Consider the following 55177-nt stretch of genomic DNA (forward strand, 5'->3'; position numbering starts at 1 on the left):
GTAATCTGGTTGTTATCTGGAGATCTAGAACAAGTATTGATGATACTTTAGATGTTTTTCCTTGCCATGGTGTTGGTGGTATGGTTGGTATGTTATTAACAGGAGTTTTTGCGAATCAAGCGGTAAATGCTGCCAATACTACAGGAAACGGTCTTTTTTATGGGGAAACACATCTGTTTCTGGTACACTTAGCTGCATTGGTAGCTGTATCAGTGTTTTCTTTTGTAGGTGCATTTATATTGTTAAAAGTTACCGATTTAATTAGTCCTTTACGTGTTACACCTGAAGAGGAAAGTGCCGGATTGGATATTACTCAGCATGCTGAGGAGCTTTAAATTGATATTTTTAAAAGGGGCCGGAGTTAATTCCGGTCCCTTTTATTTTAGCTCGATAAAGATAAAGTATATTGTAATGCTGATAGAAAGCTTAGCAATGTCCTTTACTGTCGTTTGTTTAAAGAATGCTTTAAACCTGAATTACTTCTTCTTTTACCGTTTGGTTACCCGGTAAGTCTGTAGCTGTTACTCTTATTGTAGTACCTAGTAGGGTAGGGTTATTTGCTGTAACGGTATACATCCAATCAAGTCCGTTTTCCTGTAATAAAGCTACGCCGGTCTCTATGTTATTTCCGTTGGTATCCACCAGTTCTATTTGTACTGTTTCTACGCTAAAATTGTCTACAGCTCTGATTAAGATTTCATTACCGATTTGGCCATTATAGGCTGTTAAGGTTATTTTCTTTATCGTTGGAGATTTACAGAAATCTGCTAAAGCCAAATTATAGGCACTTTGTCCGGGTTTTACCAATGCTTCATACCATTGTTTACTTATGGGGTCGTTTGTAACTGCTTTGGCATAAAGCGTAGCTTCTTTAAAGCGCTCTTTTATCGCTTCTTGGTTTTCTGTAAAAGGAGCCGTTCTTATGCCTCTTTTGGCGACAATTGTTTTACCTGCTACTTGACGAAATACAAGCATCTTACCAATTTTACCACTTGAGCCCATGACTAAATCATTTTCTATTACTTTCATAATTGTTGAATTTTAAAAATTAATTACTCTGTTTTTACATCTTTATTTACCGGTAAGCGATGCGTGATGCAAACATAAAGAGGTATTATGTAAATCCCTAATACATTGCGTTTTATGGCTTGTATTTGCAGGTTTTTGGTGTGTTTGAGTGGTTATGACATTTTTTAGTTATCCGTGGTTTTTCAGCTTTTTTGTAATGAGGTTTTTTTTTGAGAAGCGTTAATCTGCCAGAAGTTTAGCTTTTAAAATAAAGGTGTTTTAGGGGAGGCTTAGTGTATTTTTTTATTATAAAGTTTAAAAATGAGCCTTCGTTTCTAGGCATTAGGGGCATTTTTTTAGAAAAAGTTTCTGGGGTGTAGCTGTAAGGTAGCCGTAAGGTTGCTGTAAGCTAGCGGTAAGTAAGGGGGCTTAGTGTATTTTGATGGTTTTCTTAAGCGATGATTGGGGGGGTAATCTTCGTCTTTTTTCTGCTGTTAACTCATCGTTTTTTTTAAAGTTAACAGCAGACCAGACGAGCGTAGGTTTTACATCTTTGCAATTGTGATGAAAGTAAGGGAAAGGATGTACGGTCTGAGGAGATCTAAAGGGATTCCAAAAAACTCGCTGGCATGAAATACAGTTACAGATTGATGTTTGAGTAGCTTAAACTGCTTTCGGATATCTTTCATCATTTTGCTACAGGTGCGTTCGCTTTTACCGCTAATTCTCATGAGGTCAGCGATGTAAATAAATAGTCTTGTAAATTTTTGTTCCATAAGTTTCTAAAATTTGATTATTCAAAAATACTTTTCAAGTATTTGATTTACAATAGTTTGAATATTTTTAATAAACTGTGAATTGGCTCTCGAAGCGCTCTAAAAAAATGATAATGGTAGTAAAACAAGCTTTTAAATTTTGCTAATGCTTGTCGAGGCGATATTATGATTTTGATAATGATGAAAATGGAGTGTTTTAGCTTTTAATGGTAGGGAATGGCAGTGGACTGCTTGATTTTGGGATTAACAAGTGAAGTAGTAGATAATCCATAATCCATCAAGTAAAGAAAAAGCTTAGCATGCCGCAGTAAGATATTTGATGTTGGATACGTCATTCATTTCATCAATTCATACAAAAATCAACCCTTCCAATAAGTTCATTACTCTTGATGGTCATGAATTATATGCTTAGCTCTTTTCTATTCCGCTAGAATTAAATTGTAGGTCATACAAGTTTTTATAATAACCGTTTAACTTGAGCAACTCTTGGTGTGTCCCCATTTCTTTAATTTCGCCATGGTCTAATACAATGATTCTATCTGCATTTTGGATGGTGGATAAACGATGCGCAATAACTATGGAGGTTCTGCCTAGCATTAATTTTTCTATAGCTTGTTGTATCAAAATTTCTGTTTCTGTGTCTACAGAAGAAGTAGCTTCATCTAAAACTAAAATTTTAGGGTCGTAAACCAACGCTCTGATAAAAGAGATTAATTGTGCTTGTCCAGCAGATAAAGTAGCGCCTCTTTCTTGTACCTGATAGTCATAACCGCCGGGTAAACGCATAATAAAATCATGTGCACCAACATCTTTAGCTGCTGCTATAATTTTTTGTCTGCTAATAGCTTGATTTTTGAGGGAGATGTTATTTGCAATGGTATCAGAAAATAAAAACACATCCTGTAAAACCGTAGCTATTTGATTTCTTAAGTATGTAAGCTCAAAATCTTTGATGTTAATACCATCTATTTTAACACTTCCTTTACTAATTTCATAAAATCTATTCAGGATATTAATGGTTGAGGATTTGCCTGCACCAGTAGCACCTACAAGTGCTAATGTTTCTCCTTCTTTAACTTCAAAAGAAATGTTTTTTAATATCCAATCTTCTTCATTTACAGGAGTTTGATTTTGCTGGTAAGAAAACCAAACATCTTTAAATACAATCTCGCCTTTTAAGTTTTGTGGTGCCAATTTGCCTTCATTGATAGTTTGTTCTTGAGTATCTAAAACTTTAAAAATTCTATCAGCGCCTACCATACCCATTTGTAAGGTATTAAACTTATCTGCTAATTCTCTAATAGGTCTAAATAACATGTTAACGTACATGATAAAGGCAACCACTACTCCGGCAGAAATTTCATTGTTGAGTATACTTTTAGAACCATACCACACCAATAAGCCAATAGACAAAGCGGATATGATCTCTACAACAGGAAAAAATATAGAATAATACCAGTTTGAACGGATATGAGCATCGCGGTGAACGGCATTTATAGCTTTAAACTTTTTGTATTCCTGATCTTCTCTGGCAAAATATCTGATGATACTGATGCCACTAATATGTTCTTGTAAAAAAGTATTGAGTTGGGCAACTTGTGTTCTTACCTCTTGAAAAGCAGATTTTATGGCTTCTTTAAAAATGTAAGTGGCAAGCATCAATAATGGCATAGGAATTAAAACTACCAAAGTGAGCTTCCAATCGGTATACAACATGACCCCAATAATGGTTACCAATTGTAATATATCGCCAATAATAACTATTAAACCTTCAGAAAATATATCGGCAATGGTTTCTAAATCAGATACGGTACGTGTTATGAGTTGTCCTAAAGGTGTTTTATCAAAATACTTTAATCTGAGTTGGGTTAGATGGTTAAAAACATCTTTTCTCAAATCTTTAATAACCGATTGCCCTAGTGTATTGGTTAGGAATGTGTGATAGTATTGAATAACGGTTTGAAGGATTAATAATATGATGAGGATAATAGTCATATTGATTAATCCGGATTTATTATCAAAAAGGATAAAATCATCAACCGTTTTTTGAATAAGCAGGGGTCTTAGCGGAGCTACGATAGCTAAGCTAAGGGTTAAAAAAATAGCGAGATAAAAAAGTCTTTTATAAGGGTTGGTATATTTAAAAAGTCTTTTTAATAAGCTCCAATCATAGGTTTTTCCAGTAACTTCTGCCATTATTTTTCTTCTTCTATTGCCCTCATGATATAAGGATAGTTAACTTCGGTTAAGAAAAGTCCGCAGGCAGGTACAGAAGCACCAGCGTTAGATCTGTTTTTACTTTCTATTACTTCTCTCATATAATCTGGTGAAAATTTCCCTCTTCCAATATCCGTTAAAGTGCCCACAATTGCCCTTACCATATTTCTCAAAAACCTGTTAGCGGTAATATGGAAGATAATTCCATCCGCAGCTAATTCCCATTCTGCTCTGGAAACTAAACAGTTATTAGTGAAATTATCGGCATTAGCCTTGCAGAAAGCGCTAAAATCTTCATATTCTAGGAGATATGTTGCTGCAATATTCATGGCGTTCATATCCAGGGTTTCTTTTATAAGCCAGCTGGTATGGGTTTTAAAAGGGTTTTTATGAAAATGAATATGGTATTGATAAGACCTAAAAGTGGCATCAAAACGGGCATGCGCATCTGGAGCTACTGGGTAAATATGGTGTATAGCGATATCATGAGGTAGAAGCGCATTTAAACTTCTCAGGAATTTAAGTTCTTGGTTTTCTAAATTTGCGATAGGGCAATCAAAATGTGCAAAAAACTGGGTGGCATGTACGCCAGTATCTGTTCTGCCACAGCCTAAAGTATCTATTTTATCTTTGAAATAGATGCTTAAAGCTTCGTCAATTTTTTGTTGAACAGTAATAGCGTTAGGTTGATATTGCCAGCCATGGTAGTTCATTCCATGATAGCTTAATTCTAGAAAATATCTGTTAACGTGATGCACCCTACAAATTTAATCTAAATAGGCTTACTATTTTAGTTCAGTAGGCAACATTTATGTAATTTCTTTTATAAACAATTTTAATAAGACCAGATGTTTTTACATTTGCTTAATTGTTTATATTTAAAAAAGATTATGATACAAAGAATACAAACTGTTTATTTTTTCTTAGCTTCTTTAGCACTTGCAGCTTTGTTTATGTTTCCTATTGCTACAGTTTTTGAAACCGATGGAGCAAAAAAAATAAGCGTTACCGGTGTAACCCAAACCTTAGATGGAAATGTAGTACAAACAGAAAGTTTTTTATTATTAACCATTATTACGGCATTGTTAGCTTTAAACTCGTTGGTATTGATATTCCTTTACAAGAATAGAAAGCAGCAAATGATGTTTACCTATGTACATATCGTTGTTATCATTGCTTACAGTTTTTGGTTATCGCAAACAGTAAAAAATGCTACTACTACTCTATTAGAGATAGGAGATTATGGTATTGGTGCTGGACTATCATCTATAGCGGTTTTATTTTTGGTGCTAGCTGTTAAGGGGATTAAAAGAGATGATAAATTGATAAAATCTGCGGATAGATTGAGGTAATGCTTTAGATAATCGAAGTGTAGCAAGAGGCTGTCAAAAATCATATTTGCCACATTGAGCGGACCTTTATTGTCATCCTGAGCGAAGTCGAAGGATAAGAAAAGGCTTCGACTCTGCTCAGCCTGACACAAAGTGGTGATTTGAGATAGCCTCTTTTTTTGTTTAAATATTTCCTACAACCAAAATAGGTTCAGGGCCTTTGGGTTCTTGTTCTAGTTTTTCTGAAATGGCGCAATAGCCAGAGACTCCTCTGTTAAGTAAAGTATAGCCTAAGGTCAATTCTGTTGCCGCGATAAGAGGATGAGAAAATATGTTTTTTAATCCTTTAAGGGCGATATAAGTTCCTCCGGCTATAGAAAGTATCCTTTCTGTTTTACTTAAATTGGTATTGATGTTTTCTTTTAATAAAGAATCTTCTAAAGTATTCTTTAATTGTTCTACGGTATTTATCATAAGAAATGTTTTTTTTGAGAGCAATAATTCAATAATGATGCCTAATTATTGTTTTAAGGATTTTAAATTGTGGTATAAAAAAGGGATAAAACAATAATGATTTTTTAGAGTTTATAACTTTGTGGTGTTTTTATATTGACAAAACGAAATATTTATCAATTATTTTTTGAAAATTTCACATAAATTTAATCTATTCTCTTTATATTTAGCAGAAACTACTTAAAAAATTAAATTCGATACACATGAAAAAATTTTTACTCTTTTTATTGGGCTTGTCTAATTCTGTTTTTGCACAGATTTCTATAATTGAAAATAACACATACAACCAAGATTTTAATGGTTTAGGAACTACCACCGTAGCATGGAGCGATAATGTGAACTTAAATGGGTGGTATGCAGCAGCAGCCTCATTAAGTTCAATAGGTGATATAAATATTTCAACTGGCTCTTCTACTGCTGGCTCTTTATATAATTTAGGTTTATCTGGAGAAGCAGATAGATCATTAGGTAGTTTAGTTAGTGGTACTACCGGTACAATATATTATGGGTTGAGGTTGAAAAATAATACATCTACAGAATTAAAGTCTTTAACTATTTCTTATACTGGAGAACAATGGAGAAGAGTAACAGGTGGTACAGAACAAAAGTTGCAATTTTCCTATCAAGTATCTTCAAATGCAATAACAAATTTGACTACGGGATCATGGATTGCATCTAATAGTTTGGATTTTACTAGTCCCACTTTAGGGACTACCGGGCTTTTAAATGGTAACGATGCAAGTAATAGAGCAATAATTACAGCGACTATAAATGTTACTATTCCTGCGGGATCTGAAATTATGTTAAGATGGATGGATATTGATGATTCAGGGAATGATTTTGCTTTAGGAATTGATGATTTATCAGTAACACCTTTTTCCACTCTTCCCATCCAACTTTCCTCTTTCAATGCTCAAGCTATTGATAAAACCATCTTATTAAACTGGGAAACTTTATCAGAAACTGAAAATGCAAGTTTTGAAATAGAAAGATCAGTAGATGGAATAAGCTTTACTAAAATTGGCTCAAAAGAAGGTTCAGGAACTACCACAGCTTTAACAAAATATCGTTTTGTAGATGAAAATCCTCTGCCTGGAACCAATTATTATAGATTAAAGCAAATAGATATTGATGGTAAAAGCGAAATTTTAGCAGTTAAATCAGCCATATCAAATATATCTTTCGCTACTTTAAGTGTTTTACAAAATAGTAATACGGTTACGGCTCAAATTTTATCTCCCGTAAAAGAAAAAGCAAAACTAAGCTTGTTTGATATAGGGGGTAAAGTCTTGGCTCAACAAGATATTTTATTAGAAAACGGCTTAAATAGGTTTGATTTTTCTCAGAACCTGGTTAGTGGCGTTTATTTCTTCAAGCTAACAAGTGCATCAAATCAAATTAATACAAAATTTATAAAGCTGTAAAAGCTGTATTACTGTCTGGTATAAAAAACTATATCAGACAGATTTTGCATTTCAGGTATATAATTGTATCTTTGCGCCCTATTTGGCAATGTTGCCATATTTTATAAATTATCATGAACCCATTCAATGAATTGGGGATACGACATGATATTGTTAATGCGATAACTGAGTTAGGTTTTACTAACCCTACTCCAATCCAGGAAAGTGCCATTCCAGTTTTGTTATCAGGCAGCAACGATTTTGTCGGATTAGCCCAAACAGGAACAGGAAAGACAGCCGCATTTGGCCTTCCATTATTAGAACTGATCGACTACAGTAAAAATCACCCACAAGCACTTATTCTTTGCCCAACACGTGAACTTTGCTTACAAATCAGTAACGATTTAAAAAATTATTCTAAAAACCTTCCTAATGTTAATGTAGTTGCAGTATACGGTGGTGCAAACATCGTAAACCAATTAAGAGACATTAAAAGAGGCGTACAAATTGTGGTGGCAACACCTGGTCGTATGCTAGACATCCTTAACAGAAAAGCTATAGATTTCTCTCAAGTGAAATATGTGGTTTTAGACGAGGCTGATGAGATGTTAAACATGGGTTTTCAGGATGATATTAACGATATCCTTTCTACAACCCCAGACACTAAGAAAACCTGGTTGTTTTCTGCTACCATGCCTAAAGAGGTAAGAGCCATTGCCAACAATTACATGACCAACCCACATGAGTTAACCATGGGGACAAAAAACACAGGTAATGTTAATATTGAGCATGAGTATTACATCGTTAAAGCTAGAGACAAATACGCAGCTTTTAAACGTATTGTAGATTTTAATCCAGAGATTTTTGGTATTGTATTTTGTCGTACTAAAATAGAAACTCAAGAAATTGCAGAATCTTTAGTAAAAGACGGTTATAATGCCGATTCTTTACACGGAGATTTATCTCAACAACAACGTGATAAAGTGATGAAGCGTTACCGCGATAGAAGTTTGCAATTGTTAATTGCTACTGATGTTGCAGCCCGTGGTATTGATGTTAGCGATGTTACACATGTTATCAATTATTCTTTACCAGATGAGATAGAAAACTACACGCATAGAAGCGGTAGAACAGGAAGAGCTGGTAAAACAGGTATTTCTATAGCTATCATCAACTCTAAAGAATTATACAAAATACGCCAAATAGAAAAAGTAATTGGTAAGCAATTTACAAAAGCAGAAATTCCAACTGGTTTTGATGTTGTAGAGAAACAATTATTTGGTTTGGTACATAAAGTTCATAATGTTGAGGTTAATGATTCTCAGATAGAACAGTATCTTCCTAGGATTATGGACGAGTTTAAGGATTTAACTAAGGAAGATGTTATCAAACGTTTTGCATCTTTAGAGTTTAACAGATTCTTAGATTATTACAAAAATGCTCCGGATTTAAATACTGCTACAGATGAGCGTGGCGGTAGAGAAAGAGATGGCGGCAGAGCAGGACAAAGTGGATTTACACGTTTGTTTATCAACTTGGGTTCTGTTGATGATTTTACAAGAGGAGATCTTTTAGGTTATATCTGTAACAATGCAGGTATAAGTGGTAAATCTGTTGGTAAGATAGATATGAAAGGTGTTTTCTCTTTCTTTGAAGTGGAGAATGAAGTTGCAGAAAAAGTGATTGAAGGCTTCAAGAAAGTAGATTTCCATGGTAGAGATGTAAGAATTGAAGTTTCTGGAGAAGGAAGAAGTGAGCGAAGAGGTGGTGGAGGTCCTAATCGTGGTGGCGACAGAGAGCGAAGAAGCTATGGTGGCGGCGGCAGTAGAAGCGGTGGCGGCGAGCGAAGAGAAAGAAGTGATAGAGGAGGAGAAAGAAGTAGCGGTGGCGGATTCAGAGATTTTTCTGGTAAAAGAAAAGAAGGTGGAAATAGTGGTGGTGGAGAAAGAAAATCTGGTGGAGAAAGAAAAAGAAGATATTAAAATTAATATCTACACATAAATTCTAAAAAACTAAAAGCAGAGGTATTCTTATATAAGAATGCCTTTTGCTTTTTATAAGGGCTTGTATGCTTATCAAAAAAAAATGATAATTTCACGTCTTTATCTTAATCAAATAAAATGAAGTTATTACAAGGGAAAACCGCATTAATTACTGGTGCATCTAAAGGAATAGGAAAAAGAATTGCAGAAAAATTTGCAGAACAAGGTGCAAATGTTGCATTTACCTATTTATCATCAGTAGAAAAAGGCGAAGCTTTAGAGAAAGAATTACAACAATATGGTACACAAATAAAGGGTTACCGTTCTGATGCTTCTAAGTTTGGAGAGGCTGAGCAACTGATTAATGCTATTGTTACTGATTTTGGTACTATTGATATTGTTGTTAACAATGCTGGTATTACCAAAGATGGTTTATTGATGCGCATGTCTGAAGAAAATTGGGACGATGTATTGGAAGTAAACTTAAAATCAATTTTTAATACCACAAAAGCAGCGTCAAAAATTATGATGAAAAACCGTCATGGTGTGTTTATCAATATGAGCTCTGTAGTTGGTGTACAAGGAAATGCTGGACAATCTAATTATGCAGCATCTAAAGCTGGGATTATAGGTTTTTCTAAATCAATAGCTAAAGAATTAGGTTCAAGAAATATCAGAACTAATGTGGTGGCTCCAGGTTTTATCAGAACAGAAATGACAGCTGTTTTAGACCCAAAAGTTGTAGAAGGATGGGAAAAAGATATTCCTTTAAAAAGAGCAGGAGAAACAGATGATGTAGCCAATGTTTGTGTTTTCTTAGCATCGGATATGAGTGCTTACGTGAACGGACAGGTAATTTCTGTTTGTGGCGGTATGTTGTAGAAAGTACAAAGTATTAAGCCGTTATAAGCTTTCAGAAAAATCTCTAACAAATTGTTAGGGATTTTTTTATTTAAAAATTTTGGGCTAAAGTGACTTATGTCACCTAAATGCAAATGCTATTATTTCATATTTGTTATAAGATTAAAGAAACAGTTTTATGAAAAGTTTAATGCTAAACAATTGGAATGTTATGCGAATCATAAAAACCCTAGCGGGTATTTATATCGCTTATGAAGCTATTGCTCGTGAGGAAGCGATGATAGCTGTTTTAGCTGCAATTTTACTTTATCAAGGATTTTTTAATGTTTCTGCTTGTGGTATTGGCGGGTGTAATGTATCAAACAGATATAACCATTAAAATTCTGAAATATGAAAAAGAATATGGGAGGCTTAGATAGAAGCCTAAGAGTAATTATAGCCTTGGTAATTACGTTATTGTATTTTAATGAAATGATAAACGGCACTTCAAGTATGGTATTATTAGTGCTGGCTGTTGTATTTGTTCTAACAAGTTTAGTGAGTTTTTGCCCCTTGTACGCACTTTTTAAACTGAATACTTGTAAGCGGGATTAAATTAGAAAACGATGGCGGAGAAAGAGAAAAATGATAAGAAGTTGTTCAGTTGGTCTAATATTTCAACTGTGTTATTAGTTGTTTTTGCTTTAGCGATGCTATTTAGTCCGCAGGTTAAAGGAAAAGTAATTGAAGGCTTAATGATGGTAGGCTTATTTCAGCCTGATTTACCTCAAGATCAAGAAATCAAAGCAGCTTCAATTTCAAAAGAAGAGGTTGTTTTTAAAGATGCATCAGGTAAAGAAGTAAGATTATCTAGTTTAAAAGGTAAAGTTGTGTTCATTAATTTTTGGGCTACTTGGTGTCCGCCTTGTATTGCAGAAATGCCATCTATTCATCAAATGGTACAGCACTTAAAGGGTAATGATAAGCTTGTTGTTTTAACTGTGGATGTTGATCAGGATTTACGGAAATCATTAAAATTTATGCAAAAAAGGAATTTCGATTTACCTGTTTATATACTTGCTAGTGCAGTGCCCAGTGCGTATTTGGGTAATAGTATCCCAACTACTATTGTTTTAAATAAGCAAGGTAAATTGGTATTTAAGCATGAGGGTGGTGCTGATTATACTAATAAAAAATTTATCGACTTTATAATTAAGCTGAGTCAGGAGTAATGCTGTACTGATTTGGGTATAATATTTTTAAAGGTTTCTGGAAAAGATGTTATTTTAATGTAATTATGGCTTATTTAGTGTGAAACATGTATCTTTTTTGCAATAGCTCTTTAAAACATATTTTTAGTTTTACATTTACAATAAAAAAAGAGAAATGAAAAATAAGTTATTACTATTTGCAATGTTGTTGGCAACAAACAGCCTTTTTGCACAGTTTACACAAAAACCTTTGCCTTACGATTATAAGGCGCTTGAGCCTTATATTGATGCTCAAACTATGGAGATTCATTATTCTAAGCACCATGCTGGTTATATTAAAAACTTGAATGACGCATTAAAAGCTAAGGGTGTAGAAAATCAATCTATTGAGGCTATTTTGGCAAATATGTCAAAATATGACACTGGAATAAAAAATAATGCCGGGGGGCATTATAACCATGAATTGTTTTGGTCTATTCTTTCTCCTAAAAAAAGTAATCCGTCGGCAGAACTTAGCGCAGCCATTAACGCATCTTTTAAAAGTTTAGATGGTTTAAAAAATAAATTAAACGATGCTGCCGTAAAAAGATTTGGTTCTGGTTGGGCATGGTTGATTGTTGATGAGAGTGGTAATTTAGCGGTTTCTTCTACTGCAAATCAAGATAATCCCTTAATGGAAGGAGCTGCTAAAAAGGGGACACCTATTTTAGGGATAGATGTATGGGAACATGCTTATTATTTAAAATACCAGAACAAAAGAGCAGATTATCTTTCTGCTATCTGGAATGTGATTAATTGGGACGAAGTGAGTAAAAGATACAACGAAGCAAAGAAAGCTAAGTAATAGTTAAGATATCATCAGGAAACAGATTGAGTATTTGTTTCCTGATTTTAATAGTAAGGTAGTTAATGATTTTAAATGACGATTATTAATTTTTTAAAGTTTTAATAACCTCTATAATTTGCGCTTTTGTTTGATCGCTAACAGGAACAAGAGGTAATCTTACGTAATCATCACAAATGTCTAATTGTTTCATTGCAGCTTTAATCCCGGCAGGGTTACCTTCTACAAAACATAATCTTGTAAAAGCTAAAAAGTCAGAATGACTTTTTCTTGCACCTTTAAAATCATTTTTTAAGCAGGTGCGTACCATTTCAGAAAATTTTAAAGGGAAAGCATTTGCAACAACAGATATAACCCCTATAGCACCTAAAGCAATCATAGGTAATGTTATAGGATCATCTCCAGAAATTAAGTCAAAACCTTCTGGTTTATGAGCTGCTATCTCATTAAACTGATCAAAATTACCTGAAGCTTCCTTAATTCCGATGATATTTTTAACTTCTTTGGCTAACCTTAAAGTAGTTTCGGCACTCATGTTGGCACCTGTTCTACCTGGTACGTTGTATAAGATAATAGGTAATTTGGACGCTTCGGCAATAGCCTTATAGTGTTGATAAAAACCTTCTTGTGTAGGTTTATTATAATAAGGCGCTACAGAAAGTATAGCTTCATATCCTTTTATAGAAAAACTACTTACTTCAGCCACAATTTCAGCGGTATTATTACCACCAATTCCGGCAACTAAAGGAATTCTTCCGTTTACTTTCTCGGTAACAAATTCAAAAACTTTTTTCTTTTCTTCTTTTGTTAATGTAGCAGATTCTGCGGTTGTACCTAAAACCACTATATACTCAATTTTGCCATCTATCAAATGGTTAATGGTTTTTTCTAAGGCATTAAAATCAATTGTGTAATCAGCATGAAAAGGTGTAATTAAGGCAACACCAGTCCCCAAAAATCTACTCATTTTATTTTCTCTAAATAATATCTCAACTCTGTAGAAAAGCCAACTATGCTTTCCTGTTGTGTTTCTAACATAAAATCAAAAAAAGGTGCTTGCTTAGGATTATAAGCCGCAACTTTAAAAACCGATTTTGATACCGCAGCTACATAAACCAGTGGGAAGCATAAATCAGTACAAAGGTTTATTAAAATGTCAAATTCATGATTAATGAAATTGCTTATTTTCTCTTTTTTAGGAATATAATTCCAATCTATATCCTCTAAAGAAATAAGTTCAATATTGGTTTTTGATTTCAGTTTTAAACCTTTGTCTAACACAAAACCCAACAATTTTACCTTTTTATTATCATTTTGCAAAGTTTTTGCAAAATGTTCTGCCTCTATCATCTGTTCTGCATCTTTAATGGGTACTAAAATACCTATATTTTGTGCATCTTGTAAGGATATAGAATGATTATGACGTTTAAGTTTCTTGAGTTCATGCTTCAACTTTGCAAAGCCATACTTAATCCTTAAACTATTGAAGAATTGCTTCATCTCTTTTCCTTTTTTTATTACTCCAACAGCTTTAACAAAGCCGCATCATTGATGATAGGAATGTTTAATTTATGAGCTTTTTCTAATTTAGAAGGGCCCATATTATCACCAGCTACTAAATAATTTAATTTACCGGATATACCACTTAGTATTTTACCTCCATTACTTTCTATAATGTCTTTAAGTTCATCGCGGCTGTATTGTTCAAACACACCCGATATAACGAAAGTTTGGCCAGCTAATTTTGAACTCTGTAAAATTACTTCCTTTTCTTCAATTTCAAACTGTAAACCTGTTTCTTTTAAGCGATTTATTTCTTGTTGATGTTTTTCATCAGTAAAATATTCTAAAATACTTTGTGCAATACGTTCTCCAATTTCATCTGCAGCAATCAGTTCTTCAAAAGAAGCATTTTGTAAAGCTTGGATATTCTTAAAATGAAAGGCTAATTTTTTAGCAACGGTTTCTCCAATATATCTAATTCCTAAGCCAAAAAGTACTTTTTCAAAAGGCATTTGTTTAGAGCGCTCTATACCATCCAGCATGTTATTAACAGATTTTTCGCCAAACCTATCCATACTTTTTAAGGTAGCTTCGTGATTTTTTAATAAGTAAATATCACTAATATGCCTGATTAAGCCTTTTTGATAAAGCGCTTCTATAGTTTCAGAACCTATTCCATCAATATTCATTGCCTTACGGCTGATGAAATGCTGCATTTTACCTACAATTTGTGGCGGACAACCCTCGTCATTAGGGCAATAATGAACAGCTTCTCCTTCTTTTCTGATGAGTTGTGTGCCGCACTCTGGACAATGTTCTATGTAATTGATTTTTGCAGCATCAGTTTTTCTTTTTTCCAGATTTACACGTATAACTTTCGGGATAATTTCTCCGCCTTTTTCTACTAAAACAGTATCGTTTTCATGTAAATCAAGTCTTGAAATCTCGTTAGCATTATGCAAAGTGGCTCTTTTTACAGTTGTACCCGCCAATAAAACAGGTTTTAAATTAGCTACCGGAGTTACAGCACCGGTTCTACCAACCTGATAGGTTACTTTTTCTAAAGTAGTTTCTACTTCTTGGGCTTTGTACTTATAGCTAATTGCCCAACGTGGAGATTTTGCTGTAAAACCTAACTCTTGCTGTTGGGCGTAGCTGTTTACTTTTATCACAATACCATCTATGTCATAGCTAAGGTTAAACCGTTTAGTTTCCCAGCTTTCTATAAAAAGTAAAACATCTTCTATGGTATTGCACAGCTTACTTTCTTCGGATACATGAAAGCCCCAACTTTTTACAGCTTGTAAACTTTCCCAATGTGTTTTAAAAGGATTTTGGTCTGCATAAAGGAAATATAAAAAGCAGTCTAGCGGGCGTTTGGCAACTTCGGCAGAGTCTTGCATTTTTACAGTGCCTGATGCAAAGTTTCTTGGATTGGCATAAGCTTGTTCGCCCTGTTCTATACGCTCTTGGTTAAGTTTTTCAAAAGCGGCTTTATGCATAAATACTTCGCCACGTATCTCAAAATATTCTGGAACATTTTGATGGGTTAAACTCAACGGAATACTTCTTAATGTTTTGATATTTGCAGTTACATCATCGCCTTTAGTGCCATCTCCGCGGGTAACAGCTCTCAGTAATTTTCCATTTTCGTAAGTTAGACTGATAGATAAACCATCAAATTTTAACTCGCAAACGTATTGAAAATTATCGCCTATAGCTTTCTTAATTCTTTGATCAAAATCTATTAAATCTTGTGCATTATAAGTGTTACCTAAAGAAAGCATCGGCCATTTGTGCACCACAGTTTTAAAGGTTTTGGTAATTTCTCCGCCTACTTTTAAGGTAGGGGAATCTGGGTGTACAAATTCTGGATATTGTTTTTCAAGAGCTTCTAATTCTTTGAGTTTGATGTCGAAATCATAATCAGAAATGGTTGGCATAGCTAATACATAATAGTTGTAATTATGCTGTTTTAGCTCTTTTACTAATGCTGCTATTTGCTCTTTTATATGTACCGTTGGCATACTGCGAAGATACTATTTTAGAGAAATATTAACACAGGCTTCTTTTTGCATAACAGAAGAAGTTTTTAAAATTACATTCCTAATGCAGCTCTTAATTTGGGATAACCGTTTTTACTTACAGGCAGTTTTTCGCCATTTCTAAGTAAGACAATGTGACTGTCTTTTTCGTAGTTTTCTATTTTAGTGATTTGATCTAGCTTTACGATGTACGAGCGATGAATACGTATAAATTCTTTTTCAGATAGGTTTTTCTCAAAAAAGCTCATGGTTTTATTTTTCAGAAAAGCGCCTTCTGGGGTATGTATATTTACATAATCATCATCAGCTTCTAGATAAAGAATGTCATAAACAGGGATAATTTTAATTTTATTGCCCGTTTTAACCACAACACGTTCATTTTGAGCCGGGGTTAAAGAAGCTTCTTCTAAAACTGTTTTAAAATTTTGTACGCTTTGCTTTGCCAGGCATTTAGCAATAGCTTTGTTAAAACGCTGTTGATCAAAAGGTTTTAGTAAATAATCTATGGCGTTTGCTTCAAAAGCTTTGATGGCATATTCTTCAAAAGCAGTGGTAAATATAACCTGAGGTTTTTGGTCTAGCAGTTCAAGCATTTCAAAACCAGTTATTTTAGGCATTTGGATATCAAGGAAGATCAAATCAGGTTCGTGTTCTTTGATAGCTTTTAGCCCCTCAAAACCATTGTTGCATTCTTCTAAAACAGTAATGTTTGGATGCGCTGTTAAATATTCTAGAATAACACTTCTAGCTAGTGGTTCATCATCAATGATTAATGCCTTTTTCATGTTTGTGGAATGGTGAGTGTAGTTGTAAATTCATGGTTTACGGCGGTTACCTCTAACAAATCTTTTCTATTATAAATGATAGAAAGTCTTCTCCTTATCCCAGCCAAGCCAAATCCGGTTCCTTTATGTGGATAAGCCGTATGAGGGTCAAAAGGGTTATGTATACTGATATATAGTGTGTTTTCTTGCGAGCTACAATTTATCGTGATAGTAACATCATCTAAGGTATCATATAAGCCAAATTTTATAGCGTTTTCTAATAAAGGCTGTAAAATCATGGGAGGAACTTTTAGTTCTTTATTCTCTGTATTACAATTGATGATGGTGTTAAGCCGATGTCCAAATCTAACTTTTTCTATGTCTAAATAAAGCTTTAGGTGTGATATTTCTGCTTCTAGTGTAGTTAACTCATCATCTCTTTTGATAGTGCCTCGTAAAAAATCAGAAAGTTGCTGTATCATTTTTCTTGCTTCCTGAGGTTTTGAAAAAGTAAGTGCACTTATAGAGTTGAGACTGTTAAATAGAAAGTGAGGTTGTAATTTTTCTCTCAAAGTAGAAAGTTCTGCTTCTTTGCTCAACCTGTCTGCTTCTTGTCGTCTTTGTTCTAGTTCTTCTTTTTCTTGTTGGTTGTACCAAAGTACACCAATCATGGCCATCCATCCAATAAGTAAAAAGGAAAACCCAAAGCGTATAGGGATAGAAGAATGTAAAAAATTATGATATTCTTCGGTATCTGATGCTAGTTGAGGTAACACAAATAACAATACTGTGGTAGATAAAAAAGCCAATACCAAGCACCAAACAATTATAAAAATGTATTTATTTTCTTTTGGTTGATAGTAGGCTAAGTTGTTGGCAATTAACCAACAAAATAAGGCTATAATGACTAAAGAGCAGAAGCTGTCTTTAATGGCTACCATCAAGTTAAGACCTAAAGAGTACAAGGTATATGTACTTAAGGCAAGCCAAATGGTCCACAAAATAAAGAATGCTTTTCTGAAACTTCTGTTAGAAAAAGGTAAAACAGCCAAACTAAAAATGAATTAAATTTTCTTGTGTTATCTTTTTTAAATTTAGTGCTTTTTCTTCTACTCTTTTTAAGTAAAGCTCAACATTATCAGGCTCTTCAATATGGTAATGTATTTCTTTGCCCTGTTCTATCTCGCCAACATATTCAGATTCTGTTACGGCAATAAATTTCCAGTTTAAGGTATGTCCGTTTTGGCTGATGATATTTTCTTGAGCCATCATACCAACCTGATGCGCCATTTCTAAAGCATGTTCTTTACTCAATGCTTGAATAAGTCTTAGTTGTTCATCAAACTGAAAATGTTTGTTATTATCATTTACAATCTGAAAAATTAGTTTTACAGCAAACCATTTCATAAGTAAAATATTTAAAAGCTTTTAATTTCTATTCCTCCAAATACCGATGTTCCTTTAATTACAAGTACCTTACTTTTATCAGTTACCTGGTTTTGGAACACCCTTTTATCATCTATTCCGGCAAAAATTGCTGCCATCTCTGTGCTTACTTCCCATCCGTGTGGGATAATAATTTTGGTACCTCCAAAAATTTGTACTACCTCTAGTACGGCAACGCCTTGTATATCAGCATGGGTAAGATTAATTTCTGTTCCTCCCATGATGGTTACAATCTCGCCCCCTTTAAAATTTTTAGAAAGTACGTGTTTTTTTGCGCCTCCAAATACCGCAACAGAGTCTATCACATCATCACCAGTATTGAGACTATCTTTATGACTGTAATGGGTTTGTTGTTGGTCATTATGAGCTAAAGGCTGCTCGTCTTTTTTTTTAAATCCGCCTTTAAAGCTATGCATTTCGCATTTTTTATGCCTGCCAAAAATGAACCATAAGCCTAAGCCAATTAATATAACTGGCCAAGTAAATTCGGTTACAATTAAATCTGGATTAATTCTTTCTGCTAAAAAAACACCTCCTACTAAAATCATAAATAACCAGCCGGAGTTTCTGAAATTGTTTTTGATACCACTGGCAAGGCCAATAACAATCAGTAGCATAGGCCAGCTTACTAACCATGATGGTAAATCTGCGCCCATTTGTTTAGCTAACAAAACCGAGCCTATAACCAAAAAGGCGCCTCCAACGACTTGTTTGTTGTAATTTCTTTTATTTTTTATTTCTTGGGTTTCCATATTCTTTGTATTGATAGTTCAAATATGCAATAGCAATTACAACTCCTTTATAGTTACAAGGAGAAATGAGGAGATTTCTCGGTAAAATGCCATAAAAAATCGGTGAAAATATTAGGCTTGATATTTTTTTGCTTGCCTTTGTCCGATATAAACCAAAGAAAAGCTACAAATAATACAAAAGGCCATCACGCTTGTCATAGGTAAAGCCGTACCATCGTGTAAAAAACTAACCGCAAATGACGCTAAAGCGCTAAATAACATCTGGAAACAGCCTAATAAGGCTGATGCTATTCCTGCCTTTTTATCAAATGGTGCCATAGATAATGCCGAAGTATTGGGAGAAAAGAAACCTAAAGCCGACATAAATATCCATATCAAAACTAGAGTACTGTAAACATTTAATAGTTGTGTAACTGATAAAATCGCAAGCAATAAGGCTGTGGCGAGTTGTACCCGACTTGAGTTTTTTATAATCATCCCGATGGGATATTTTTTGAGCAATTTACTGTTTAGTTGGCTAGCACTTATTAAACCAATTGCATTTAATGCGAATAACCAACCATATTGTTTTTCGGTAAAGCCAAACAGTTCTATAAAGACAAATGTTGAGCCTGCTATATAAGCAAACATCGCTGCTGAGGCTATGCCTCCGGCAAGAGCATAGTAAATAAAGCGTGGTTCAGAAAAAGCAAACCAAAAATCTTGCAATACTGCTTTAGGTTTTAACGACATGGTTTTATCTGCAGGTTTACTTTCTGGCAAATATTTATAGCACATGTAAATGGTGAAAACAGCTAATACAATTAAAAAAATAAAGATAGAGCGCCAACCTAAACCGCTACTCATGTATCCACCTAATGTTGGAGCCAGAATAGGCGATACCCCAATAACTAACATCAATAGAGAAAAGATTCTAGCATTTTCACTCACCGGGAAAATATCTCTCACCATGGCTCTGGAAATAACCATGCCTGCACAACTTCCCAAAGCCTGAAAAAATCGCATCACGATAAGGGTATCAGCTGTATTTGCAAATGCACAAGCAATACAAGTAAGCAGATATATAAATAATCCTGTAAAGAGTGGGATTAACCTACCAAACCTATCTATTAAAGGGCCATAGATAAGTTGTCCTAAAGAAATGCCGATAAAATAGCTACTTAACGAGAGTTGTATATGGGGTACCGTAGTATTTAAATCTTCAGCCATCACTGGGAAAGCAGGTAAATACATATCAATACTAAAAGGACCTACAGCAGATAAAACGCCAAGCGATAAGATCATGTAGAATCTGTTTTTTTCTGCCATATTACAAAAATAATAGAATCAGGCTTAAGCCCGAGTATTATTTCTGCAATAAATACCCTACTATATAATTTTTACAGTATGGTAAAACCAAGGTTGTTTAATGAATGCTGCTAGCAAACCTTCATTTTGTATATTGTCTTTAAGTATTTTTTTGAAAGTGATTTTTATCTCAAAAGGTTTTTCAAATAAACGACTATTAAATTTGATGATGTGTTTATCTTGATAATTAGCTGTTACCCTTTGCTCTCCATTATCATGAAAAAATTCTGAGTTATTGAAACCATCTTTAAAAAGTGGATGCTCGTTCTTTTTGTCTACGCCAGGGTTATTCATACAAGCATATAATGATAAGTCATCACAAAGTTGTAAGATTTTAAGTTGGTAATTTAAAAAAGTAGACGTTTGAATTCTTAAACGCTGCATTAAATGTTTCTGTCTTAGCGTTTCTCTTTCATAGAAAGATTTTCCATACTCGGTTTCAGAATGGGCAAAAAAGCTACTGTAGTGCATACTACAAAGTAAAGCAGCATAAGAGTTAGCTTGGTCTACTTGCTCAATGCCAAGCTTATAAAAGTGTAATTTAATATTTTCAGGATATGCTATAAAATCATAAGGCTTTTGAAGCTTATCATTCCAAATGGGCTCAGAGTCTGGTATTATCCAAGCTCTGTCATGCTGATAGATAGCAAATTTCAATGATTCAAAATGTTCTGTAGGTATAAACTCTTTCTTTAAGTTTACAAAAAATTCCCCAGAAATAGTAGCATGTTCATGCTGCGTTATAAAAATAAATGAATCCTTTGTTTCCCGCGTAATCATAGATGTAATAAAGCCCAAAATTACACTTTCTTTAAAATTTAAAAAATTATAATTTGTATAATATTGATGTATTTTAAAAAAATTACAATCAGATAAAAAAAAGTTTAAATAATTGGTTGTTTTGTTGATGATTTTTTATTTATTTGTCTAAAACTTTGACAAAATGATTATAGGAGTACCTCGCGAAATAAAAAATAATGAAAATAGGGTTGGTCTTACGCCTGCTGGAGTACATGAATTGGTAAAAAGGGGGCATCAAGTTTTAATAGAAACGCATTCTGGAGCAGCTAGTGGTTTTAGAAATGACGATTATGAAGATGCTGGAGCTCAAATTATTTTAACTGGTGATGAGGTTTGGGGTAGGGCAGATATGATTGTTAAAGTTAAAGAACCCGAAGAACGTGAGTATAAATTAGCCAGAAAGGATCAATTGATATTTTGTTTTTTTCATTTCTCATCACACCGTAAGCTTACTTACGCTATGATGGATAGCGGTGCTGTGTGTTTAGCGTATGAAACTGTAGAGTGTACTGATAAATCTTTGCCTATTTTGGTGCCTATGTCTGAGGTTGCTGGTAGAATGGCCATACAACAAGGTGCTAGGTATTTAGAGAAGCCGGTTATGGGCAGAGGCGTACTGTTAGGTGGTGTGCCGGGTGTAACACCAGGCAAAGTTTTAATTATTGGTGCTGGTGTAGTTGGTGTGCAAGCTGCTAAAATGGCCTCTGGCTTAGGTGCCCATGTTACCATAGTTGATACCAATATAGAACGATTAAGATATGTAAATGATATTCTTCCGCCTCATGTGGTTACCATGTTCAGTAGCGAGTATAACATCAGAAAGTTAATCACAAATCATGATTTAATCGTTGGTGCAGTTTTAGTTCCAGGTGCAAAATGCCCCACCGTTATTACCAGAGATATGCTAAAGCTGATGAGGCCAGGAACTGTTATTGTTGATGTATCTGTAGACCAAGGCGGATGTATTGAGACTTGTAAACCTACAACGCATGAAAATCCAACTTATATTGTTGATGGTATTTTACATTATTGTGTAACCAATATGCCAGGGGCGGTACCTTATACTTCTACTATAGCACTTACAAATAGCACATTTCCTTACATATTGCAACTTGCAGATAAAGGTTGGAAAAAAGCTTGTTTAGATAATTATGAACTTCTAAAAGGCTTAAATATCATAAGCGGAGAAGTAGTTTATCGTGAAGTTGCAGCCACTTTTGACTTACATTATAAACCTGTACATCAGTTTTTAGATACCAAAGAAGAGTATTGATAAACCTAGTTGAATAACAAATTTTAATATCAGTGGTTAAATATTTAGCTTCGTAAGTTTAGTTAAATATAGTATGAGCATTAAAGTATTTGGTATACCCAACTGCGGGTCAGTAAAAAAAGCAAGAACCTGGTTAGAGGAAAATAACATTGATGTACATTTCCATGATTTTAAAAAACTTGGGATTGATGAAGAACATCTAAATAAATGGTGTAATACCTTAGGCTGGGAAAAAGTAGTTAATAAAAAAGGTTTAACTTGGCGTGGATTAGATGAAAAAGTCAAGGAAGTTGTAAAAGATCAACAAAGTGCGGTACAACTGATGTTAAACCATACAAGTGTTATTAAAAGACCAGTGATAGAGACTCCTAAAGGTATAATAATAGGTTATGACGAAGCAGAGCTAAGTAAATTTTTCTCTTAATGAAGCGTTAAATAATGTTAATAAGTTGTTTTCTAAGGTTTATTAACAGATTTTTGACATTGTATGATACAAAATGCTTGTTAATTTGTTAATACAATTAAACATAATTTATGAAAGGCTTCTGGTTATTGCTGTTTCTTTTAGCACCTGGTTTTTTATGCGCACAAAGCATATTAACGGGTACTGCTTATGATGCTGATACAAGAAGTAAATTAAAATTGGTATTTGTTAACAATCTTACCCAAAAAGAGGTAGACCATACCGGGCAAAAAGGTGATTTTAAAGTTAAAGCTGAAATTGGAGATTTAGTTGTTTTCTCTTGTCCGGGTTACCAGAGCGATACCTTAATTGTTGAAAGTTTAGACCCTCGTATCGTTTTATTAAGAACAAGGATGATTGTTTTAAACGAAGTAATCGTATCTGCCCAAGCCAATAAAACTGATGCACAAATTAGAGCTGCTTATTCTTCAGCTTATTCTGCTGCTAACACTACCATTCTAACCAAAGATGGTGGCTTAAGTTTATATAATGCTTTTAGTAAGCAATCTCAGCAAAAGAGAGAATTTCAAAAGTTTATGGATACCGAGCTTAATGAACGTTTAATTGATAGACGTTTTAACAGAGAGTTGGTAACCGAGCTTACCAAAGTTAGAGGGCAGCTTTTGGAAGATTTTATGTCTTATTTTAGGCCAACTTATTCTGAGATAAAAGATATGAGCGATGTAGAATTAAGAACCTATATCATTAAATCTTATAATGAATATATTAAGCTACCGGCAGAAATGAGAATTTATCCCCCTTTACCTAAAACATCATTTGGGGGCGGCATGTAATTTCAAGATTTATTAAAATCCTTAGCCTTATGATTTATTGTTTTGGAGAAATATTGTGGGATGTTTTACCACAAAAGGCCTTACCAGGTGGTGCTTTGATGAATGTATGTATCCATTTGCACAAATTAGGGTCACAAACAAAATTGATAAGTGCTATTGGTAATGATAAGGCTGGGGCTGATTTAAAAAAATATCTATATCAAGAACTGAATGATGTATCGCTTATTCAAACTAAAAATCATTTAGCTACGGGTAAAGTTCTGGTAAATTTGGATGATCCCTTAAATGCCAAATATGATATTTTACAGCCTGTTGCGTATGATGAAATAGATAGTCCTGAAATAGCATTAAAAAATGATGATATTCTTGTTTTTGGCAGTTTAGCATCCAGAGGAGCATACACTAAAAACACCTTATTAAAACTTCTAGAAAAACCTTGTTTAAAAGTTTTTGATATCAATTTAAGGGCTCCCCATTATACTGAAGCATCATTAAAAGAATTTTTGAAATTAGCGGATTGGGTTAAGCTGAATGATGATGAATTTGAATTGGTTTGTTCTTGGTATCAGTTAAATCCTCAAGATGAATTTGTATTTCAAAAGTTAGCGGCCTTATGGGATGTTACATTAATTTGTCTCACCAAAGGAGGTAAAGGTGCTACCTTGTTTATCGATGATCAGATTTATCAGCACCCGGGTTTTAAAGTTGAAGTTGCAGATACTGTTGGTGCTGGAGATGCTTTCTTAGCGGCACTCATTCATTCTTATCAAATAGGCTGTGTTCCAGACATGATGTTGAATAATGCATGCGCTTTAGGGGCATTTGTTGCAGGTAAAAGCGGGGCTAATCCTCCATACAAAGTAGATGAGATAAGTTTTTTTAATAACTAGATTTTATTTTAATAAGTAATTTGATATAATCTTAGATTAATGTACTTTTAAATGATGTCTAACTACAAATATCCTTATACTGTGTATCCTTCAAGGGTATTGAGTTTTCTAAATTATGATTTTAATTTGCCACAAGTTCCTGTAAAGCCAAGTCTTCCTAATATGCCGAATAAAGTTAATAAAAACTCATATTCTGTTGCTATAATAGGTGTTTTACTTTTTTTTGTTGGAGCTATTATTTCTGAATTTATAATATTGTTGATTAGCTGTTTTTTGATAATAATCTCTTTTATTTTAGGGGCTGTGGAAAATAGGAGTCAAAAAAGACTAGATAGTATGTATAATCGAGAAACTGAAAATTACAGCAAATCAATTTTGATTTATAATTCACAACTTAAGGTAAGAAATGAGTTGATCACAAAGTTGAAGAATATTGGCTATCGAGAACAATATAAGCTGGATAAAATCAAAGAATTTTTTAAAGCTATGAATTATAATACTGCTCAAAGTTCAGTTAATAAGGGTGTTACAGAAGATTTGTTTTTTGATTTAATAAAAAAAGTTTTTTTTGATAATGAGGTTTTAACAGGTAAAACTATCTCAAATGAATATTTTGCTAGTTATTCTTATGTTCCTGATATTTTGCTTTATGACAAAGAAATTGGCGCATATGTAGATATTGAAATAGATGAACCTTATACATTAGTTGACAAAAAGCCAATTCACTTTTTGAAAATTGAAAATGATGAGTTTTTGCATTCTAATTCTTTAAGAGATGATTATTTTGCAAGTTTAGGTGTTGTGATAATAAGATTTTCTGAATCACAAATTTTAGAATCTCCCTTCGGTTGTCTTGATTATATTTCAAAAGTAATGTATTCTTTAACTAATAATGATTATTATTTAAAGTTACTGAGTAGTTATATCTATAGTGAAGTTAAAGAAGAAGAGTTTTGGCTAGTAGAAGATTCAATAGAATTTGCGAAAAAGAAGAAAAGAGAATATTATTTCTTTGGAGAAAATGGGTTTTCAACGGATTTATCTGAATATTTTAAGCCTAACTTTAAGAAAGAACAATTTGTAAATCTAACTAAAAGAGACAATTTCGATATTTTAGATGACGACTTTCCTTTTTAAATGTCAATATTAATATTTATTAAAATGGAATTAAATTTAAAATTGTGAAGCTAAAGCAACAAGGAAAAACAAATGTGAATGGATTAAATTATTTTGATCTATGTTCTGATAATTATAAATATCAATTTGGTTATATTAAAAAAGAGTATTATTCTTGGAAATTATACATAAATATAAATGGTCAAAAAAACTATTATTATGGAAGCTTAGCACAATGTATTAAAAGAGCTGAGGAACTGCGAAATGAAGAATTCTAGTAGCATTTTTTTTATTAAGCCTCTGAAATTGGAAAATATGATTTTATAATTTTAAGTTTAGTGAAGTGATATGTTAATTCAAAATTTATTCAAGCTAATTATTTGGCGTGTTTAAAAGTAAGAGGTACGAAGATTAATAGAAATCCTTAATAATTTTATTGATATTAAGGAAATCTTAACTTCGCATCTTTAATTTAATTGATGAGCAATAACCATAACTGTCCACAATGTGGATCTGAATTTACCTATCCAGAACAAGATTACTTGGTTTGTTCTCAGTGTTTCTATGAATGGAATCCAGAAGCAGAGGAAATTGAAACTATCGTTGCTGATAAAGTATTAGATGCAAACGGTAATGAAATCATAGATGGAGATACGGTTATTTTAATAAAAGATTTACCTGTAAAAGGCTCGCCTAAGCCTATTAAAATTGGCACTAAAGTGAAGAATATTCGCCTTACCTCTGGAGATCATAATATTTCTTGTAAGGTAGAAGGCTTTGGAGCTATGTATTTAAAATCAGAGTTTGTAAAGAAGGCTTAAATAATGATAAATAAGGTTTGGCTTTTTTCTGAGCCAAACCTTATCATAACTAATGTCATTTTTTCTTTTTAGAGCTGCCCAATTCTTTAGCAGCTTCACTTTTTTGTTCTTTACTTGTTTTCGGGTCTTTTAACTCTTTAGAAGCCTTGCTCTTCGAGTTGTTTTTTGATGTAGTCATGTTTTTCAATTTAAAATAAAATGTAAGTAAGCCTTTACAACAAGTTTGCCAAAAGAATACGATAAAGTGTTTGCCTTTCATGATGTTAGAATACTCCAGTAAAAGCCTATACTCATCCTTTGATTAATTGCAAACTCGCTTAAATATCTTGAGTACAGCTTTTTATTTAGGTTTTATCCAAACAATTCTTAAACATTTTTATTATCAGTTCTAAAAACCAATTTTTTAATGGCATTAGATTTAGATAAGTTTAGACAAGTAGGGGACCCTCTGGCAGATGATTTTATAGCAAATTATTTTTCTAATGCTGATCATAAAAGGAGATTAGATTTAGCATTAGCCAATTTAAAAACCAATGCCAATTGGGTAGCTTTTTTAGCTGAAATACCAGAAGCCACATTTTTTGATGAAGAATTGAAAAGAATCGGACTTGTTGATTTGAAAATAAAAAACGATGCTTTAGCATTTTATAAAAAGAAATCAACATACATACTCCAGCTTTTAGGCCTATTATCTTTACCTTATTGTTATGCTGCTGCCGATGGTGCCATGGTTCTTTATCAAACAGAAAGAATGTATAAAGATGTAGCCAAGAGATTAGAAGAAACAGGAATGTTTGTGGCTTCGATGATGAATCCAAAGGGGTTTGATGAAACTGGTGATGCTAAAGTTCAGCTCTTTAAGGTAAGACTCATGCATGCTGCCGGTAGGTATTACATTTTAAAAGGGGATTGGGATTATAATTTAGGGTTGCCAGTTAATCAAGAAGATTTAGCCGGAACCAACCTTTCTTTTTCTTTGATAGTCATTAGAGGATTAAGAAAAATGGGTTTTACTATTTCTTATCAGGAGCAAATGGCTTATATCAATTATTGGAGTTGGATTGGAGCTGTTTTAGGGCTAACTCCAGAGTTATTACCACAAAATGGGAGTCAAGCTTTAGATTTAGAAAAGGCAATTAGTGGTAGGCATTTTAAACCATCACTTGCTGGAAAACAACTGACCAAATCTTTACTACAATGTTTTTACAGTTTAAATGATAGAAAACAAATCAAAAATGTAGAGATAGCTGGTTTTATGAGGTTTTTACTGGGAGATAAGGTTTCAGATATGTTAGATGTTCCTAAAGAGAAATTTCCGGTTTCTAAACAGTTATTGTTAAAATTGAAAGCAACGGTTTCTTAATTAAAAACTATAATTATAATTCAGGGAAGATGAAACTCTGTTTTTAAGTCTATTGTATCCACCTAAACCCGATTGAAGCCTTTGTTTGAGCTGTTTAGTAATTGATAAATTGCTAAAAGCAAGTGCGGAAAGCGTAACTACCTTTAATAGTAGTAATAAATATGCTTTTCTAATTGCTAATACATCCTCGGCGTTTAAATCAAACTTCCGACATCGGTCATCGGACATTTAAACTTTTTTCACACAAACTATTGAATATCAAAAAATAAAAACTTACTTTTGCAGTCCTTTTAAATGGGCATGGTATGCCGTGTTCAAATTTGAGGGTAGTTAAAAGAAATTTTTAAACATAAATTCATTAAATGCCAACCATTCAACAATTAGTTAGGAAAGGTAGAGTAGCTCTGGAGGATAAGAGTAAGTCCCCAGCGTTGGACAGCTGTCCACAGCGAAGAGGAGTATGTACCCGTGTATATACAACTACCCCTAAAAAACCAAACTCTGCAATGCGTAAAGTTGCCCGTGTACGTTTAACCAATGGTAAAGAAGTTAACGCTTATATTCCGGGTGAAGGTCATAACTTACAAGAGCACTCTATCGTGTTAGTAAGAGGTGGAAGAGTAAAAGATTTACCAGGTGTTCGTTATCACATCGTTCGTGGTGCTTTAGATACTGCAGGTGTTGCAGGTCGTAATCAGCGTCGTTCTAAATATGGTACTAAGAGACCAAAACCAGGACAAGCAGCAGCAGCTCCAGCAAAAGGTAAAAAGAAATAATTAAACGGAGGAAAAGAACATGAGAAAGTCGAAACCAAAAAAGAGAATTATTCTTCCTGATCCAAAGTTTAACGACGTTATGGTTACCAGGTTTGTGAATAATATGATGTACGATGGAAAAAAATCTATCGCTTACGATATATTTTATAAAGCTATTGATTTAGTTGAGTCTAAAACCAGCGAAAACGGTTTAGAGCAATGGAAAAAAGCTTTAAACAATGTAATGCCAGGAGTAGAGGTTAAATCACGCCGTGTGGGTGGTGCTAACTTCCAGGTACCTACAGAAGTTCGTCCTGAGCGTAAAATTGCTTTAGGTATGAAATGGTTAATTAGCTATTCAAGAAAACGTGGTGAAAAAACCATGATGGAAAAATTAGCTGGTGAAATTATTTCTGCTGCTAAAGGCGAGGGTGCTGCAGTGAAGAAAAAAGAAGATACACATAAAATGGCAGAAGCTAACAAGGCCTTCTCTCATTTCAGATTCTAAATTTTAAATGATAGAATGAGGGATTGATTGACTGGAGGAATATATTATTCAATCATTCATTCAATCCTTCAATCATTAATAACATAAGATGTCAAGAGATTTAAAATTCACAAGAAACATTGGAATTGCTGCTCACATTGATGCTGGTAAAACTACCACAACAGAGCGTATTCTATATTATGCAGGTGTGAACCACAAGATTGGTGAGGTACACGATGGTGCTTCTACTATGGACTGGATGGTTCAAGAGGCTGAAAGAGGTATAACCATTACTTCTGCTGCAACAACTGTAAACTGGAAATACAGAGGAGATAACTATCATATCAATATTATTGATACCCCAGGTCACGTTGATTTTACTGTAGAGGTAAACCGTTCTTTACGTGTTTTGGATGGTTTAGTTTTCTTATTTTCTGCGGTTGATGGTGTTGAACCTCAATCTGAAACCAACTGGCGTTTAGCTAACAACTACAATGTATCGCGTATCGGTTTTGTTAATAAAATGGATAGAGCTGGTGCTGACTTCTTAAAAGTTGTTAAGCAAGTAAAAGAAATGTTAGGTTCTAATGCTATTCCTTTACAAATTCCTATTGGTGCAGAAGATTCTTTCAAAGGTGTTGTTGATTTAATTAACTGGAGAGGTATCGTTTGGAATGAAGCTGATAAAGGGATGACTTTTACAGAGGTTCCAATTCCTGATGATTTAGTTGAGGAAGCAACAGAGTGGAGAGAGAAATTATTAGAAGCAGTTGCTGAATATGATGAGTCATTAATGGAGAAATTCTTTGATGATCCTTCTAGCATTACAGAGCGTGAAATCTTAGACGCTTTACGTCAAGCTGTATTGGATGCTAAAATTGTTCCTATGGTTTGTGGTTCATCTTTCAAAAACAAAGGTGTACAAACCATGCTTGATTACGTGATGGAATTATTGCCTTCACCATTAGATCAAGAAGGTATTAATGGAACTAATCCTAATACTGGCGAAGAGGTAATTCGTAGACCAGATATTAAAGAGCCTTTTTCTGCCTTAGCATTTAAAATTGCTACCGATCCTTTCGTTGGTCGTTTATGCTTTATCCGTGTTTACTCGGGTAACTTAGAGGCTGGTTCTTACGTTTACAATGCTCGTTCAGAAAATAAAGAACGTATTTCTCGTATTTTCCAAATGCATGCAAACAAGCAAAACCCTATTCCTAATGTTGGAGCTGGTGATATTGCTGCCGTTGTAGGTTTTAAAGATATCAAAACGGGAGATACACTTTGCGATGAGAAAAATCCTATCGTTTTAGAGTCGATGAATTTCCCAGATCCAGTTATCGGGTTAGCTATTGAGCCAAAAACTCAAGCTGATGTTGATAAATTAGGTATGGCTTTAGGTAAATTAGCTGAGGAAGATCCTACTTTCCGCGTTCATACTGATGAAGATTCAGGACAAACCATTATACAAGGTATGGGTGAGCTTCACTTAGATATCTTAATGGACCGTTTAAAACGTGAATTTAAAGTAGAGGTTAACCAAGGTGCGCCACAAGTAGCATATAAAGAGGCTATTACCGGTACTGTTCAACACCGTGAAACTTACAAAAAACAAACTGGTGGTCGTGGTAAATTTGCTGATATCCAAGTTGTTATTTCTCCTGCTGATGATGAGACTAAAGTTGGTCTTCAGTTTGAGAACGAAATATCTGGTGGTTCTATTCCTCGTGAGTTTATTCCATCAGTACAAAAAGGATTTGAGGCTTCGTTACCAAACGGTGTGTTAGCAGGTTTCCCTGTAACTTCAATGAAAGTTCGTTTAATTGATGGTTCTTTCCACCCAGTGGATTCAGATGCATTATCATTCGAATTAGCAGCTCGTAACGCTTTCCGCGAGGCACTTCCAAAATGTAAACCAGTATTAATGGAGCCAATCATGAAAATTGAGGTATTAACTCCGGAAGAAAACATGGGTGATGTAATGGGAGATTTAAACCGTCGTCGTGGTCAGTTACAAGGTATGGATACAAGAGCTGGTGCTCAAGTTATTAAAGCCTTAGTGCCACTTTCAGAGATGTTTGGTTATGTTACGCAGCTACGTACTATTACTTCTGGTAGAGCAACTTCTACAATGGAATTTGACCATTATGAGCCAGCTCCAAGAAACGTACAAGAAGAAGTAGTAGCAAAAGCTAAAGGTGCTAAAGCAAACGCATAATTGACACAAAAGAATAAAGAGCAAAGATAAGAAGACTAAATATTGTCGTTAAATCTTTGTTCTTTAATCCTTATTTATAAAGAAAAATCCGGTCTCTGTTACTAATAGCTCTAACGGAAGATCATAACTTAAAACAACAATGAGCCAAAGAATTAGAATTAAATTAAAATCTTACGATTACAATTTAGTAGATAAGTCTGCTGAGAAAATCGTTAAAACTGTTAAACCTACGGGTGCAGTAGTTAGTGGTCCAATTCCTCTTCCAACCGAGAAGAAAATTTACACTGTATTACGTTCTCCACACGTAAACAAAAAAGCAAGAGAGCAGTTTCAATTATGCTCTTACAAAAGATTATTAGATATTTATAGTGCTTCGGCAAAAACTGTAGATGCTTTAATGAAACTTGAATTACCTTCAGGTGTTGAAGTAGAAATTAAAGTCTGATAGTTAGCTTTTTGATAAAATTATAAGCCCTTTCCTGAAAATCGGAAAGGGCTTTTTGTTTTTAGATTTTTTTTAATCCAGTGGTTATGACTATATTTGTCATGACTAAAAATGTCATGATATGGTTTCAAGAATAAAATCTGCTAGAATTAAGAAAGGGCTAAAAGTTAGAGAGCTTGCACAATTACTTATGGTTGATTCTTCATTGGTCAGTAAATTTGAATCAGGAGTTAGAAAGCCCAGTAGAGATCAAATTATACAAATTGCGCAAATATTAAACATAGATGCACATGAATTATTAATAGATTGGTTAAGCGAGCAAGTTGTTGAGCAAGTAGGTTATGGTAATTTTGCCTTGGAAGTTCTTTCTGTTGCTGAAGAAAAGATTAAGTATTATAAGAAAAGCGAACTGCTAATTATTAATAAAGTAAATGATGTTTTAGCAGAGATAGATAAGTTAAAGGAAAAGTTGACACAGCATAGAGCTTTAGATAGTTTCAAGATTATAGAGGCTCTAGAGTTAGAATACACTTTTGAAAGCAATAGGATAGAAGGGAATACGCTCACACTTAAAGAAACAGACTTAGTAATTAATGAGGGTATTACCATCTCTGGTAAAAGTATGAGAGAGCACTTAGAAGCTATAAACCATAAAGAGGCCTTAGATTTTTTAAAAGAATTAATAAGAAAAGATGCTGATTTTTCTGAGAGGGATTTATTATTGTTGCATGCCCTTATCCTTAAAGGGATAGATTCTAAAAATGCAGGTATTTATAGAGATGTACAAGTTATGATTAGCGGTAGCAGGCATTTACCTCCACAGCCATATTTGATAAAAAAGCAAATGGAGGATTTGTTTTTTTGGTATCAGGCCTATAAAAAGGATTTACATCCGGTGGTTTTAGCTGCAGAACTTTCTGAAAGATTAGTTACTATTCATCCTTTTTTAGATGGAAATGGTAGAACATCTAGGCTTATCATGAATCTTATTTTATTAAAAAATGGTTATGTAATTGCAAATATTAAAGGCGATGCCGAAAATCGTATGAAATATTATGAAGCCTTAGAAAATGCTCAAGTGGATAATCAAAAAGAAGGTTTTCATCTTTTTGTAGCCCAGGTAGAGTTAGAGGCTTTGAAAAGATATTGCTCAATTTTAGGGATTTAAAATCTATATCTTTTAATATCTTAGCAACGATGAATATAGGATTAATAGGTCTAGGAGATATGGGTAAGCTGTATGCAAAGAAATTTGCAGCAGCAGGGCTTTCTGTTTTTGGATGTGATTTGCCTGATCGTATGCTAGAACTTCAAGAAGAATTAGGTCCTTTAGGTATCATAATTCTGAATAATGGTTTGGAAGTATCTGCAAAATGCGATTTTATTTTTTACGCTGTAGAAGCAGAAAAGATTAAAGAAGTTGTAGCTGCTTGTGCTTTTTCTACAAAAAAGGGAGCTATGGTAACAGGTATGACATCGGTTAAAACTCCAGAAGTAGAAGCATTTGAGCGTTATTTATCAAAAGATATAGAATTAATCTTAACTCATTCTTTGCATGGTCCAGGTTTTAGTACTAAAGGTCAAAAGTTAATTGTTGCGCCACATCGGATATCTGCTGCATCTTATGCTAAGGCTATGCAAGTTTTACAACTTCTAGAATCTGAAATTATTGAGCTTAATGATTATCATCAGCATGATCAAATCATGGCAGATACACAAGCGGTAACGCACATGGGTTTTGAAAGTATGGGTACTGCTTGGAAAAATGCAGGAACTTATCCTTGGGAGAGTGGTGCTTATGTTTCTGGGATAGATAATGTTAAGATTCTTACAACTTTAAGAATTTTTAGTTACAAAGCACATATTTATGCCGGTTTGGCTATTCTAAATCCTTATGCAACGGCTCAGATTATTGCTTACGCTCAGTCAGAATCCATTTTATTTAAAATGATGATTCAAGAGGATGAAGCTAATTTTAGAGAAAGAATTTATAAAGCAAGGGATTTTGTTTTTCATGAACAAACCAATCTTATTTTGTTTGATGACGATATTATGCAAGAATTTAGCATAGGCGATAATCAGGAGTTAGCTAAGCATAATTCTCATCTTAGCTTACTTGCTATGGTTGATGCGTGGCACCAATTAGGCATCAATCCTTATGATAACATGATATGCCAAACGCCTCCTTTTAAACTCAGATTAGGAATTGTAGAGTACCTCTTTAAGAATGAAGATTTATTAGAAGATACTATTCAAACTGCTTTATACGATAAAAGTATTAGAGGAGATGATTTAGAGTTTCATACAGCAGTAAGAGAGTGGGCTTCTATTATCAGATATAAAGATATGGAGGGTTACAAAACTCATTTTAAAGAAGCAAAGGATTTTTTTGAACCTCTGCTAGAAAAAGGGCGTGTTCAAAGTGCTGAATTAATTAAACGCTTATCAACGCCTAAATAATTCGTCTAATTTGTTTCTTTCATCTTGTAGAGCCCTGGCAAGTTTTTTCTCATTGTCATTAGCTTTTATTTTATAATTCTTAAACTCGTCATTTAAATCGTTGAAAAGTTTTATCCTGTAAAGAGCTTCTTTTCTAAAGTTTTTGGTCCTAAGTATTAAGAAAGTAGCTAAACCGAGCAAAAAAATAATTAGACCCCACATGGTAGTTTGATAGGCAGCTTTAGAAAGCGGAACAAAACTTAAGAGTAGTATTTCATCTTTGGCATTTAAAGCTTTAGATAAGTGATTGTTTTTTTCTGATAAAAGCTTTTTAAGTTGGTTAATTTCTAATTGTTGTTTATTAATTTGGCTTTGAGCTTTATCTAATTTAGCTTGATTACTCTTTAAAGAATCAGTTGTATTTTTCCAGAGACTTTTTATCTGATTCTGGTTAATCACCTTATATTCCTGATAATTATTGGCTTTTTCCACAATATTTTCATATTGAGCATTTAAGCTTGTTTGTGCTTTAGAAAAATTTATTGTTCCAGCAAATATTAGTATTATGCCGGTAAACAGATAGCATTTATTTTTCATTTATGTAAAGAGTTTATACTGAATAAACAGTAAAAAGATTAGAATATTGTAGATTTATATAGAATGAAAACTTAAAATATTGATTTAGAAGTGTTAAACGAACGAATTTTCTTATAAAGCAATCCTTTCTTTTTTTTATAAGTCTCTTATTTTTCTTACTAACAGTGTATACCCCAGTTTTTAATGGTGACCAGAAGATAGTTTGTCTTTATCAATAACAATAATTTAAGATAAATAAATTTTAGTATGATAGATTAAATTTTAGGTTATTCTGGTGTTAAGAAAAAATATAAAAAATAAACTTATAACTGTTTGATTATTAATAACTGTTTCTTATCTTTGCCGTCCCTTTTGGGAATATTGTATCCACCTTGAACGAAGCCCTACTGCTTCGATGGGTGTTAATTTAATTTAAGAAATGTCAGGAATTATTGGAAAAAAAGTAGGAATGACCAGCATTTTCGACGCAGAGGGTAAAAACATACCTTGTACTGTTATCGAAGCTGGACCTTGTGTGGTAACACAAGTTAGAACCGTCGAGAAAGATGGCTATGCTGCTGTTCAGTTAGCTTACGACGAGAAGAAAGAAAAAAACACCACTGCTTCATTAAAAGGTCACTTTGAGAAAGCTGGAACTACACCTAAGCGTAAGCTTGTTGAGTTTAAGTATTTTACAGAAGAAAAATCTTTAGGTGATGTTGTTGATGTTAATCTTTTCTTAGAAGGTGATTACGTAGATGTAGTTGGTACTTCTAAAGGTAAAGGTTTTCAAGGTGTTGTAAAACGCCATGGTTTTAGTGGTGTGGGTATGCAAACTCACGGACAGCACAACCGTTTAAGAGCTCCAGGTTCATTAGGTGCATCTTCATTTCCTTCAAGAGTATTTAAAGGAATGAGAATGGCCGGAAGAACAGGTGGTTCTAGGGTGAAAATTCAGAACCTTCAAATCGTTAAAGTTTTTGCTGAGCAAAATTTATTAGTTGTTAGTGGTTCTATACCAGGAGCAAAGGGTTCGTACGTATTAATCGAGAAGTAAGATGGAAGTTAAAGTATTAAACATCTCAGGTAAAGAAACAGGTGCCAAGGTGCAACTTCCTGAGGGAATCTTCGGTATTGAGCCTAATGACCATGCGATTTATTTAGACGTAAAACAGTATTTGGCAAATCAACGTCAAGGTACTCACAAGTCTAAACAACGTAATGAAATTGCTGGATCAACTAGAAAATTGTACAAGCAAAAAGGCACAGGTGGTGCTAGAGCCGGAAGTATTAAATCTCCATTATTTAATGGTGGTGGTAGAATCTTTGGTCCTCAACCACGTGATTACAGCTTTAAATTGAACAAAAAGTTAAAAGAAGTTGCTCGTAGATCTGCGCTTTCTTACAAAGCTCAGGATAACAGTGTTTTAGTATTAGAAGACTTTACTTTTGATTCTCCGAAAACTAAAAACTTTATCAGCTTACTAAATGCTTTAAATTTTGCAAACGAAAAAACATTAGTTGTTTTAGCAGAAGCAAACCAAAACGTTTATTTAGCAAGCAGAAATCTTCAAAAAGCTAAAGTTATTACAGCAGATCAGTTAAATACATACGATGTATTAAACGCAGGAAAATTAGTATTAACTACCGGTTCGGTAAAAACATTAGAGGAGGCATTAGCTAAGTAATATGGAAATTTTAAAAAAACCCGTTCTTACAGAAAAAGCCGCTGTGTTAACTGAGAAATTGAACCGTTATATTTTCCAGTGTGATCACAGAGCTAACAAATTGCAAATTAAATCTGCAATTGAGGCCATGTATGGTGTTACTGTAGATGCAGTAAATACGATGGTTGTAGTAGGTAAAAACAAAACCAGATCTACTAAGACTGGTATCGTACAAGGTAGAATAGCTAAATATAAAAAAGCTATTATTACTTTAAAAGAAGGTGAAACTATTGACTTTTATAGCAATATATAATTAAAAAATGGGCTTAAGAAAATTTAAACCAGTAACCCCAGGAACACGTTTCAGAGTTGGCGCTGATTTCACAGAAATCACTACAAGAACTCCTGAGAAGTCTCTTGTTGTAAAAAGCAAGAAATCTGGTGGTCGTAATAATACTGGTAAAATGACTATGCGTTATCTCGGTGGGGGTCACAAGCAATTGTACCGATTGATAGATTTTAAACGCGATAAAAAAGATATCCCCGCAACTGTAGCAACAATCGAGTACGATCCAAATCGTACTGCCCGTATCGCCCTGTTACACTATGCTGATGGAGAGAAAAGATATATCATCGCTCCTGAAGGTTTACAGGTTGGACAGAAAGTTGTTTCTGGTGAAAATGTAGCTCCTGAAATAGGAAACACTACAACATTAGCAAATATCCCTCTGGGTTCTATCATTCATAATATAGAAATCAACCCAGGAAGAGGAGCTCAAATTGCAAGAAGTGCTGGTTCTTACGCTCAATTAGCGGCAAGAGACGGTAAATATGCAACTATCAAAATGCCTTCTGGTGAAACTCGTCTGATTTTAGTTACCTGTACAGCAACTATTGGTACTGTATCTAACTCAGAACATTCAAATGAAGTTTTAGGTAAAGCCGGTAGAAAACGTTGGTTAGGCCGTCGTCCAAGAGTTAGAGGTGTTGCAATGAACCCTGTTGATCACCCAATGGGTGGTGGTGAAGGTAGATCTTCTGGAGGTCACCCACGTTCAAGAAAAGGTTTATTGGCGAAAGGTTTCAAAACTCGCGACAAAAAGAAATATTCAGATCGTTTCATCATTGAGAGGAGGAAAAAATAATGGCTCGTTCAATTAAAAAAGGACCATATATAGACCATAATGTAGAAAGAAAAGTTTCTACGATGAATGATTCAGGTAAGAAAACTGTAATCAAAACTTGGTCAAGAAGATCAATGATATCTCCGGATTTCGTAGGTCATACATTCGCAGTACACAACGGAAATAAATTCATTCCGGTTTATGTAACCGAGAACATGGTTGGTCATAAGCTTGGAGAGTTTGCTCCAACCAGAACATTTAGAGGTCACTCTGAAAAGAAAAGATAATAAGAAATGGAAGCAATAGCAAAATTAAATAATTGCCCTACTTCTCCTCGTAAAATGAGACTGGTTGTTGATTTAATCAGAGGTGAACGCGTAGAAAAGGCACTTTATATCCTAAAATATACCAATAAAGAAGCAGCTATAAGGGTTGAGAAACTATTATTATCTGCCATTAAAAATTGGGAGTTAAAAAATGAGGGTCAACGTCCTGAAGATGCTCAACTATTTGTGAAAACAATTATGGTTGATGGTGGTCGTCAGTTGAAACGTTTAAGACCTGCACCTCAGGGTCGTGGTTACAGAATACGTAAACGTTCTAACCATGTAACTTTGGTAGTAGATAGCAAAAATGTAGAACCTCAAAACTAATTAAGAAGAAATGGGACAAAAGGCTAATCCAATAGGAAACAGATTAGGAATCATCAGAGGATGGGATTCTAACTGGTATGGTGGTAATAACTATTCTGATAAATTAGTTGAGGATGAAAAGATTCGTAAATACCTTTCAGTGCGTATAGCAAAAGGTGGCGTATCTAAAGTTGTTATCGAAAGAACATTAAAACGTATAACTGTTACTATTCACACTGCTCGTCCGGGTATTGTAATCGGTAAAGGCGGTTCAGAAGTTGATAAAATCAAAGAAGAGTTAAAGAAATTAACTAAGAAAGATGTTCAAATCAATATTTTTGAAATCAAAAGACCTGAGCTAGATGCAAAATTGGTGGCAGATGGTGTTGCGAAACAATTAGAAGCTCGTATCTCTTTCAGAAGAGCTATGAAAACTTCTATCGCATCAACTATGAGAATGGGTGCAGAAGGAATTAAAATTATGTGCTCTGGCCGTTTAGGTGGTGCAGAGATGGCTCGTTCTGAACAATACAAAGACGGTAGAATTCCTCTACACACTTTCAGAGCTGATATTGATTATGCTTTAGGTGAAGCATTAACTACTTACGGTAAAATCGGTATCAAAGTATGGATTTGTAAAGGTGAAGTTTACGGTAAGAGAGATTTATCTCCAAATATCGGAGCTAGCGCAGGTAAAGGTGGAAAAACCGAAGGTTCTTCAAACTTTGCTCCAAGAGGTGGCGAGCGTGGTGATAGAAAAGGTGGTAACAACCGTGGTGGAAACCGTGGTGGTGCCGGTGGAGCTAATAGAGGTAAAAGATAATTCAGTTAGAAACTATCGTTTAACGATTAAAGAATAAAGTAATGTTACAGCCAAAAAGAACGAAGTTCAGAAAAATGCAGAAGGGCAGAATGAAAGGCCTAGCCACTCGTGGTGCTGAGCTTGCATTCGGTTCATTCGGAATAAAATCACTGGAAGAGTGCTGGATTACCAGCCGCCAGATAGAAGCAGCCCGTATTGCGGTAACACGTTTTATGAAACGTGAAGGCCAAGTATGGATTCGTATTTTCCCAGACAAACCAGTTACCAAGAAACCTGCGGAAGTACGTATGGGTAAAGGTAAAGGTGCGCCTGAGTATTGGGTTGCAGTTGTAAGACCAGGTAGAATCCTTTTCGAAGCAGAAGGTGTGCCTTTTGAGGTTGCTAAAGAAGCTATGCGTCTTGCGGCTCAGAAATTACCGGTTCAAACTAAGTTTGTAGTACGTAGAGATTACGTAGAAGCATAAAACCAGTTTTTAGTTTTTTTTGTTGGCCGTTACCTAACAAAGACAGCTTAAACTAAACTAATTACTAATAGTAAAATGAAATACGCAGAAATTAAAGCGCTGGCTACAGACGAAATTGTTGCCAGAATTCAGGAAGAAAAAGCGACTATGACTAAGTTGAAATTTGCACATGCAGTTTCATCAATAGAGAATCCTACTAGAATTTATAAATCTAGAAAGACTATTGCTCGCTTAAGTACAGAATTAACTCAGCGCCAAGCGCAAGCTAAGGCAGCTTCTGAAAGTAACTCATAATTTTTAGAGTCGAAATGGAAAGAAAATTAAGAAAAACAAGAATTGGGTTAGTGGTGAGCAATAAGATGGATAAATCTATTGTAGTGAGTGTGGAGAGAAAAGTAAAGCACCCAATTTATGGTAAGTTCGTAAAGACGACTACCAAATTTATGGCTCATGACGAGAAAAATGATTGCGGTGTTGGAGATACCGTTTTGATCATGGAGACACGTCCTCTGAGTAAGAACAAAAACTGGAGATTAGTTGAAATTTTAGAAAGGGCTAAGTAAGATGGTACAACAGGAATCACGATTAAACGTTGCCGACAATTCTGGAGCTAAAGAAGTTTTAGTTATCAGAGTGTTAGGTGGTACCGGTAAGAGATATGCTTCTATTGGTGACAAAGTGGTAGTAACTGTAAAAGCAGCACTTCCATCAGGAAACATCAAAAAGGGAACAGTATCTAAAGCTGTAGTAGTTAGAACGAAAAAGGAAATCAGAAGAAAAGATGGTTCTTATATCCGTTTTGACGATAACGCGGCAGTATTATTAAATAACCAGGATGAACCAAGAGGTACACGTATCTTTGGCCCGGTTGCAAGAGAACTGCGTGAAAAACAATTCATGAAAATTGTATCATTAGCACCGGAGGTTTTGTAAAATGGAAAATAAGAAAAAATCACAACCAAAATTAAATATCCGTAAAGGAGATTTAGTAACGGTTATCGCCGGAGACTCTAAAGGTCAACAAGGTAAAGTAGTTGAAGTAAGAATTAAAGAAAACAGAGCTATCGTAGAAGGTGCTAATATGGTTTCTAAACATTCTAAACCAAGTGCTACTAATCCTAATGGCGGTATTAGTAAAAAAGAAGCTCCTATTCATATCTCTAACTTAGCATTAGTTGATCCTAAAACGGGTAAAGCTACAAGAGTTTCAAGAAAGAGAACAGAAGACGGAAAAGTTGTTAGAATAGCTAAAAAATCTGGGGAGGAAATTAACTAATGGCTTACGTACCAAGATTAAAAGACAAATATAAGGCAGAAATTGTTGATGCTCTTAAGGATAAGTTCCAATATAAGAGTGTTATGCAAGTGCCTAAGTTAAAGAAAATCGCTATCAACCAAGGTGTTGGTGCGGGCGTAACTGATAAAAAGGTAGTTGAAGCAGCAATTGTAGAGTTAACTACTATCACCGGACAACAAGCTGTTGCAGCAAAGTCTAAAAAAGATATCTCTAACTTTAAATTACGTAAAGGTATGCCAGTAGGTGTACGTGTAACTTTACGTGATAATAAAATGTATGAGTTTTTAGACCGTTTAATCGCAGTTGCCTTACCACGTATCCGTGACTTCAAAGGTATTAACGATAAAGGCTTTGATGGAAATGGAAACTATACTTTAGGTGTATCAGAGCAAATTATCTTCCCTGAGATTAATATTGATAAAATCAATAAAATCCAAGGTATGGATATCACTTTTGTAACTAGTGCCGGAACAGATGTAGAAGCGTTAGAGTTACTTAAACAATTCGGGTTACCATTTAAAAATCAAAATAAAGTTAACAATGGCTAAAGAAGGTGTAAAAGCTCGCGAAATTAAGCGTCAAAAATTAGTAGCAAAGTTTGCTGCTAAAAGAGAAGAATTAAAAGCTGCTGGAGATTTTGCGGGATTAGATAAATTACCAAAAAACTCTTCACCTGTTCGTTTACACAATCGTTGTAAATTAACTGGTCGTCCAAGAGGTTACATGCGTCAGTTCGGTATTTCAAGGGTTACTTTCCGTGAAATGGCACTTGCAGGTAAGATTCCGGGGGTTAGAAAAGCAAGCTGGTAATTAAATTAAAAGAATAAAGAATTTTTTTGTACTTTTGCGGTCCAAAAAAATTCTTTTTATTTATATAACAATAAAATGTATACAGATCCAATAGCAGATTATCTTACAAGAGTAAGGAATGCCATCAAGGCCAACCATAGGGTTGTTGAAATTCCTGCATCGAACCTGAAAAAAGAAATTACAAAAGTTCTTTTTGATAAAGGTTATATCACGAACTATAAGTTTGAGGATAACGATGCGCAAGGCACAATTAAAGTTGCATTAAAGTATCATCCAATTACTAAAGTTCCTGCTATTCGCACCATAACAAGAGCGAGTAAACCAGGTTTGAGAAAGTATGCAGGTGTTAGTACTATGCCACGAGTATTAAACGGTTTAGGCGTTGCTATCATGTCAACTTCAAAAGGAGTAATGACTGATAAAGAAGCTAGACAGTTAAATGTAGGTGGTGAAGTTTTATGTTACGTTTATTAATTAGGAGGAGAAAGAGATGTCAAGAATAGGAAAAGCCCCGATTTCAATCCCTAGTGGAGTAACGGTTACAGTTTCTTCAAGCAATTTAGTTTCTGTAAAAGGACCTAAAGGAGAATTGAGTCAACAAGTTGATGCTGATATCATCGTTGAGCAAGAAAATAATACTTTATTAGTAAAACGTCCTTCAGATCAAAAACGTCATAAAGCTTTACATGGCTTATACAGAGCCTTACTTAACAACATGGTTGTTGGTGTAACAGAAGGTTACAAATTAGAGCAAGAATTGGTAGGTGTTGGTTATAAAGCGTCTAATCAAGGAAATACATTAGATTTAGTTCTAGGATATTCTCACCATATCGTTTTTGCTTTACCTCAAGAAATTAAAGTTTCAACAACTTCTGAAAAAGGTAAAAACCCAACCATCATTTTAGAATCTATAGATAAGCAATTGCTTGGTCAAGTTGCAGCTAAGATTCGCTCATTCAGAACTCCAGAGCCTTACAAAGGTAAAGGTATTAAGTTCGTAGGTGAGCAGTTAAGAAGAAAAGCAGGTAAGTCAGCAGCTAAAAAATAATTGTTATGGCAGGAAAAGTAAAATTATCCCGTAGGGAAAGAATAAAAAAAGGTATCAGAAAAAGAGTTTCTGGTTCTACAGAGCGCCCTCGTTTATCTGTTTTCAGAAGTAACAAAGGTATTTATGCTCAAATTATTGATGATATAGCTGGTAAAACTATTGTTTCAGCTTCATCAGTAGAGAAGGATTTCAGTGCAAATGGTAATAAAGTAGATCAATCTAAAGAGGTTGGTAAAAAAGTTGCAGAGAAGGCTATTGCTGCTGGAATTAAACAAGTAGTTTTTGATAGAAACGGTTACTTATACCACGGACGTATTAAGTCTTTGGCAGAAGGTGCCCGTGAAGCAGGTTTAATATTTTAATTTCAGAAGCAGATGTCAACTATCAATATAAAAAGAGTAAAAGCAAACGAGATTGAATTAAAAGATCGTTTGGTTAGCATCCAACGTGTTGCTAAAGTTACCAAAGGTGGTCGTACTTTCAGTTTTTCAGCTATCGTAGTTGTTGGTGATGAAAACGGCGTTGTAGGTTATGGTTTAGGAAAAGCAAAAGAGGTTACTGAGGCAATTGCTAAAGGAATTGATGATGCGAAAAAGAACTTAGTTAAAGTCCCTATCATTAATGCTACTATACCTCATGAGCAAATCGGTAAATTTTCTGGAGGTTTCGTTTTCTTGAAACCTGCATCAAATGGTACCGGTGTTATTGCTGGTGGTGCGATGAGAGCAGTATTAGAATCTGCAGGAATCCATAACGTACTTGCAAAATCAAAAGGTTCTTCAAATCCACATAACGTGGTTAAAGCTACTATCTCAGCATTATCTCAACTAAGAGATGCTCATACTGTAGCTCATAACAGAGGTGTTTCATTAAGTAAAGTATTTAACGGTTAATACGATGGCTAAGATCAAAATAACTCAAATTAAGAGCGTGATCGATAGAAGTGAACGCCAAAAAAGAACTATCCAAGCTTTAGGATTAACTAAAATTAATCAAAGCGTAGAGGTAGAAGCTACTCCGTCAATTATCGGAATGGTAAAAGCAGTAAATCATTTGGTAGCAATCGAAAAAGTTTAATTACCATGAATTTAAGTAATTTAAAACCTGCAGAAGGTTCAGTAAAAAATAGAAAAAGAATTGGTCGTGGTACCGGTTCTGGACGTGGAGGAACGTCTACACGTGGTCATAAAGGAGCTGGTTCACGTTCTGGCTATTCTTCAAAAGTTGGTTTTGAAGGTGGACAAATGCCTTTACAACGTCGTGTTCCTAAAGTAGGATTTAAAAATCCTAACCGTGTTGAGTTTGTAGGTGTCAATCTAGATGTTCTACAGGGTTTAACAGAGAAATTTAATCTTTCTCTTATAGACTTTGATGTAATGAAAGAGCATGGATTGGTATCTAAAAATGATTTGGTGAAGATTTTGGGTAGAGGCGAATTAAAAGCTAAATTAGAAGTAAAAGCACATGCATTTACAGCTGCCGCATCAAAAGCAATTGAAGCTGCCGGTGGTTCTGTTGTTAAATTATAATTAATGAAGAAGCTGTTCACAACTTTATCCAATATTTGGAAAATTGAAGAATTAAGAGTGCGTATTTTATACACACTCTTAATTCTTTTAGTTTATAGAATTGGTTCATTTATCGTATTGCCAGGTGTTGATCCTGCGTCTTTAGATACTGGTGAGGCCAAAGAAGGTTTATTAGGTTTACTTAATATGTTTGCAGGAGGTTCTTTCTCAAGAGCTTCTATTTTTGCATTAGGGGTAATGCCTTATATTTCTGCATCTATCGTCATTCAATTATTAGGAATTGCGGTTCCTTATTTTCAGAAATTGCAAAAGGAAGGTGAAAGTGGAAGAAAGAAAATCAATCAAATCACTCGTTATTTAACTATTATAATCACTGCTTTACAAGCTATAGGATATGTTAAATCTCAAATAACACCTGACGCTAGACTTATAGCTGAGCCACTTTTTAGTATTACCTCTATGGTAGTGTTAACAGCAGGAACAATGTTTGTAATGTGGATGGGTGAAAAAATTACTGATAAGGGTATTGGTAATGGTATTTCATTATTAATCATGGTGGGTATTATTGCTCAGCTTCCTTATGGTATTTCAGCGGAGTTCTTAAGTAGACAAAATGGTCAAGGAGGTTTAATCGCTTTCTTTATCGAATTTGTTGCCTTGTTTGCGGTTGTGATGTTCACGGTTTTGATTATTCAAGGAACCAGAAAAGTACCTGTACAATATGCTAAAAAAATTGTTGGAAATAAACAATATGGCGGTGTTAGACAGTATATTCCTTTGAAGCTTAATGCGGCTGGTGTAATGCCGATTATTTTCGCTCAAGCAATTATGTTTATTCCTTCTACTATTGGTCAGTTTTTTCCGGAAGCTCAATCTTCTTTATTAACATCCTTTAGTGATTATACATCTTTAGCTTACAACTTAACTTTCGCTATTTTAATTATCCTGTTTACTTTCTTTTATACAGCCATTACGATTAATCCTAATCAAATGTCTGATGATATGAAAAAGAATGGTGGTTTTGTTCCAGGAGTAAAGCCAGGTAAAACAACAGCTGATTATATAGATGGAGTTATTTCTAAGATTACTTTACCTGGGTCTATATTCTTAGCTATTATAGCAATTTTACCTTCTATAGCTATTATTGCTGGTGTTAACTCTCAGTTTGCGCATTTCTTTGGAGGTACATCACTATTAATCTTAGTAGCTGTAGTACTAGATACTTTACAACAAGTAGAAAGTCATTTATTAATGCGTCATTATGATGGATTAATGAAAACAGGTAGAATTAAAGGACGTAATCCAGTTGGAGCAGCAACTTCCGGTTCTGCAATTTAATTTGATCCATGCCAAGAGTTATTTTAAAGACAGCAGAAGAAATAGAGCTGATTAGGGAAAGTTCTTTACTAGTAGCTAAAACACATGGTGAAATTGCAAATGTTATAGGCCCCGGAGTTACTACACAAAAATTGAATGATTTAGCAGAGGAGTTTATAAGAGACCATGGAGGCATTCCTGCTTTTTTAAATTATAATGGGTTTCCTTATTCGCTATGTATCTCTTTAAATGATCAAGTAGTTCATGGCTTTCCAAGTAAGTACACACTTAAAGAAGGGGATATCGTTTCAGTAGATTGTGGTGTAGTGAAAAATAGTTTTTATGGCGATTCTGCTTATACTTTCGCAATAGGTGAAATAGATGAAGAGACCAAGAAATTATTGAAGGTAACTAAAGAGTGTCTTCTCAAAGGAATAGAAAAAGCTGTAGCCGGGAATAGAATAGGTGATTTAGCCTATGCCATACAAGAACATGCAGAAAGTAATGGTTTTGGTGTTGTAAGAGAATTGGTAGGACATGGCGTTGGTCATAAACTACACGAAAAGCCAGAAGTTCCTAATTACGGGAAGCGAGGAGTAGGGATAAAGTTAGAGGAAGGTATGGTGTTAGCAATTGAACCCATGATAAATGCAGGAAGAGCTGGTGTTAAATTTTGGGATGATGGATGGACAGTATCAACTATAGATAAGAAACCATCTGCTCATTTTGAACATACGGTAGCAGTTAAAAAGGGCAAAGCAGATGTGTTATCGTCCTTTGCATACATTGAAGAAGTTTTAAATAATAAAATTTAAATATTAAAAAATTTTATTTAATTTTGCAGCCCGCTTTGGTGGGTAGAATTAAATAAATAATAATTATTATATGGCTAAACAATCCTCTATTGAGCAAGACGGAGTAATTAAAGAAGCATTATCAAATGCGATGTTTCGTGTTGAATTAGAGAACGGTCATGAGATCATAGCACATATTTCTGGTAAAATGAGGATGCACTACATCAAAATTTTGCCTGGAGATAGAGTGAAATTGGAGATGTCTCCATATGATCTTACTAAGGGTAGAATTACTTATAGATATAAATAAGAAAATGAAAGTTAGAGCATCCATTAAGAAGCGCAGCGCTGATTGTAAGGTGATCCGTAGAAAAGGAAAATTATACGTGATCAACAAAAAGAATCCTAAGTACAAACAGCGTCAAGGTTAATCGAAATTTTTAAACTATCAACAAATAATAAATGGCAAGGATAGCAGGTATAGATTTACCAAAAAACAAAAGAGGAGAGATCGGCCTTACTTATATTTTTGGAATCGGTAGAAGTACAGCACAGTCAATTTTGACTCAAGCTGGAATAGATTTCAATAAAAAAGTTCAAGATTGGACCGATGAAGAATTAACAGCCATCCGTAACATCATTTCAGAATCAATTAAAGTTGAAGGACAACTACGTTCTGAAGTACAATTAAACATCAAACGTTTAATGGATATTGGATGTTACAGAGGATTACGCCACAGAAAAGGCTTACCGTTACGCGGACAGAGAACCAAAAACAACTCTCGTACTCGTAAAGGAAAGAGAAAAACTGTTGCTAATAAGAAAAAGGCTACTAAATAATAATTGATAGTAAAAAATGGCTAAGTCAAAAAAAGTTACTAAAAAACGTGTTGTTGTTATTGAACCAGTTGGTCAAGCACATATCAACGCTACCTTTAATAACATAATCATTACTCTTACCAATAATCAAGGACAAACTATTTCTTGGTCTTCAGCAGGTAAGCAAGGTTTTAAAGGTTCTAAAAAGAATACACCTTACGCAGCATCACAAGCAGCAATTGATTGTGGAAAAGCAGCACACGATTTAGGTTTACGTAAAGTTGAGGTTTTTGTAAAAGGTCCAGGTTCAGGTCGTGAGTCTGCAATTCGTACCTTACAAAATTCAGGTTTGGAAGTTACAACTATAAAAGATATAACTCCACTACCCCACAATGGATGTCGTCCTCCTAAAAGAAGAAGAGTTTAATAAATTTTAAAGCTAAGATTCTCCTAGCATTTGGTTAGGATGATACTTTAAACAAAATAAAATGGCAAGATATACCGGACCAAAGTCCAAAATCGCTCGTAAATTCAGAGAGCCAATTTTTGGCCCTGATAAAGCATTAGAAAGAAAAAATTATCCTCCTGGGCAACATGGTGCTTCAAAAAGAAGAGGAAAGCAATCAGAATATGCTGTTCAGTTAATGGAGAAACAAAAAGTAAAATACACTTATGGTGTGTTAGAAAAACAATTCTCTAATTTATTTAAAAAAGCATCTTCAAGAGAAGGTATTACAGGTACAAACTTATTACAGCTTTTAGAAGCTCGTTTAGATAATACTGTATATCGTTTAGGCATCGCTCCAACAAGATCAGGTGCTCGTCAATTAGTTTCTCACAGACACATCATGGTAAATGGTGAAGTTGTTAATATCCCTTCTTATACACTAAGAGCTGGTGATGTTATTGAAGTTCGTGAGAAATCAAAATCACTAGAAGCAATTAGTAACTCGGTAGCTGGCCGTACAATTAATAAACACAACTGGTTAGAATGGGATGCAAAGACCTTAACTGGTAAATTATTACAGTATCCAGATCGTGATAGTATTCCTGAAAATATTAAGGAAAACTTAATCGTCGAGTTGTACTCTAAATAATGATAAAATGATTAATTGCCAATTTCTAACGAAGTTGGCAATTAGTTGTTTATCTAAGAATTAACGATAAAACATAAGGCAAATAAATGGCAATTTTAGCATTTCAGAAACCTGACAAGGTAATTATGCAGAAATCTACAGATTTTGATGGTACGTTTGAATTTCGTCCATTAGAACCTGGTTTTGGTGTTACTATAGGTAACGCTTTAAGAAGAATCCTGTTATCTTCATTAGAAGGTTACGCAATTACCTCAGTTCGTTTTTCAGGTGTATCACACGAGTTTTCTACCATCAAAGGTGTGGCAGAAGATGTAGTGGATATCATCTTAAATTTAAAACAAGTTCGTTTTAAGAAAACAGGCGAGTCTGGTGATTCAGAGAAAATCTTTGTGATCATTAATGGTCAGGAAAGTTTCAAAGCTGGAGATATTTCTAAGTTCTCTAATAATTTTGAGGTTTTAAACCCTGATTTTGTTATTTGCAACATGGAAGACTCTGTTACTTTAGAGATTGAATTAACAATCAATAAAGGAAGAGGTTACGTTTCTGCTGAGGAGAATAAAAATGCTGACGCTGTAGTAGGTGTTATCGCAATTGATTCAATTTATACTCCTATCAAGAACGTTAAATACACTATAGAAAACTATCGTGTAGAGCAAAAGACTGATTACGAGAAATTACTTTTAGATATTTCTACTGATGGTTCTATCCATCCTGAAGAAGCACTTAAAGAAGCTGCTAAAATCTTAATTCAGCACTTTATGTTATTCTCTGATGAGAATTTAGTATTAGAGTCTCAAGCGAAAGAAGAAACAAAAGAAGTTGATGAGGAAGTTTTACACATGCGTAAAATCTTAAAAACTGAATTGGTTGATTTAGATCTTTCTGTAAGAGCTTTAAATTGCTTAAAAGCAGCTGATATTCGTTCATTAGCAGAGTTAGTTTCTTATGATGTAGCTGATATGTTAAAATTCAGAAACTTCGGTAAGAAATCATTAACAGAGATCCAAGAACTAGTAAAATCAAAAGGATTATCTTTTGGTATGAACTTGTCTAAATTTAAATTAGACGAAGAATAATCTTTTTTAAGATTATATAAAAGCGAAAATCTCGCATAATTCCCGGCTCGCCATAGGGGCTTGAGCTGACGGTATGCGAAAATTAATATAGTAATGAGACACGGAAAAAAAATTAATCATTTAGGTCGTACAGATAGTCACCGTAAGGCGATGTTATCTAACATGGCATCTTCGCTTATTTTACACAAGCGTATTACTACAACCTTAGCAAAAGCAAAAGCTTTACGTACTTATGTAGAGCCTATCTTAACTAAGTCTAAAAATGATACTACTCACTCTCGTCGTACAGTATTCCAATTGCTACAAAACAAAGAAGTTGTTACAACTTTATTCCGTGAAGTAGCAGAGAAGATTGCTTCAAGACCAGGTGGTTACACTCGTATTATTAAATTGGGTAATCGTTTAGGTGATAATGCTTCTATGGCTATTGTAGAGTTAGTAGACTTTAATGAGGTTTACGGTGCAGAAGCTAAAGTAGAGAAAAAATCAACTCGTAGAAGAGGTTCTGGTAGTAAAGCTAAAGCGGCAGCACCTGTTGCAGCTACAGAAACCACAACTGAAGAAGTTGTGGAAGCTCCAGTTCAAGAAGAAACTTCTAGCGAATCTTCAGAAGAAGAAAAAGCATAATTATCTTAACGAGATAAATAGAGAAGCCCTAGCCTTTTTGGTTAGGGCTTTTTGTTATTTAGATTTTTATTTATTTAATCTTTTTTAAAAAGTAGATTTAATATGCGCCTTGAAGTTCTAGGAATACATAACCTTTATTAGTTGAAGTATAATCTATAACTTTTTTAAGATTGCTTCCATCTAAAGCGCAAGAATAGATATAATAAATTCTTGGATCATCTTGGGTTTCTTCTTTATCCGTAACTGTAAATATCAGAGTCTTTCCTCCATTAACTAAGTGCCCATTCGATCCGCTGTGTAGAACTAAGTTGGTTGGAAGATTTATGGGGATTTTTCTTTTATTCTGACCATTAATATCTACTACCCAATATTCTGCACTTGTTACGTTGTTTGGAAGTGATTCATCAGCTATTTTATATAAAATAACAGAACTTTGTTCATTACCAGATTGCTGTGCATTAGCTTCTTTTTTGCAACTTGCTTGAAAAATTAATATTGATGCAGAAAATAAAAATAGCACTACAGTGCTTAACAATAGTTTTTTCATAATTTTTATTTGAATTTTCTCAAACATCTCAAAATGATTGTAAATTTTTATTTTTCACTTTGCAAACAATATGTATATTAGTGCATAATTTATTCTAATTATGCAGTCGGCAGGTAAAAAAATAAAAAAGTTTAGAGAGTTAAGAAACTTTACACAAGGTTATGTGGCAGAAAGGCTGGGCATTAGCCAGAGTAATTATGCCCGTATAGAAAATGAAGATATAAGCCTGAGTGAAGAGCGTCTTTTAAAGATTGCAGAAATTTTAGATACTGATAAAGAATCTATTTTAGGATTTGATGACAAGTATGTTTTTAATTTCAATAATAACCAACATTCTACAAATAATGGTATAGTTCATCAGTACCAGATAAGCCCTGAGATTAAAAAACTTTATGAAGATAAAATAAAGCTTTTAGAAGATAGGGTAAAGGAGCTGGAAGAGAGATTGATTTCTAAATGAGTTTAATTTATTAAATTTGTTATTAGCGGTATACTCAAATATGTTAATGTTAAACAGTTTGTGATTTAAAGAAGATAGATATGGATATTCAATCATTAAAAATAAATATCATACACTGGATTACAGAACTCGAAGATGAGAAATTATTACAAGAAATACAGGATATAAAGCAAAATAGAGATATATCTTTTATTTCTACTGTTCAGCAAGAAGAGCTTGATACAAGGATTGATGAATACCTTAAAGGGAAAACTGAATTTAGAACATGGGATGAGGTAAAAGCGAATATCCGTAAAAGGCATAAGAATGCGATATAGCTATAAGCTTTCTATACAGGCAGAAGATGATTTATTAGAAGGGTTTTCGTGGTATGAAATGCAAAAAAGTGGATTGGGAGAACAGTTTTTACAATGTATTGAAAGGTCATTGATTGCGATTACAAAGAACCCTTTAACTTATAATATCAGATATAAGAAAATAGTAAGAGCATATATAGTACAGAAATTTCCATATTTGATTTTATACATTCTGGAAAATACTGATATAAATATCATTGCTGTATTTAATACAAACAGAAATCCGGCAACTTGGAAGAAAAGAATATGAAAATTTTATTTCTGTGTAAAGAAGCCAACTTTTAAAGTCGACTTCTTTATTTATTAACCTCCAATAGTAGCAATGCCCCGCGTAAAATAGACCGGATAGTAATGGTATTGGCGTAGTTTACGGAGCCAATAGGAATGGATAGCCGGACTATCAGTACAAATAAAATACTGCATTTGCTCTTCAAAATAAAATATGACAACATGTCATCCTAAAGTGTGTATTTGTCTTTAAAATCTTTTGCTTTTGAAATTCTGGATATAAAATCCTGTCAAAATTCTATTGGCATAGGCATTGATAATATTGGTTTATTAAAGATTTGTAAATCATAAATTCATATAGTATGTCAAAAATTATTGGTATAGACTTAGGAACAACAAACTCTTGTGTTGCAGTAATGGAGGGTAATGAGCCTGTAGTTATAGCAAACAGCGAGGGAAAACGTACAACGCCATCAATTGTAGCATTTGTTGAAGGTGGTGAGCGTAAAGTTGGTGATCCTGCAAAACGCCAGGCTATTACTAACCCTACTAAGACTATTTATTCTGTAAAGCGTTTTATGGGTAACAGCTTTGATGAAGTTACCAAAGAGGTTGGACGTGTTCCTTACAAAGTTGTAAAAGGAGATAACAACACTCCACGTGTGGAGATTGATGATAGAAAATATACGCCTCAGGAAATTTCTGCAATGACGCTTCAGAAAATGAAGAAAACTGCTGAAGATTTCTTAGGTACAGAAGTTACAGAAGCGGTTATTACGGTTCCTGCTTACTTCAACGATGCGCAAAGACAAGCTACTAAAGAGGCTGGTGAAATTGCAGGATTGAAAGTAAGAAGAATTATTAACGAGCCTACTGCTGCTGCCTTGGCTTACGGTTTGGATAAAACCAATAAGGATATGAAAATTGTTGTGTTCGACTGCGGTGGTGGTACACATGACGTTTCTATCTTAGAGTTAGGTGATGGTGTTTTTGAAGTTAAATCTACCGATGGTGATACTCATTTAGGTGGTGATGACTTTGACCAAGTAATTATAGATTGGTTATCTGAAGAGTTTAAAGCCGAGAACGGAATGGATTTAACTAAAGATCCAATGGCTTTACAACGTCTAAAAGAGGCTGCTGAAAAAGCTAAGATTGAGCTTTCTAGTGGTACTTCTACTGAGATAAACTTGCCTTATATTACCGCTGATGCTACCGGACCTAAACACTTGGTACGTAACTTATCTAGAGCAAAATTTGAATCATTAGCGAGTGATTTGATAAAACGTACAATAGATCCTTGTAAATCGGCTTTAAAAAATGCGGGTTTATCAACTTCTGATATCGATGAGATTATTTTAGTTGGTGGTTCTACTCGTATCCCAGCTATACAGGAAGCGGTAGAGAAATTCTTTGGTAAAGCACCTTCTAAGGGTGTTAACCCGGATGAAGTTGTAGCTATTGGTGCTGCTATCCAAGGTGGTGTTTTAACTGGTGAGGTTAAAGATGTATTATTATTAGATGTTACTCCGCTTTCTTTAGGTATTGAGACTATGGGTGGCGTGATGACTAAATTGATAGAGGCGAATACCACTATTCCAACCAAAAAATCTGAGACCTTCTCTACGGCATCAGACAATCAGCCATCTGTAGAGATTCATATCTTACAGGGCGAGCGTCCGATGGCGAAAGACAACAGAACTATTGGTCGTTTCCACTTAGATGGTATACCGCCTGCACCAAGAGGAGTTCCGCAAATTGAGGTAACTTTTGATATTGATGCTAACGGTATTTTACATGTAGGCGCTAAAGATAAAGCAACAGGCAAAGAGCAAAAAATAAGAATTGAGGCATCTTCCGGATTATCTGACGAGGAAATCAAGAAAATGAAAGAAGAGGCAGAAAGAAATGCTGAGGCTGATAAACAAGCAAAAGAAGAAGCAGATAAGATTAATGCTGCTGATGCTTTGGTATTCTCTACAGAGAAACAACTGAAAGAATACGGTGATAAAATTCCTGCCGATAAAAAAGGAGCTATTGAAGACGCTTTAAAAGCGCTTAAAGATGCTTATGCAGCTAAGAACTTTGCAGATATAGATGCAGCTTCTGAGAAATTAAATACAGCTTGGGCCGCAGCTTCTGAGGATATGTACAAAGCAGGTGCTGGAGCAGAAGGACAGCCACAAGGTGCACCTCAGGATAATGCTTCTGCTGGTGCTGATGATGTTACTGATGTAGACTTTGAAGAGGTAAAAGACGAAGATAAGAAGTAGTAAGTTTACTGATGAAAATTAAAGCCTGATTGACAATTCAATCAGGCTTTAATTTTTTATAAATTTTTATATTTTTATTACCAAAGTTTACTTGGATAAACACCAGTTTCAACTAGTTTATTGATGCTTTCTTGTACAATAGGCTTATCTTCCTTATAAGTAACTCCAAACCATTTTTCATCTGTAGGAATTACTTTAAAAGATGCTTCTTTAGATTTGATTAAATGATCTGCAATAAGGGGGATAAAGAATTCTGCTTTTGGCTTGTCCTGATTATCCTCAACAAATTGTTTGAAAAGCTTTTCTGTAATAGGAAAAACAGAAGGTGTGAAGCCCCAAAAATTCATAGAAACAGGAGTAGAGGCTGGTAATTCTACTTTTTCGTCGTTTTCTTCATAATAAATCTTTCCATTTTCTGGAAATACTTTAGTACGTTCATTAATAGCTGCTAACTCTTCGCTATCATTAGTTTGGCAAACACCTCTGGAAACGGCTCCGTTTTCAGAAAGTGTATTGCCAATTTTATAGCCAACCATGCAATATTTATCTTCTGCAGATTCGTTATTTAAGAATTGAACCATTTTTTCGAATGCTTCAAAACCATAATAATCATCGGCATTAATAACACAAAATGGCTCATGAATTTGATTTTTAGCTTCTAAAATCGCGTGTCCGGTTCCCCAAGGTTTTTCTCTGTATATATCTTTATCTATACCGTATTTTTTTAAATCAAAAGTTTGAAAAACATAATCTGTTTCTACTTTTCCTTTTAGTTTAGGCTCAAAAATAGCTTTAAAATTTTCGGCAAACTCTTCACGGATGATGAACGAAATTTTTCCAAATCCCGCATTTATAGCATCGTAAATAGAATAATCTATAATGGTTTCTCCGTTAGGACCAAATCCATCAATTTGTTTCATGCTTCCATAACGGCTGGCCATACCTGCGGCAAGAATTAATAAAGTAGGTTTTTTCATATAAGTTCTTATTTTGTTTCTTTCTTCTTTAAGAAAGATAGCTTAAAAAATTGTTCTAAATTAAAAAAATATTCTAGCTTATAGATATACTTCTTTAAGGCATTAATGTTAATTTATTGATGTTGAACAATAGTTTTGCCGTTTTTAAATAAATTTTAATTATTTCTTTGATGAATGATGACTTGTAGTAATATCTTTTTTATCTCTTACATAGGTTTTAAGCCAGGTATCCATTTCCCATAAAGTATGTAAAACAGACTCTTTAGCTTTGTAGCTATGTGCTTCGGCAGGTAATAAAACCAATCTACTAGTAGCACCATGACCTTTAAGCGCACTATAAAATCTTTCACTTTGCATTGGAAATGTTCCCGAGTTATCATCTGCTTCCCCATGAATCAATAACAAGGGTGTTTTAACCTTATCCGCATAAGAAAAAGGAGACATCTTATAATAAACATCTGGATTTTCCCAATAGGTTCTTTCTTCTGCCTGGAAACCAAAAGGGGTAAGCGTTCTATTGTATGCGCCACTTCTGGCTATTCCGGCAGTAAAATAATTGGTGTGGGCAAGTAAATTTGCGGTCATGAAAGCTCCGTAAGAGTGTCCCCCTATAGCTATTCTTTTAGGGTCGGCAACACCTAAATCATTAAGCTTGCTAATAGCGGCAAAGGCATTGTCTTTCAGTTGTTCTATAAAAGTATCATTAGGTTGATCATTGCTTTCTCCTACTATAGGCATATCAACATTATCTAACACAGCAAAGCCTTGTGTAACCCAAAATACAGG

General features: G+C 34.3%; 73 protein-coding genes (2 of these 73 only partly in view). 55 read left to right on the forward strand and 18 right to left on the reverse strand.

Annotated elements, in window-relative coordinates:
- Positions 1-335: the 3' end of an ammonium transporter gene (locus B2745_RS14730; protein WP_304068212.1), read on the forward strand. It extends 973 nt beyond the left edge of the window; 335 of the gene's 1308 nt are visible here — the last part of the coding sequence; its start codon lies off the left edge, out of view; it ends in the stop codon at positions 333-335.
- A 130-nt stretch (positions 336-465) separates the two neighbouring features.
- On the opposite strand, the gene B2745_RS14735 is transcribed toward B2745_RS14730, so the two are convergent.
- The 3 genes from B2745_RS14735 to truA form a co-directional block, all read right to left on the reverse strand.
- Entirely contained in the window at positions 466-1029 is a 564-nt protein-coding gene (locus B2745_RS14735) for a hypothetical protein (protein WP_304068214.1), read from the reverse strand.
- A 1163-nt stretch (positions 1030-2192) separates the two neighbouring features.
- Positions 2193-3980: an ABC transporter ATP-binding protein gene (locus tag B2745_RS14740; RefSeq protein WP_304068216.1), complete on the reverse strand. Its 1788-nt coding sequence runs from the start codon at positions 3978-3980 to the stop codon at positions 2193-2195.
- On the reverse strand, positions 3980-4759 hold the full coding sequence (gene truA, locus B2745_RS14745; RefSeq protein WP_304068218.1) for a tRNA pseudouridine(38-40) synthase TruA: 780 nt from the start codon (positions 4757-4759) through the stop codon (positions 3980-3982). Before truA ends, B2745_RS14740 begins: the two co-directional genes overlap by 1 nt.
- A gap of 132 nt (positions 4760-4891) precedes the next feature.
- On the opposite strand from truA, the gene B2745_RS14750 reads away from it, so the two are divergent.
- On the forward strand, positions 4892-5353 hold the full coding sequence (locus B2745_RS14750) for a DUF4293 domain-containing protein (RefSeq protein ID WP_026904261.1): 462 nt from the start codon (positions 4892-4894) through the stop codon (positions 5351-5353).
- Between the two features lie 162 nt (positions 5354-5515).
- On the opposite strand, the gene B2745_RS14755 is transcribed toward B2745_RS14750, so the two are convergent.
- Positions 5516-5806 (reverse strand): hypothetical protein, encoded by a 291-nt coding sequence (locus tag B2745_RS14755; RefSeq protein ID WP_026904262.1) that lies wholly within the window; start codon positions 5804-5806, stop codon positions 5516-5518.
- A gap of 242 nt (positions 5807-6048) precedes the next feature.
- Here B2745_RS14755 and B2745_RS14760 point away from each other — a divergent pair, with 242 nt between their 5' ends.
- The 7 genes from B2745_RS14760 to B2745_RS14790 all read left to right on the forward strand — a co-directional run bounded on the left by B2745_RS14760 (position 6049) and on the right by B2745_RS14790 (position 12125).
- Positions 6049-7269, forward strand: coding sequence for a T9SS type A sorting domain-containing protein (locus B2745_RS14760; RefSeq protein WP_304068220.1), 1221 nt, complete (start codon positions 6049-6051; stop codon positions 7267-7269).
- Positions 7270-7382: 113 nt separating this feature from the next.
- Entirely contained in the window at positions 7383-9230 is a 1848-nt protein-coding gene (locus tag B2745_RS14765) for a DEAD/DEAH box helicase (protein ID WP_304068222.1), read from the forward strand.
- 138 nt (positions 9231-9368) lie between these two features.
- Entirely contained in the window at positions 9369-10112 is a 744-nt protein-coding gene (gene fabG, locus B2745_RS14770; RefSeq protein ID WP_026904265.1) for a 3-oxoacyl-[acyl-carrier-protein] reductase, read from the forward strand.
- Between the two features lie 190 nt (positions 10113-10302).
- Positions 10303-10470, forward strand: coding sequence for a hypothetical protein (locus tag B2745_RS14775; RefSeq protein WP_304068224.1), 168 nt, complete (start codon positions 10303-10305; stop codon positions 10468-10470).
- 23 nt (positions 10471-10493) lie between these two features.
- A complete protein-coding gene (locus B2745_RS14780) occupies positions 10494-10685 on the forward strand; it encodes a YgaP family membrane protein (protein ID WP_304068326.1) in 192 nt (63 codons plus the stop codon).
- 11 nt (positions 10686-10696) lie between these two features.
- The gene (locus B2745_RS14785; protein ID WP_304068225.1) at positions 10697-11302 is read left to right on the forward strand and encodes a TlpA family protein disulfide reductase; all 606 of its coding nucleotides are present in this window, start codon (positions 10697-10699) and stop codon (positions 11300-11302) included.
- Positions 11303-11456: 154 nt separating this feature from the next.
- Complete coding sequence (locus B2745_RS14790; RefSeq protein ID WP_414691938.1) at positions 11457-12125, forward strand: superoxide dismutase; 669 nt, start codon at positions 11457-11459, stop codon at positions 12123-12125.
- An 85-nt stretch (positions 12126-12210) separates the two neighbouring features.
- Here B2745_RS14790 and dapA read toward each other — a convergent pair whose 3' ends face one another.
- From dapA to B2745_RS14835, 9 genes are all read right to left on the reverse strand, one after another.
- On the reverse strand, positions 12211-13092 hold the full coding sequence (dapA, locus tag B2745_RS14795) for a 4-hydroxy-tetrahydrodipicolinate synthase (RefSeq protein WP_304068227.1): 882 nt from the start codon (positions 13090-13092) through the stop codon (positions 12211-12213).
- A complete protein-coding gene (locus B2745_RS14800; protein ID WP_304068229.1) occupies positions 13089-13625 on the reverse strand; it encodes a DUF6913 domain-containing protein in 537 nt (178 codons plus the stop codon). Before B2745_RS14800 ends, dapA begins: the two co-directional genes overlap by 4 nt.
- Before the next feature lie 17 nt (positions 13626-13642).
- Positions 13643-15655, reverse strand: coding sequence for an NAD-dependent DNA ligase LigA (gene ligA, locus B2745_RS14805; RefSeq protein WP_304068232.1), 2013 nt, complete (start codon positions 15653-15655; stop codon positions 13643-13645).
- Between the two features lie 71 nt (positions 15656-15726).
- Positions 15727-16458: a LytR/AlgR family response regulator transcription factor gene (locus B2745_RS14810; protein WP_304068234.1), complete on the reverse strand. Its 732-nt coding sequence runs from the start codon at positions 16456-16458 to the stop codon at positions 15727-15729.
- On the reverse strand, positions 16455-17489 hold the full coding sequence (locus tag B2745_RS14815; RefSeq protein WP_304068237.1) for a sensor histidine kinase: 1035 nt from the start codon (positions 17487-17489) through the stop codon (positions 16455-16457). The genes B2745_RS14810 and B2745_RS14815 overlap by 4 nt, the downstream gene beginning before the upstream one ends.
- A gap of 1 nt (position 17490) precedes the next feature.
- Complete coding sequence (locus B2745_RS14820) at positions 17491-17844, reverse strand: DUF4288 domain-containing protein (RefSeq protein ID WP_026904275.1); 354 nt, start codon at positions 17842-17844, stop codon at positions 17491-17493.
- Positions 17845-17855: 11 nt separating this feature from the next.
- Positions 17856-18635, reverse strand: coding sequence for a LiaF transmembrane domain-containing protein (locus B2745_RS14825; RefSeq protein WP_304068238.1), 780 nt, complete (start codon positions 18633-18635; stop codon positions 17856-17858).
- A 111-nt stretch (positions 18636-18746) separates the two neighbouring features.
- Positions 18747-19919, reverse strand: a complete 1173-nt coding sequence (locus B2745_RS14830; RefSeq protein WP_304068239.1) for a multidrug effflux MFS transporter — start codon at positions 19917-19919, stop codon at positions 18747-18749.
- Between the two features lie 84 nt (positions 19920-20003).
- Positions 20004-20762: a DUF3891 family protein gene (locus B2745_RS14835; RefSeq protein WP_304068240.1), complete on the reverse strand. Its 759-nt coding sequence runs from the start codon at positions 20760-20762 to the stop codon at positions 20004-20006.
- Positions 20763-20925: 163 nt separating this feature from the next.
- Here B2745_RS14835 and ald point away from each other — a divergent pair, with 163 nt between their 5' ends.
- The 6 genes from ald (at position 20926) to B2745_RS14865 (ending at position 26140) form a co-directional block, all read left to right on the forward strand.
- The gene (ald, locus tag B2745_RS14840) at positions 20926-22056 is read left to right on the forward strand and encodes an alanine dehydrogenase (protein WP_304068241.1); all 1131 of its coding nucleotides are present in this window, start codon (positions 20926-20928) and stop codon (positions 22054-22056) included.
- Positions 22057-22129: 73 nt separating this feature from the next.
- Entirely contained in the window at positions 22130-22480 is a 351-nt protein-coding gene (locus tag B2745_RS14845) for an ArsC family reductase (RefSeq protein WP_304068243.1), read from the forward strand.
- A 110-nt stretch (positions 22481-22590) separates the two neighbouring features.
- On the forward strand, positions 22591-23313 hold the full coding sequence (locus tag B2745_RS14850) for a hypothetical protein (protein WP_304068245.1): 723 nt from the start codon (positions 22591-22593) through the stop codon (positions 23311-23313).
- Between the two features lie 29 nt (positions 23314-23342).
- Positions 23343-24203, forward strand: a complete 861-nt coding sequence (locus B2745_RS14855; RefSeq protein ID WP_304068247.1) for a carbohydrate kinase family protein — start codon at positions 23343-23345, stop codon at positions 24201-24203.
- Positions 24204-24257: 54 nt separating this feature from the next.
- Entirely contained in the window at positions 24258-25340 is a 1083-nt protein-coding gene (locus tag B2745_RS14860; RefSeq protein ID WP_304068249.1) for a hypothetical protein, read from the forward strand.
- A 458-nt stretch (positions 25341-25798) separates the two neighbouring features.
- Entirely contained in the window at positions 25799-26140 is a 342-nt protein-coding gene (locus B2745_RS14865; RefSeq protein ID WP_304068251.1) for a zinc ribbon domain-containing protein YjdM, read from the forward strand.
- A 55-nt stretch (positions 26141-26195) separates the two neighbouring features.
- On the opposite strand, the gene B2745_RS14870 is transcribed toward B2745_RS14865, so the two are convergent.
- Entirely contained in the window at positions 26196-26318 is a 123-nt protein-coding gene (locus B2745_RS14870) for a hypothetical protein (protein ID WP_304068253.1), read from the reverse strand.
- A 228-nt stretch (positions 26319-26546) separates the two neighbouring features.
- On the opposite strand from B2745_RS14870, the gene B2745_RS14875 reads away from it, so the two are divergent.
- From B2745_RS14875 to B2745_RS14905, 7 genes are all read left to right on the forward strand, one after another.
- Positions 26547-27503: an oxygenase MpaB family protein gene (locus tag B2745_RS14875; protein ID WP_304068255.1), complete on the forward strand. Its 957-nt coding sequence runs from the start codon at positions 26547-26549 to the stop codon at positions 27501-27503.
- A gap of 362 nt (positions 27504-27865) precedes the next feature.
- The gene (gene rpsL, locus B2745_RS14880) at positions 27866-28279 is read left to right on the forward strand and encodes a 30S ribosomal protein S12 (RefSeq protein ID WP_026904284.1); all 414 of its coding nucleotides are present in this window, start codon (positions 27866-27868) and stop codon (positions 28277-28279) included.
- Positions 28280-28298: 19 nt separating this feature from the next.
- A complete protein-coding gene (gene rpsG / locus B2745_RS14885) occupies positions 28299-28766 on the forward strand; it encodes a 30S ribosomal protein S7 (RefSeq protein WP_026904285.1) in 468 nt (155 codons plus the stop codon).
- An 88-nt stretch (positions 28767-28854) separates the two neighbouring features.
- Positions 28855-30963 carry an elongation factor G gene (fusA, locus tag B2745_RS14890; protein ID WP_026904286.1) on the forward strand — a complete coding sequence of 703 codons (2109 nt, stop codon included), beginning with the start codon at positions 28855-28857 and terminating at the stop codon, positions 30961-30963.
- A 139-nt stretch (positions 30964-31102) separates the two neighbouring features.
- Positions 31103-31408 (forward strand): 30S ribosomal protein S10, encoded by a 306-nt coding sequence (gene rpsJ / locus B2745_RS14895; RefSeq protein WP_013633190.1) that lies wholly within the window; start codon positions 31103-31105, stop codon positions 31406-31408.
- A 121-nt stretch (positions 31409-31529) separates the two neighbouring features.
- The gene (locus B2745_RS14900) at positions 31530-32576 is read left to right on the forward strand and encodes a Fic family protein (protein ID WP_304068257.1); all 1047 of its coding nucleotides are present in this window, start codon (positions 31530-31532) and stop codon (positions 32574-32576) included.
- Positions 32577-32605: 29 nt separating this feature from the next.
- The gene (locus tag B2745_RS14905; protein ID WP_304068259.1) at positions 32606-33868 is read left to right on the forward strand and encodes a prephenate dehydrogenase; all 1263 of its coding nucleotides are present in this window, start codon (positions 32606-32608) and stop codon (positions 33866-33868) included.
- On the opposite strand, the gene B2745_RS14910 is transcribed toward B2745_RS14905, so the two are convergent.
- Positions 33854-34444 carry a hypothetical protein gene (locus B2745_RS14910; RefSeq protein ID WP_304068261.1) on the reverse strand — a complete coding sequence of 197 codons (591 nt, stop codon included), beginning with the start codon at positions 34442-34444 and terminating at the stop codon, positions 33854-33856. The genes B2745_RS14905 and B2745_RS14910 overlap by 15 nt on opposite strands.
- Positions 34445-34862: 418 nt before the next feature.
- On the opposite strand from B2745_RS14910, the gene rplC reads away from it, so the two are divergent.
- The 29 genes from rplC (at position 34863) to rplQ (ending at position 49550) form a co-directional block, all read left to right on the forward strand.
- Positions 34863-35480: a 50S ribosomal protein L3 gene (gene rplC / locus B2745_RS14915; protein ID WP_026904290.1), complete on the forward strand. Its 618-nt coding sequence runs from the start codon at positions 34863-34865 to the stop codon at positions 35478-35480.
- 1 nt (position 35481) lies between these two features.
- Positions 35482-36111, forward strand: coding sequence for a 50S ribosomal protein L4 (rplD, locus tag B2745_RS14920; RefSeq protein WP_026904291.1), 630 nt, complete (start codon positions 35482-35484; stop codon positions 36109-36111).
- Between the two features lies 1 nt (position 36112).
- Entirely contained in the window at positions 36113-36403 is a 291-nt protein-coding gene (rplW, locus tag B2745_RS14925; protein WP_026904292.1) for a 50S ribosomal protein L23, read from the forward strand.
- 7 nt (positions 36404-36410) lie between these two features.
- Positions 36411-37235: a 50S ribosomal protein L2 gene (gene rplB, locus B2745_RS14930; RefSeq protein WP_026904293.1), complete on the forward strand. Its 825-nt coding sequence runs from the start codon at positions 36411-36413 to the stop codon at positions 37233-37235.
- Complete coding sequence (gene rpsS, locus B2745_RS14935; protein WP_026904294.1) at positions 37235-37501, forward strand: 30S ribosomal protein S19; 267 nt, start codon at positions 37235-37237, stop codon at positions 37499-37501. Before rplB ends, rpsS begins: the two co-directional genes overlap by 1 nt.
- Before the next feature lie 6 nt (positions 37502-37507).
- Positions 37508-37867, forward strand: coding sequence for a 50S ribosomal protein L22 (gene rplV, locus B2745_RS14940; protein WP_026904295.1), 360 nt, complete (start codon positions 37508-37510; stop codon positions 37865-37867).
- A 10-nt stretch (positions 37868-37877) separates the two neighbouring features.
- On the forward strand, positions 37878-38669 hold the full coding sequence (gene rpsC, locus B2745_RS14945) for a 30S ribosomal protein S3 (RefSeq protein WP_304068263.1): 792 nt from the start codon (positions 37878-37880) through the stop codon (positions 38667-38669).
- Between the two features lie 41 nt (positions 38670-38710).
- Positions 38711-39133 carry a 50S ribosomal protein L16 gene (gene rplP / locus B2745_RS14950; protein ID WP_026904297.1) on the forward strand — a complete coding sequence of 141 codons (423 nt, stop codon included), beginning with the start codon at positions 38711-38713 and terminating at the stop codon, positions 39131-39133.
- A 75-nt stretch (positions 39134-39208) separates the two neighbouring features.
- Positions 39209-39427: a 50S ribosomal protein L29 gene (gene rpmC / locus B2745_RS14955; protein WP_304068267.1), complete on the forward strand. Its 219-nt coding sequence runs from the start codon at positions 39209-39211 to the stop codon at positions 39425-39427.
- Positions 39428-39441: 14 nt separating this feature from the next.
- Complete coding sequence (rpsQ, locus tag B2745_RS14960) at positions 39442-39696, forward strand: 30S ribosomal protein S17 (RefSeq protein ID WP_026904299.1); 255 nt, start codon at positions 39442-39444, stop codon at positions 39694-39696.
- A 1-nt stretch (position 39697) separates the two neighbouring features.
- Entirely contained in the window at positions 39698-40066 is a 369-nt protein-coding gene (rplN, locus tag B2745_RS14965) for a 50S ribosomal protein L14 (RefSeq protein WP_026904300.1), read from the forward strand.
- 1 nt (position 40067) lies between these two features.
- Positions 40068-40409, forward strand: a complete 342-nt coding sequence (gene rplX, locus B2745_RS14970) for a 50S ribosomal protein L24 (protein ID WP_026904301.1) — start codon at positions 40068-40070, stop codon at positions 40407-40409.
- On the forward strand, positions 40409-40978 hold the full coding sequence (rplE, locus tag B2745_RS14975; RefSeq protein WP_026904302.1) for a 50S ribosomal protein L5: 570 nt from the start codon (positions 40409-40411) through the stop codon (positions 40976-40978). The genes rplX and rplE overlap by 1 nt, the downstream gene beginning before the upstream one ends.
- Positions 40971-41240, forward strand: a complete 270-nt coding sequence (rpsN, locus tag B2745_RS14980) for a 30S ribosomal protein S14 (protein ID WP_026904303.1) — start codon at positions 40971-40973, stop codon at positions 41238-41240. The genes rplE and rpsN overlap by 8 nt, the downstream gene beginning before the upstream one ends.
- Before the next feature lie 75 nt (positions 41241-41315).
- A complete protein-coding gene (rpsH, locus tag B2745_RS14985) occupies positions 41316-41714 on the forward strand; it encodes a 30S ribosomal protein S8 (RefSeq protein ID WP_026904304.1) in 399 nt (132 codons plus the stop codon).
- Positions 41715-41730: 16 nt separating this feature from the next.
- Positions 41731-42288 (forward strand): 50S ribosomal protein L6, encoded by a 558-nt coding sequence (rplF, locus tag B2745_RS14990; protein ID WP_026904305.1) that lies wholly within the window; start codon positions 41731-41733, stop codon positions 42286-42288.
- A gap of 5 nt (positions 42289-42293) precedes the next feature.
- A complete protein-coding gene (gene rplR / locus B2745_RS14995) occupies positions 42294-42650 on the forward strand; it encodes a 50S ribosomal protein L18 (RefSeq protein WP_026904306.1) in 357 nt (118 codons plus the stop codon).
- Positions 42651-42662: 12 nt separating this feature from the next.
- The gene (rpsE, locus tag B2745_RS15000) at positions 42663-43181 is read left to right on the forward strand and encodes a 30S ribosomal protein S5 (RefSeq protein ID WP_026904307.1); all 519 of its coding nucleotides are present in this window, start codon (positions 42663-42665) and stop codon (positions 43179-43181) included.
- A gap of 4 nt (positions 43182-43185) precedes the next feature.
- Entirely contained in the window at positions 43186-43365 is a 180-nt protein-coding gene (rpmD, locus tag B2745_RS15005; protein WP_026904308.1) for a 50S ribosomal protein L30, read from the forward strand.
- Positions 43366-43370: 5 nt separating this feature from the next.
- Positions 43371-43817, forward strand: a complete 447-nt coding sequence (gene rplO, locus B2745_RS15010) for a 50S ribosomal protein L15 (protein WP_304068270.1) — start codon at positions 43371-43373, stop codon at positions 43815-43817.
- A gap of 3 nt (positions 43818-43820) precedes the next feature.
- Positions 43821-45155: a preprotein translocase subunit SecY gene (gene secY / locus B2745_RS15015; protein ID WP_026904310.1), complete on the forward strand. Its 1335-nt coding sequence runs from the start codon at positions 43821-43823 to the stop codon at positions 45153-45155.
- A gap of 8 nt (positions 45156-45163) precedes the next feature.
- Entirely contained in the window at positions 45164-45949 is a 786-nt protein-coding gene (map, locus tag B2745_RS15020) for a type I methionyl aminopeptidase (RefSeq protein ID WP_304068271.1), read from the forward strand.
- Positions 45950-46019: 70 nt separating this feature from the next.
- Complete coding sequence (infA, locus tag B2745_RS15025) at positions 46020-46238, forward strand: translation initiation factor IF-1 (protein WP_013633164.1); 219 nt, start codon at positions 46020-46022, stop codon at positions 46236-46238.
- Positions 46239-46242: 4 nt separating this feature from the next.
- Positions 46243-46359: a 50S ribosomal protein L36 gene (gene rpmJ, locus B2745_RS15030; RefSeq protein ID WP_081659260.1), complete on the forward strand. Its 117-nt coding sequence runs from the start codon at positions 46243-46245 to the stop codon at positions 46357-46359.
- Between the two features lie 31 nt (positions 46360-46390).
- Positions 46391-46768 carry a 30S ribosomal protein S13 gene (rpsM, locus tag B2745_RS15035; RefSeq protein WP_026904312.1) on the forward strand — a complete coding sequence of 126 codons (378 nt, stop codon included), beginning with the start codon at positions 46391-46393 and terminating at the stop codon, positions 46766-46768.
- Between the two features lie 16 nt (positions 46769-46784).
- Positions 46785-47174 carry a 30S ribosomal protein S11 gene (gene rpsK / locus B2745_RS15040; RefSeq protein WP_026904313.1) on the forward strand — a complete coding sequence of 130 codons (390 nt, stop codon included), beginning with the start codon at positions 46785-46787 and terminating at the stop codon, positions 47172-47174.
- Positions 47175-47235: 61 nt separating this feature from the next.
- Positions 47236-47844, forward strand: a complete 609-nt coding sequence (gene rpsD / locus B2745_RS15045) for a 30S ribosomal protein S4 (RefSeq protein ID WP_026904314.1) — start codon at positions 47236-47238, stop codon at positions 47842-47844.
- A gap of 86 nt (positions 47845-47930) precedes the next feature.
- Positions 47931-48923 carry a DNA-directed RNA polymerase subunit alpha gene (locus B2745_RS15050; protein ID WP_026904315.1) on the forward strand — a complete coding sequence of 331 codons (993 nt, stop codon included), beginning with the start codon at positions 47931-47933 and terminating at the stop codon, positions 48921-48923.
- A gap of 93 nt (positions 48924-49016) precedes the next feature.
- Positions 49017-49550: a 50S ribosomal protein L17 gene (gene rplQ / locus B2745_RS15055; protein WP_304068274.1), complete on the forward strand. Its 534-nt coding sequence runs from the start codon at positions 49017-49019 to the stop codon at positions 49548-49550.
- A 97-nt stretch (positions 49551-49647) separates the two neighbouring features.
- On the opposite strand, the gene B2745_RS15060 is transcribed toward rplQ, so the two are convergent.
- Positions 49648-50097, reverse strand: coding sequence for a hypothetical protein (locus tag B2745_RS15060; RefSeq protein ID WP_304068277.1), 450 nt, complete (start codon positions 50095-50097; stop codon positions 49648-49650).
- A 100-nt stretch (positions 50098-50197) separates the two neighbouring features.
- Between B2745_RS15060 and B2745_RS15065 the strand changes: the two genes are divergently transcribed.
- From B2745_RS15065 to dnaK, 4 genes are all read left to right on the forward strand, one after another.
- Complete coding sequence (locus tag B2745_RS15065; protein ID WP_051291198.1) at positions 50198-50557, forward strand: helix-turn-helix domain-containing protein; 360 nt, start codon at positions 50198-50200, stop codon at positions 50555-50557.
- A gap of 80 nt (positions 50558-50637) precedes the next feature.
- A complete protein-coding gene (locus tag B2745_RS15070) occupies positions 50638-50874 on the forward strand; it encodes an addiction module protein (RefSeq protein ID WP_026904598.1) in 237 nt (78 codons plus the stop codon).
- Positions 50864-51163 carry a type II toxin-antitoxin system RelE/ParE family toxin gene (locus B2745_RS15075; protein WP_304068280.1) on the forward strand — a complete coding sequence of 100 codons (300 nt, stop codon included), beginning with the start codon at positions 50864-50866 and terminating at the stop codon, positions 51161-51163. The genes B2745_RS15070 and B2745_RS15075 overlap by 11 nt, the downstream gene beginning before the upstream one ends.
- Positions 51164-51503: 340 nt before the next feature.
- The gene (gene dnaK, locus B2745_RS15080; RefSeq protein ID WP_304068283.1) at positions 51504-53414 is read left to right on the forward strand and encodes a molecular chaperone DnaK; all 1911 of its coding nucleotides are present in this window, start codon (positions 51504-51506) and stop codon (positions 53412-53414) included.
- Positions 53415-53491: 77 nt separating this feature from the next.
- Here the strand turns inward: dnaK and B2745_RS15085 are convergent, their stop codons facing one another.
- Both B2745_RS15085 and B2745_RS15090 read right to left on the reverse strand, forming a co-directional pair.
- Positions 53492-54391: a nucleotidyltransferase family protein gene (locus B2745_RS15085; RefSeq protein WP_304068286.1), complete on the reverse strand. Its 900-nt coding sequence runs from the start codon at positions 54389-54391 to the stop codon at positions 53492-53494.
- Positions 54392-54550: 159 nt separating this feature from the next.
- On the reverse strand, positions 54551-55177 hold the 3' portion of the coding sequence (locus B2745_RS15090) for a S9 family peptidase (protein ID WP_304068289.1). 1845 nt of this gene lie beyond the right edge of the window; only the last 627 of its 2472 coding nucleotides appear in the window; its start codon lies off the right edge, out of view; the stop codon is at positions 54551-54553.

The sequence above is a fragment of the Pedobacter glucosidilyticus genome, from assembly GCF_002483235.1.
Classification (GTDB): Bacteria; Bacteroidota; Bacteroidia; order Sphingobacteriales; family Sphingobacteriaceae; genus Pseudopedobacter; species Pseudopedobacter glucosidilyticum_B.

Excerpts from the sequence above, each read along its gene's own strand:
- B2745_RS14735 (WP_304068214.1), bottom strand. The coding sequence starts at position 1,029 with ATGAAAGTAATAGAAAATGATTTAGTCATGGGCTCAAGTGGTAAAATT.
- B2745_RS14740 (WP_304068216.1), bottom strand. The coding sequence starts at position 3,980 with ATGGCAGAAGTTACTGGAAAAACCTATGATTGGAGCTTATTAAAAAGA.
- B2745_RS14750 (WP_026904261.1), top strand. The coding sequence starts at position 4,892 with ATGATACAAAGAATACAAACTGTTTATTTTTTCTTAGCTTCTTTAGCA.
- B2745_RS14755 (WP_026904262.1), bottom strand. The coding sequence starts at position 5,806 with ATGATAAATACCGTAGAACAATTAAAGAATACTTTAGAAGATTCTTTA.
- B2745_RS14760 (WP_304068220.1), top strand. The coding sequence starts at position 6,049 with ATGAAAAAATTTTTACTCTTTTTATTGGGCTTGTCTAATTCTGTTTTT.
- B2745_RS14765 (WP_304068222.1), top strand. The coding sequence starts at position 7,383 with ATGAACCCATTCAATGAATTGGGGATACGACATGATATTGTTAATGCG.
- fabG (WP_026904265.1), top strand. The coding sequence starts at position 9,369 with ATGAAGTTATTACAAGGGAAAACCGCATTAATTACTGGTGCATCTAAA.
- B2745_RS14775 (WP_304068224.1), top strand. The coding sequence starts at position 10,303 with ATGCGAATCATAAAAACCCTAGCGGGTATTTATATCGCTTATGAAGCT.
- B2745_RS14780 (WP_304068326.1), top strand. The coding sequence starts at position 10,494 with ATGGGAGGCTTAGATAGAAGCCTAAGAGTAATTATAGCCTTGGTAATT.
- B2745_RS14785 (WP_304068225.1), top strand. The coding sequence starts at position 10,697 with ATGGCGGAGAAAGAGAAAAATGATAAGAAGTTGTTCAGTTGGTCTAAT.
- B2745_RS14790 (WP_414691938.1), top strand. The coding sequence starts at position 11,457 with ATGAAAAATAAGTTATTACTATTTGCAATGTTGTTGGCAACAAACAGC.
- dapA (WP_304068227.1), bottom strand. The coding sequence starts at position 13,092 with ATGAGTAGATTTTTGGGGACTGGTGTTGCCTTAATTACACCTTTTCAT.
- B2745_RS14800 (WP_304068229.1), bottom strand. The coding sequence starts at position 13,625 with ATGAAGCAATTCTTCAATAGTTTAAGGATTAAGTATGGCTTTGCAAAG.
- ligA (WP_304068232.1), bottom strand. The coding sequence starts at position 15,655 with ATGCCAACGGTACATATAAAAGAGCAAATAGCAGCATTAGTAAAAGAG.
- B2745_RS14810 (WP_304068234.1), bottom strand. The coding sequence starts at position 16,458 with ATGAAAAAGGCATTAATCATTGATGATGAACCACTAGCTAGAAGTGTT.
- B2745_RS14820 (WP_026904275.1), bottom strand. The coding sequence starts at position 17,844 with ATGAAATGGTTTGCTGTAAAACTAATTTTTCAGATTGTAAATGATAAT.
- B2745_RS14825 (WP_304068238.1), bottom strand. The coding sequence starts at position 18,635 with ATGGAAACCCAAGAAATAAAAAATAAAAGAAATTACAACAAACAAGTC.
- B2745_RS14830 (WP_304068239.1), bottom strand. The coding sequence starts at position 19,919 with ATGATCTTATCGCTTGGCGTTTTATCTGCTGTAGGTCCTTTTAGTATT.
- B2745_RS14835 (WP_304068240.1), bottom strand. The coding sequence starts at position 20,762 with ATGATTACGCGGGAAACAAAGGATTCATTTATTTTTATAACGCAGCAT.
- ald (WP_304068241.1), top strand. The coding sequence starts at position 20,926 with ATGATTATAGGAGTACCTCGCGAAATAAAAAATAATGAAAATAGGGTT.
- B2745_RS14845 (WP_304068243.1), top strand. The coding sequence starts at position 22,130 with ATGAGCATTAAAGTATTTGGTATACCCAACTGCGGGTCAGTAAAAAAA.
- B2745_RS14850 (WP_304068245.1), top strand. The coding sequence starts at position 22,591 with ATGAAAGGCTTCTGGTTATTGCTGTTTCTTTTAGCACCTGGTTTTTTA.
- B2745_RS14855 (WP_304068247.1), top strand. The coding sequence starts at position 23,343 with ATGATTTATTGTTTTGGAGAAATATTGTGGGATGTTTTACCACAAAAG.
- B2745_RS14860 (WP_304068249.1), top strand. The coding sequence starts at position 24,258 with ATGTCTAACTACAAATATCCTTATACTGTGTATCCTTCAAGGGTATTG.
- B2745_RS14865 (WP_304068251.1), top strand. The coding sequence starts at position 25,799 with ATGAGCAATAACCATAACTGTCCACAATGTGGATCTGAATTTACCTAT.
- B2745_RS14870 (WP_304068253.1), bottom strand. The coding sequence starts at position 26,318 with ATGACTACATCAAAAAACAACTCGAAGAGCAAGGCTTCTAAAGAGTTA.
- B2745_RS14875 (WP_304068255.1), top strand. The coding sequence starts at position 26,547 with ATGGCATTAGATTTAGATAAGTTTAGACAAGTAGGGGACCCTCTGGCA.
- rpsL (WP_026904284.1), top strand. The coding sequence starts at position 27,866 with ATGCCAACCATTCAACAATTAGTTAGGAAAGGTAGAGTAGCTCTGGAG.
- rpsG (WP_026904285.1), top strand. The coding sequence starts at position 28,299 with ATGAGAAAGTCGAAACCAAAAAAGAGAATTATTCTTCCTGATCCAAAG.
- fusA (WP_026904286.1), top strand. The coding sequence starts at position 28,855 with ATGTCAAGAGATTTAAAATTCACAAGAAACATTGGAATTGCTGCTCAC.
- rpsJ (WP_013633190.1), top strand. The coding sequence starts at position 31,103 with ATGAGCCAAAGAATTAGAATTAAATTAAAATCTTACGATTACAATTTA.
- B2745_RS14900 (WP_304068257.1), top strand. The coding sequence starts at position 31,530 with ATGGTTTCAAGAATAAAATCTGCTAGAATTAAGAAAGGGCTAAAAGTT.
- B2745_RS14905 (WP_304068259.1), top strand. The coding sequence starts at position 32,606 with ATGAATATAGGATTAATAGGTCTAGGAGATATGGGTAAGCTGTATGCA.
- B2745_RS14910 (WP_304068261.1), bottom strand. The coding sequence starts at position 34,444 with ATGAAAAATAAATGCTATCTGTTTACCGGCATAATACTAATATTTGCT.
- rplC (WP_026904290.1), top strand. The coding sequence starts at position 34,863 with ATGTCAGGAATTATTGGAAAAAAAGTAGGAATGACCAGCATTTTCGAC.
- rplD (WP_026904291.1), top strand. The coding sequence starts at position 35,482 with ATGGAAGTTAAAGTATTAAACATCTCAGGTAAAGAAACAGGTGCCAAG.
- rplW (WP_026904292.1), top strand. The coding sequence starts at position 36,113 with ATGGAAATTTTAAAAAAACCCGTTCTTACAGAAAAAGCCGCTGTGTTA.
- rplB (WP_026904293.1), top strand. The coding sequence starts at position 36,411 with ATGGGCTTAAGAAAATTTAAACCAGTAACCCCAGGAACACGTTTCAGA.
- rpsS (WP_026904294.1), top strand. The coding sequence starts at position 37,235 with ATGGCTCGTTCAATTAAAAAAGGACCATATATAGACCATAATGTAGAA.
- rplV (WP_026904295.1), top strand. The coding sequence starts at position 37,508 with ATGGAAGCAATAGCAAAATTAAATAATTGCCCTACTTCTCCTCGTAAA.
- rpsC (WP_304068263.1), top strand. The coding sequence starts at position 37,878 with ATGGGACAAAAGGCTAATCCAATAGGAAACAGATTAGGAATCATCAGA.
- rplP (WP_026904297.1), top strand. The coding sequence starts at position 38,711 with ATGTTACAGCCAAAAAGAACGAAGTTCAGAAAAATGCAGAAGGGCAGA.
- rpmC (WP_304068267.1), top strand. The coding sequence starts at position 39,209 with ATGAAATACGCAGAAATTAAAGCGCTGGCTACAGACGAAATTGTTGCC.
- rpsQ (WP_026904299.1), top strand. The coding sequence starts at position 39,442 with ATGGAAAGAAAATTAAGAAAAACAAGAATTGGGTTAGTGGTGAGCAAT.
- rplN (WP_026904300.1), top strand. The coding sequence starts at position 39,698 with ATGGTACAACAGGAATCACGATTAAACGTTGCCGACAATTCTGGAGCT.
- rplX (WP_026904301.1), top strand. The coding sequence starts at position 40,068 with ATGGAAAATAAGAAAAAATCACAACCAAAATTAAATATCCGTAAAGGA.
- rplE (WP_026904302.1), top strand. The coding sequence starts at position 40,409 with ATGGCTTACGTACCAAGATTAAAAGACAAATATAAGGCAGAAATTGTT.
- rpsN (WP_026904303.1), top strand. The coding sequence starts at position 40,971 with ATGGCTAAAGAAGGTGTAAAAGCTCGCGAAATTAAGCGTCAAAAATTA.
- rpsH (WP_026904304.1), top strand. The coding sequence starts at position 41,316 with ATGTATACAGATCCAATAGCAGATTATCTTACAAGAGTAAGGAATGCC.
- rplF (WP_026904305.1), top strand. The coding sequence starts at position 41,731 with ATGTCAAGAATAGGAAAAGCCCCGATTTCAATCCCTAGTGGAGTAACG.
- rplR (WP_026904306.1), top strand. The coding sequence starts at position 42,294 with ATGGCAGGAAAAGTAAAATTATCCCGTAGGGAAAGAATAAAAAAAGGT.
- rpsE (WP_026904307.1), top strand. The coding sequence starts at position 42,663 with ATGTCAACTATCAATATAAAAAGAGTAAAAGCAAACGAGATTGAATTA.
- rpmD (WP_026904308.1), top strand. The coding sequence starts at position 43,186 with ATGGCTAAGATCAAAATAACTCAAATTAAGAGCGTGATCGATAGAAGT.
- rplO (WP_304068270.1), top strand. The coding sequence starts at position 43,371 with ATGAATTTAAGTAATTTAAAACCTGCAGAAGGTTCAGTAAAAAATAGA.
- secY (WP_026904310.1), top strand. The coding sequence starts at position 43,821 with ATGAAGAAGCTGTTCACAACTTTATCCAATATTTGGAAAATTGAAGAA.
- map (WP_304068271.1), top strand. The coding sequence starts at position 45,164 with ATGCCAAGAGTTATTTTAAAGACAGCAGAAGAAATAGAGCTGATTAGG.
- infA (WP_013633164.1), top strand. The coding sequence starts at position 46,020 with ATGGCTAAACAATCCTCTATTGAGCAAGACGGAGTAATTAAAGAAGCA.
- rpmJ (WP_081659260.1), top strand. The coding sequence starts at position 46,243 with ATGAAAGTTAGAGCATCCATTAAGAAGCGCAGCGCTGATTGTAAGGTG.
- rpsM (WP_026904312.1), top strand. The coding sequence starts at position 46,391 with ATGGCAAGGATAGCAGGTATAGATTTACCAAAAAACAAAAGAGGAGAG.
- rpsK (WP_026904313.1), top strand. The coding sequence starts at position 46,785 with ATGGCTAAGTCAAAAAAAGTTACTAAAAAACGTGTTGTTGTTATTGAA.
- rpsD (WP_026904314.1), top strand. The coding sequence starts at position 47,236 with ATGGCAAGATATACCGGACCAAAGTCCAAAATCGCTCGTAAATTCAGA.
- B2745_RS15050 (WP_026904315.1), top strand. The coding sequence starts at position 47,931 with ATGGCAATTTTAGCATTTCAGAAACCTGACAAGGTAATTATGCAGAAA.
- rplQ (WP_304068274.1), top strand. The coding sequence starts at position 49,017 with ATGAGACACGGAAAAAAAATTAATCATTTAGGTCGTACAGATAGTCAC.
- B2745_RS15060 (WP_304068277.1), bottom strand. The coding sequence starts at position 50,097 with ATGAAAAAACTATTGTTAAGCACTGTAGTGCTATTTTTATTTTCTGCA.
- B2745_RS15065 (WP_051291198.1), top strand. The coding sequence starts at position 50,198 with ATGCAGTCGGCAGGTAAAAAAATAAAAAAGTTTAGAGAGTTAAGAAAC.
- B2745_RS15070 (WP_026904598.1), top strand. The coding sequence starts at position 50,638 with ATGGATATTCAATCATTAAAAATAAATATCATACACTGGATTACAGAA.
- B2745_RS15075 (WP_304068280.1), top strand. The coding sequence starts at position 50,864 with ATGCGATATAGCTATAAGCTTTCTATACAGGCAGAAGATGATTTATTA.
- dnaK (WP_304068283.1), top strand. The coding sequence starts at position 51,504 with ATGTCAAAAATTATTGGTATAGACTTAGGAACAACAAACTCTTGTGTT.
- B2745_RS15085 (WP_304068286.1), bottom strand. The coding sequence starts at position 54,391 with ATGAAAAAACCTACTTTATTAATTCTTGCCGCAGGTATGGCCAGCCGT.